Raw genomic sequence first — 56,285 nt, forward strand, 5'->3', positions numbered from 1 at the left:
TAGCGCTTATTGTTCTTGCGCAAGCAGCTATGAAAAACGATGCATCAATGCGCTGTGCCTCATCAAAGCTCCAGACCCTGGCGCGAATTTTGGAGGCTGGGCTGAACGCCGCCCAGGCCAAAAATTGGCCTTGGTCAGACTCCACACGCACGGTTTCGCCCGCGTCACCGCCACCTTTGGCAATGGCTGATTCAAAAATCCAGGGGTGGTGGCGGGCCAGCGAACGCTCTTTGCCAGCACGCAGACGAATGGTTTTCATGCTTGAAGTTCGGTCTCAGTAAGTGATGGCCATGGCTGGCACATCGACCCGAATCATGGGCTTGCCCAGCGCGGCGCTGACAGCTGCCACATACGCTGCCGCCCATTGGGCATCGCCCAACAAGCGGGCACCGGCGGCCTGGGTCACCACCAAAATTTTGTCGGCGGTCAGCACCTTGCCGCTGGCGCGCAGGGGCTCGCAGTCAAGCGTGGTGAACTGCTGATCCAGCCAGGCTCTGGCGGCATCATGCGCCATCGCCGCACCTTCTGGTACATGGAATGTGAATTCAACGCCTTTGTCCAACATCACACTGATTTGCTTGTGCATAAGTCACCTGTCCGTTAAAAAATTGGGAATGCCGCTATTTTGAACCATCGTCGTCTTGCACTTTCAGGTGCGCCCGCGGGTGCGCTGCATCGTAGGCGCGCGCCAGATGCTGAAAATCAAGCCGGGTGTAGACCTGCGTGGTGCTGATGTTGACATGACCCAGCAGCTCTTGCACGCCACGCAGGTCGCTACTGGACTGCAACACATGGCTGGCAAACGAATGCCGCAGCATATGCGGGTGCACCGGCGTGGCCAACCCGGCCTGCAAACTGCGCAACCGCAGCCGCTGCCAAATCGACTGCGCCGTGAGCCGGGTGCCGCGCTGCCCCACAAACAACGCAGCCTGCTGTGGCTGCACGGCCAGCCGGCCAGGACGCGGTGGCCGTGCAGCCCGCACACAAAGCCAATGCGTCAACGCCTGCACCGCTTTTTGCCCCACCGGCACGATGCGCCATTTGCTGCCTTTGCCCAGCACATGCGCCTCGCCCGCCTGCAAATCGACCCAGCCGTGCTGGTCGCTGGCCTGCACGTTCAAGCCAATGAGTTCACCCACCCGCAAGCCGCCACCGTAAAGCAGCTCGACCATGGCCGCGTCGCGCGCCTCCAGCCAAGCATCTGCTTCGGGCTGGTCAAAACTGGCCAGGTGCACCGCGTCATCCACGCTCAAGGCTTTGGGCAGTGGCTTGGGTGCTTTAGGCGCATGCACATCCAGCACCGGGTTGCAAGTGACCAGGCCTTCGCGCCCCAGCCAGCTGTAAAAGCCGCGCCAGCCCGACAAAATCAGCGCAATGCCCCTGCCACTGCGCCCCTGGCTGTGCATCTGTGCAACCCAGCGGCGAATGTGGCTGGCCTGCACCGCGGTCAACGCCACGTCGGCCTGCGCCGCCAGCAAGACCAGTTTTTCCAAATCCAGGGTATAGAGCAAGGCGGTGCGCTCGGCCAGCCGTTTTTCAAACCGCACATGCGCCAGGTAGCGCTGCACCAGCGGGTCAATGGGGCTTGCCGCCGGGGGGGCAATGGCCTCGACGTTCATTCAAGCAACGTCACAACGTCACCTACCAGTCTTTAACGCAGCGGCGCCAGCGCGGCGCTGGCCAGCTCGGCCACGCGCGCCAAAAAGTCGGTGCCCATGGTGCTGTTGAAGCGCTGTGCGTCGGGCGAGGCCAACACCAGCAGCCCAAACGCCGGAGCAACGCTGCCCGTGACACCTTCGCGCAACGGCAAAATGGCAATCGACACCGCAGCTTGCGGGTCGGGCAGCCAGGTGATGGCCTCCAAGCCGGAATTGACACCACAAAATGGCTCGGTCAATGACGAGATGAACGACTTGGCATCTTGACTCACGCCCTGGGCAAAATCGGCCTGCGCATACGCTGGCGACACGCCCCAGACCTTGATACCCACTTGCGGCACGGCAAACTGCGACGCCAATTCAGCCGCCATCAGCGCTGGCAAACTGGCCCGGTCGGTGTGCAAAAACAGGGTGCGTGCCCATTGCAGCAGCTTGTCAGACAGCACCATGTTGTCATTGACATTGCGAATCATGTCCATGATGCGCAACTCAAGCATTTTGATTTTTTCGCGCAGCAGGTTGGCCTGACGCTCTTGCAGACTCACTGCGCGCGGGTTGTGCGGGCTGGAGAGCTGCACAGTGGCCAGCAGCTGGGCATGGCGCTCAAAAAAATCGGGCGTATTGACCAGGTAATTGGCAATGTCGTCTTCGGTAATGGGGTTCGCTGTGGCGCTGGGAAAGGTTGTGTTGGGCATGATGGTCTAAAAGGAAATCAATCCAGACATTGTGGCAGCTCAATCTGGCCGTGAAACACCGTGGTGGCAGGCCCGGTCATCATCACCGGCGAAGAGCCGCCTGCCCACGCAATGGTCAGCCGCCCGCCTTGCATGTGCACATCCACCTCCGCATCTAGCAGCCCCAGCCGAATGCCGACCACCACCGCAGCGCAAGCGCCCGAGCCACAAGCCAGGGTTTCACCGGTACCGCGCTCATACACCCGCAGCCGAATCTGGCGGCGTGACATCACCTGCATGAAACCCGCGTTGACTCGGTTGGGGAAAAACGGGTGGTGTTCAATCAACGGCCCCCACACCTGCACCTCGGCTTGGTCAATATCTGCCACCAGCTGCACTGCATGCGGGTTGCCCATCGACACCGGTGATATGAATTGAATAGCTGTCTGCGCTTGACTGGTAAGGGCTAGAGGCCATTTTTTCCATAAACCGCTGGATTCAGGCTGGGTGCTGCCAGGGGCAAAGGGAATGCGCGCAAGCTCAAACACGGGCGTGCCCATGTTGACGCACACGCGCCCATCTGCGGTCAACTGCGGCTCAATCACACCAGCTCGGGTTTGCACCCGAATGGCATCTTTTTGAGTCAACCCCACATCGCGCACATACCGGGCAAAGCATCGCGCGCCATTGCCACACTGCTCCACTTCAGCGCCATCGGCGTTGTGAATCACATACTCAAAATCAACCTCGGGACTGGGCGCTGGGCGCACCGTCAAAATTTGGTCTGCCCCCACGCCAAAGTGACGGTCAGCCAAAGCCCGGTAGTGCCCCGCCGTGAGGCCAAAGCGCGCTTGGGTCTCATCAAGCACGACAAAATCATTGCCGGCACCTTGCATTTTGGTAAAAGGTATGCGCATAAACTAAAAAAGCCTAAGTAAGTCGAATTACTTAGGCTTGGCAGCATTAAGAAAAAAGTTGGGGGTTAAACCAGAATGTTGGAGATGGAACATTGGTTGAAAATTTTGGTGGTGGAAAAGGGTCCTGGGTTCAAATCCATTCTCCAACATCGATGGGCAAGTGTAGCGCGTTTGTCCCTGCTTTTGGCGATTGTCCGTTTCACATTGTGGCAACTGTTTAACCGGCATTAAATCAAGCGTGATGCACTGACCAAAAGCCGATGCCGCCACCGCAAACACCAATTTTGTTGAAGAAAGGTTGGAATCGTTTCTATCCATCAAACGGTTGAGTGTGATGAGGCTGATCACCGACATACTTTGCCATCTTGGTCTTGTCCACCTGATGCGCCTTGTGCTCCGTTACTTTTGGCTGAATCCGCCGTTGGTGTAGTTGTCCGATCCACTCAGCGTTTCGACCTGTGCGAAGTCGCGAATTCGGTCGTCAATGGCCCATTGAACTAACAACTCCGCAACCGACGGCAACACCATGTCTTTCCAATCCGGGTCGCGGTCCATAAGGTGTCTACGGATCGTGGAACCATCAAACGGCTGCTTGATGCACTTCTCGAGTACCACCACAGCGTAACCTTCATTCTCCAATCGGCGGATTTTTTCTTCATTCCAGGCGTACAAACGCGTGGTGGCGCAGATCATTGACTTGCCCACGTAATGTTTCAACAAAGAGGGTTCGTCTATGGGAAACGGCGAAAACTCGATCCGAGCATCTGCAATACCTAATTCACGGCAACAAGCACGAATAAGCAAAGTCCGCTCCAGATAGGTCAACGGATTGGCTGAAGGCTTATTTCTGTGCTCGACGCCTGGAAAACTCACAGGTACTGGCGTGGGAGCAGCAATACCAACAACAATAGATTCCCATTGCGACAGCGCTGCACTCAGGTAATCGACGTGGCCGAGATGAAACGGCTGGAAGCGCCCGTGAATGCAAGCTACTGAAGATAAGTCTTGAAATCCCATTCAGTCCCCTTTACTGTTTCCCACATTTCGTCGAAAAGCCCTTCAAGAGCACCATAAAGTTGTTGATCTGGTGCTCGATCATTTGGCCGCTGCAAGACAACACAGGAATTGCTTTTCTGCTCAAACTCATTGGTACCAGGTGTTGCAGCGGTTTCGGTGTAATGCCCCAGCCAACACACAGCACCATTTGCGAACATCAAACGCAGACTTGGGCGCTCAGAATAGAAGCGCACTTTAATCTCTCCACTGAAATCTAACTTAATTCGTCTAATTTTTTGCAAAGAGTCAACCTGCTTCGCCTGAAACGTAGTTCGGTTCAAACCACGCCGAGCTGCACCTACTTGCAACCAACCGGCGTCGGGCGAAACGAGCAGCAATCGGACTGGCTTAGCCGATGTGCCACACCGCGAAACCATATGCTGAAACACATCGAAATCGCGCGTGAGTTTTTCCGCTCCAACCCCGAGAAACGAAAATGAACTGTTGGCTGCCTTCAAAAAATCTTGATAAGCGGCGATGTTCGGCTCTCTAATTGCACCGTGCACACCTGCAGCTCGGAGCATCCTTAATTGATTTAACCCGCGAATCGACACAACGACTGCAGGCAGAAGGCTGAGCAAAAAAATCGCTGGCATCCAGCGGCTCACCACACCCTGGATAATGGAAATCGAAGCTATTGCCACTGGCGGAACAGTCAACGTCATCCATCCCAACCCGGATACGACCTTACTGGGAACCGTCCAATACCGCTTCAATAAAGTTTGAATGAGTCCGAGGCCAATTTGGACGATCAGAAAGACAACAGACGCATATAAGTTCTGGTTGACAGGCTCAGTCCAACTTTCAGGAATAAAGGGGTAGGCCAAAGTCACTCCTGCGTCAGCATGCTCAAGAACAATTTAGATTCAAGCAAAAGCCGAGTCCAAGAAGTAAATTTGTCGTATGCCGCGCGAATATCAGGCAAACCTTCGAACTTAGCGTCAGTAATCAATCCAGGTTCAAGAACAGTGAATTGCTCCTCTGCATGAACCACATAAACCAGACCGAGGTGCTGTTTACCAAAATCATCGACTGGCTCCCAAATTACACAGCACAGTGAAATGGGGCATTCAGAAGATATGCGCACCTTAATTTCTTCTGCCAATTCGCGGTTGGCGTAGCCACTCGATGCACACTGGTGAAACATGTCCCGCGTGGTCAACGCTGGTAGATCCGCTACTGTCATGTGACCGCTGAGCCCTACTGCTTTGATTGCTGTCAGCCGCTTTTCCGGTTGTCGCCGAGTCCGTCGATGGGTCAAGATGCGTCCATCATGGACTACTACATAGTACGCAATAAGCTGGGTGACCCGTGTAGTTTGCTCGGCTTCACCACGCCGCATCATCGAAGGCGTAGAGATCAAATCCAGAAGATCCTCCGAAATTGGCCAGACTCCCACGTCCGGCAAGATCGCATTGACTGATGCGTTGGGAACCACTAACAGCGATTCATCGGCATATTTTCTGGGGAGATCGGTACTCATAGAACTGCCAGCGGCGACTCCCACTATTGAAGCGAAATATTTATGAACTCAAATGAATCCTACCAAATTCGAATTGAGCTGCACTCCAAAAGACTGCTCGCGATATCGGACCTTTCTGGGATGCAGTGACCACTATAGCCGTCCAGTTCCCATACGCAATTTCGTATGGAGAATTTTCATGGCAACCAAAATCTGTCCGTGCTGTGGCGAAACCTTTCAGCCTCATCACAAAGTCCCAAATCAGACCTACTGCTCTTCCCCCAAATGCCAAAAAGAGCGACGACAAAACTGGGATCGAAAAAAGCAAAAAAGTGACCCTGACTATCGGGACAACAAAAGCCGGGTTCAACAAACATGGACTGAAAGCAATCCAGATTACTGGCGCAAGTATCGCAAATCAAATTCCGGCTCTGGTGGAAAAAACGTCCCAAGCTCAAGACAAACTGCTCTGATTGCGCCATCGCCCGTCAAGATGGACGACTTGGCTTGGCTCAAAAATATCCCTGAGGGCATCTACCGAATTAGGCCAATCTGTACAGAGAGCACCCAGGTCAAGGGCGGCAGTTGGGTCGTAGAAATCACCCCGGTGTGCATCAATTGCCCCTGTCAAGACGACGACTGTCAAGACAGGACGTGATGGCAATTGGGCAACACAAACAGTAACGTGATGCCAAATGAGCTCTCGATCATCCGATATGAACTTACATCCTGACCGTCGTTGGCCACGATAAGCCCGTAATCTGAAGGTGGCCCCGAGAGCCCATGTCCTTCAACATGAGTGATCGGGTTTTATGGAATCAAACGCGGTAGCAGAAGATGGGGCGGGTCAACCGAAACGGTTCCGTGCGGTGGAGTATGTGCGCATGTCCACGGAGCATCAGCAATATTCGACAGAAAACCAGGCCGACAAAATTCGAGAGTACGCAGCCCACCGGAATATCGACATCGTTCGCACCTATGCCGATGCGGGCAAAAGTGGTCTGCGCATTGATGGAAGACAGGCATTGCAGCAGCTGATCAAGGATGTCGAGTCGGGATCGGCGGACTTCTCCATCATTTTGGTTTACGACGTCAGCCGCTGGGGTCGATTCCAGGATGCCGACGAATCGGCCTATTACGAATACATCTGCAAGCGGAAAAACATTCACGTTGCTTATGTAGCCGAGCAGTTCGAAAACGACGGCTCTCCGGTGGCCACCATCGTCAAGGGTGTCAAACGCGCAATGGCTGGTGAGTACAGCCGGGAACTCTCGGCCAAGGTGTTTGCCGGTCAGTGTCGATTGATCGAATTGGGCTTTCGCCAAGGTGGCCCGGCCGGATTCGGGCTGCGCCGCGTGCTGCTTGATCAATCCGGCTCAGTCAAAGCCGAATTGTCGCGCGGCGAGCACAAAAGCCTGCAAACTGACCGAGTCATCCTGATGCCAGGGCCAGATTCTGAAATTCAGGTGGTGAACCAGATTTACCGCTGGTTCACCGATGACGGTCTGACCGAGTCAGAAATTGCGGTTCGTCTCAATGAAACAGGTGTGCGCACCGATCTTGACAGGAATTGGACACGCTCCACCGTGCGCGAGGTATTGACCAATGAAAAGTACATCGGCAACAACGTCTACAACCGCCGCTCATTCAAGCTCAAAAAGCTCCGGGTGGAGAACACGCCCGACATGTGGATCAAAAAGGAAGGCGCATTCGAGTCGGTGGTCGCGCCCGACGTGTTTTACATCGCTCAGGGCATTGTCCGGGCCAGGGCATACCGGTTTTCGAATGACGAATTGATTGAGCGCCTGCGGTCACTGTTTCAAAACCGTGGCTTTCTGTCCGGTCTGATCATCGACGAAACCGAAGGGATGCCATCGACTTCGGCCTACATCCACAGATTCGGCAGCTTGATTCGTGCCTACCAAACAGTCGGATTCACGCCGGATCGGGACTACCAGTATCTTGAAGCCAACCAGTTTCTTAGGCGATTGCACCCGCAAATCGTGGCGCAGACAGAAAAAGCCATTGGTGAGCTGGGAGGCTCCATCGTGCGCGATCCCGCCACTGACCTGCTGCACGTCAATAAAGAGTTCACTGTTTCACTTGTGCTGGCACGCTGCCAAACCCATGACAACGGGCGCAATCGGTGGAAAGTTCGGTTCGATACCGGTTTGGCACCTGACATGACGGTGGCCGTGCGGCTCAATCACACCAACCAGGCTCCACTGGATTACTACCTCCTGCCCCGCCTGGATTTCGGCCTGCCGCGAATCAGTCTGGCCGATCACAACGCCGTTGAGATCGAGAGCTACCGCTTTGACACCTTGGACTATTTCTATGGAATGGCACAGCGCACACGCATCAGGAGAGCGGCATGACCCAGCATCACCCCATGGGCGAACTGCGCATGATCCCTATTGCGCAGATCGAAGTCCTCAATCCGCGCGAGCGCAACAAGCAAGTCTTCGAGCAGATTGTTGACAACATCAAATCCGTCGGGCTCAAAAAACCAATCACGGTAACAGCGCGTCCTGGTGAAAACGGTGCCGAAAAATATCTGCTCGTGTGTGGCGAAGGCAGGCTCAAAGCCTTCATGGCGTTGGGCGAGTCCACCATTGCGGCCATGGTGATTGATGTCAGTGACGAGGATGCCTTCATCATGAGCATGGTGGAAAACATCGCCCGGCGCAAATCCAGCCCCCTTGAACTGCTTGCAGGTATTCAGCAACTGGTGGCCAAAGGCTACGACAAGAAAACCATCGCCAAAAAAACCGGCCTGAGTGTTGAGTACGTTCAAGGCATCATGCATTTGATCAAAAATGGCGAGGAGCGCCTGATGGTGGCTGTTGAAAGCGGCCGTATCCCGCTAAATGCAGCGTTGGCCATTGTTGGCGCAGGTAACAGCAATGAGGCAGTGCAAGCGGCTCTCCAGGAAGCCTATGAATCCGGCCAGTTGCGCGGCAAACAACTCGAACAAGCACGCCGACTGATCGAAAAGCGACACACGTTTGGCCGCGCCTTGGGACGCGGCACCCCACGTGTGGCCGTTGATATCACGGCCTCAAGCCTGGTTCGAACCTACCTCAAAGAGGTTGAGCGCCAAAAGTTGATGGTCAAAAAGGCCGGTGCCGCCCAACAGCGCCTTCTCTTTGTGATTGGCGCGCTGGGACAACTCCTGGTCAATGAAAACTTCACCAACCTGCTTCGGGCCGAGGGTTTGGACACCTTGCCCACCTATCTGGCCGAACGCGTCTGGCTAAAAGGAAACTGAAATGACTCAACTGACACTGGCTTTTCTTCCAGACCCTCTGTCAATAGCGCTGGATTTGATTCTGCCTTCACGTAAGGCGTCGACTGGCATTTTGAACAGCCGAAAATTCATGCAGATTCAGTCATCCATTAAGGCTGTGGGGTTGATTGAGCCCCTGACAGTTGGACCCGCAGACAAAAAAACCGGTCACCGTATCCTGCTCGACGGCCATTTGCGACTGCTGGCACTGCGCACGTTGGGTCTCACCGAGGCTCCCTGCCTGGAATCCACTGACGATGAGAGCTACACATACAACACCCGAATCAACCGACTGTCTTCCATCCAGGAACACCTGATGCTTCGACGAGCAGTGGAGCGTGGCGTGACGGCACAACGTTTGGCGGATGCTCTGGACTTGGATATCACCAGCATCACGCGCAAGCTCACACTGCTTGATGGCATCTGCGCGGAAGCAGCGGCCATTCTGAAAGATCAGCAGTTTTCAGCGAATCTGGGTTCTGTCTTGCGGAAAATGAAGCCCACCCGGCAGGTGGAGTGCGTTGAATTGATGGTGTCGGCCAACAACGTCACCATGGCTTATGCCAACGCGCTGTTTGCGGCCACACCCGCATCACAATTGGTGGACGCAAGCAAGGCCAAAAAAGTCGCTGGTGTGAGTGCCGCTCAGATGGCCAATATGGAACGCGAAATGGGCAACCTGCAAGATCAGTACAAACTTGCAGAGCAGAATTTCAGCCAGGATGTGTTCCAACTGTTCTTGGCGCGCACCTTTTTGTCCAAGCTGCTGGCAAATGTCGAAGTTGACCGATACCTCCAACAGCATCATGCAGATATTTTGACGGAGTTCAAATCCATTGTGGAAGCCGAGTCACTCGACGCATAGCTTTTGGCAAGTGGTACATTGCTCACGGGTCTAAAGCCCCCCGTTTTACCTCCCTGAACGGGCCCGCAAGGGTTCAACCCAGTCTAAACCACTGGGTTTTTTTATGCCCATCGACTTGATGTATTACTTGCGTCGAGAAGTTGGGTGCCATAACTTGAAAATAATCATGAAGATCTGGATGCAACCAACGGGCTATGGTTTGTGCAGTGCCGAATGGATAATGCAAGCTGCACAATAACAACCATCGCAAGGCAACTCTTGTCAGCCGAAACTGTCACACTCAACCTGATCGAATCCCACCTCTGGGAATCCGCCAACATCCTGCGCGGGCCAGTGGATGCGGCCGACTTCAAGACCTACATCTTCCCACTGTTGTTCTTCAAGCGCATCTGCGACGTTTGGGACGAGGAATACCAGGAGATCGTTGACGAAACCGGTGACGAGCAGTTGGCCTGGTTTCCTGAATCGCATCGATTCCAGATCCCCGAGAACTGTCACTGGAACGACGTTCGCACCAAAGCCACCAATGTCGGTACGGCTCTGCAAGTCGCCATGCGGGAGATCGAAAAGGCTAACCCGGACTCTCTGTATGGCGTTTTTGGTGATGCCCAGTGGTCTAACAAAGATCGACTTTCTGATCCCCTGCTCAAAGACCTGATTGAGCACTTTTCCAAGCTGTCGTTCGGCAACCACAACGTCAACTCTGATTTGCTCGGTGATGCCTACGAGTACCTGATCAAGAAATTTGCCGATGCCACCAACAAGAAAGCTGGCGAGTTTTACACGCCGCGCAGTGTGGTGCGGCTGATGATTGAGATGCTCGACCCGCGTGAGGGCGAAACCATCTACGACCCGGCTTGCGGTACCGGCGGTATGTTGCTCGCCGCCGTTCAACACGTGAAAGACACCCATGGCGATGTCAAACGGCTGTGGGGCAAGCTCTTCGGCCAGGAGAAAAACCTCACCACCTCGTCCATCGCGCGGATGAACTTGTTCCTGCATGGCATTGAAGATTTTCAGATCGTGCGCGGCGACACCCTGCGCACACCAGCGTTTTTTGATGGCGACCGCCTGGCCAATTTCGACTGCGTTATTGCCAACCCGCCGTTTTCACTGGAAAAGTGGGGTGAAGAACAGTGGGGCAATGACCCGTTCGGCCGCAACTTCGCCGGTGTGCCCCCGTCTAGCTCCGGCGACTTCGCTTGGGTGCAGCACATGGTCAAGTCGATGGCCGAGGTCAAAGGACGCATGGCCGTCGTGCTGCCTCAGGGCGCACTGTTTCGCAAAGGTGCGGAAGGCGCGATACGCCAGAAGCTGCTGGAAATGGATTTGGTCGAAGCCGTCATCGGCCTGGCACCCAACCTGTTCTACGGCACCGGACTGGCGGCCTGCATATTGGTGCTGCGAAAGAAGAAGTCCGTAAAGCGGCGCAAAAAGATCATGATTGCCGACGCATCTCGTCTGTTCCGGCGTGGCCGTGCGCAGAACTACCTGGAGCCTGAACAGGCGCTGGAAATTCAGCAGTGGTTCGAAAAATTCGAAGATGTGCCGGATGCCGTGCGCATCGTCAGCCTGGACGACGTCAAGTCCGAGGACTGGACGCTCAACATTTCTCGCTATGTGCTTCCTCCGCTGCAGGAAGAAATCCCTCTACTACCTGATGCCATCGCTGCGTTCAAATCGGCCCTGATACGCTGCCGCGATGCTGAAAATCACCTCGCTCAGGTTATGACGCAAGGGGAGTGGGTGTAACCATGTTCTTTGTATCTGACAGCCAAAAACAGCGACATGATCGAATTCGTGCTTTCCTGACCGACGAAAGCGCAACGATTGCCGTGATCCTCGCTGCAATAGACTTCGAATGGTCCGTCCGACGTGCAATCTTGGCATTAGGATCCAGTCCCACCAAGCATATCCGCGAGGTGACCTTTGCAGGGTTTCATGGTGGTTATGCCAACTACGCTGACGCATGGAAGCAGGAAGTCACAGTCTGGCTGAAGCAGTCACTGGCTCAGGCAATACCCCATTGGTCTAGGTTGATCAACAAAAAAGATGGCGCGGTTCGTCTGAGGGGCCAGATAGTTCATGGAACCCAAGTCTCGGTCTCTGCGGACTTCGCGAGGCCGCGAGTCGATGACTGGCTGGCTGCTTCAACTACGTTGGAGGCCCTTGCCAATCAACACAACACCTCTCTATATAAGCGCATCGTGAGAATAGTGCCAAGGAAGGTGTCTTAAGTGAGCCGAATCACCCAACAAGAACTCGAAAGCTACCTCTGGGGTGCCGCCGTGCTGCTGCGCGGCCTGATTGACGCTGGCGACTACAAGCAGTTCATTTTTCCGCTGCTGTTCTACAAGCGCGTTGCCGACGTCTGGGAAGAAGAGTACCAAGCTGCTGTCGCTGACACAGGCGGCGACTTGTCGTATGCCAAGTTTTCAGAAAACCACCGTTTCCAGATTCCGGATGGCGCCCACTGGAACGATGTGCGCCAAACCCCGAAAAACGTGGGTGCTGCCATACAACGCGCGATGCGTGCCATTGAATCGGCCAACCCCGACATGCTGGATGGCATCTTTGGCGATGCGCCTTGGACCAATCGCGAGCGCCTGCCCGACGAAACGCTGAAAAACCTGATCGAGCATTTCTCGACCCAGACGCTTTCCGTCGCCAGCGTGCCCGAGGATGAACTGGGCAATGCCTACGAATATCTTATTAAGAAGTTTGCCGATGACTCCGGCCACACGGCGGCTGAGTTTTACACCAACCGCACCGTCGTCCACCTGATGACGCAACTGCTGAGCCCCCAGCCCGGCGAGTCAATCTACGATCCGACCTGCGGCACCGGTGGCATGCTGATCTCGGCGCTGGACGAAGTCAAACGCTCTGGCGGTGAATACCGCACGCTCAAACTCTATGGGCAAGAGCGCAACCTGATCACCTCCAGCATTGCGCGCATGAACCTGTTCCTGCATGGCGTAGAAGACTTCGCCATCATCCGTGGCGATACGCTGGCTGACCCCCGGCATATTGAAGGCGACCGCCTGCGGCAGTTCGATGTCATCCTGGCTAACCCACCATATTCCATCAAGCAGTGGGATCGCGAGGCGTGGACGCAAGACAAATGGGGACGCAACTTCTTCGGCACACCGCCTCAAGGTCGCGCTGACTACGCCTTTCAGCAACACATTCTGGCCAGCCTGACCGCCAAGGGGCGCTGCGCAGTGCTATGGCCACATGGCGTTTTGTTCCGTAATGAAGAGCAGTCTATGCGCGCCAAAATGATTGAGCAAGACTGGGTCGAGGCCGTTATTGGCTTGGGGCCCAACCTGTTCTACAACTCCCCAATGGAGTCATGCGTGGTGGTTTGCAACCGCAAAAAGCCCGCCAAGCGCAAAGGCAAAGTCATCTTCATTGACGCAGTGAACGAAGTCACACGCGAACGGGCGCAGAGCTTTTTGAAGCTGGAGCACCTGCAGCACATTCTGGACACCTTCAAGTCCTTTTCTGACGCACCCGGTTTTGCCAAGGTGGCGACGCTGGCCGAGATCACTGCCAACACTGGCAATCTGTCGATTCCGATGTACGTCAAACGCCTAGCAGCCGTTGCCAGCCTGGACAGCAACGGGCAACCGGCTTCATTGCAATCGTCTTGGGCGCAATGGCAAACCGAAGGCCGGTTGTTCTGGCTGCAAATGGATGCGCTGGATGAAACGCTGGGCGGTTTGGTTGCGGAGGAAGGCGAACATGATTGAAAGCAATCAACCATCAAAGCTTGCAATTGCTACAAATTCAATAGCTGTTTGCGGAAATAGCACGAGGGCAAGAGGCCAGTTTTATGCATAAAACTAAGAATGCAGAGAGCCTCAAGCTTGACTGGTGTCGCGTGAAGTTTGGCGATGTGGTGCGACAGAGCAAAGAAAAGGCGGACCCGGAATCGTCTGGGTTGGAGCGATACATTGCTGGCGATCACATGGATACAGATGACTTGCGCCTACGTCGTTGGGGTGAAATCGGCACTGGCTATTTGGGTCCAGCCTTTCACATGCATTTCAGGCCAGGCCAGGTGCTCTACGGGTCGCGCCGAACATACCTACGAAAAGTTGCAGTAGCAGACTTTGAAGGAATATGCGCCAACACAACATTTGTGCTTGAACCCAAAGACCGGAACGTACTGCTAGCTGAGTATCTCCCCTTCCTGATGCAGACGGATGCTTTCAATGCGTTCTCTGTAAAGAACTCAAAAGGCTCGGTTAACCCGTATATCAACTTTTCGGATCTAGCGAGATTCGAGTTCATGCTGCCTCCAATCGCTGAGCAATATCGTCTGATCGAACTTCTCAGGTCTCTGGAAGATAGTCTTGAGGCACTTACCGAAGCCTATAACGCAACGTTGCTGCTAGAACAATCTCGTATTGAGGAAGCATTGGATTCAGTGCCCACCGCGCGATTGATGACCGTTGAGCAAATTGTGTCCAAAGGGCCAAAAAATGGAGTTTCGCCAAAAGCTAATGCTAGTTCGAGTGGATATCCAACTCTTAGCATCAGCGCGGTCCGAGACGGTCGAATTGTCACCGAGGGCAATATCAAATATGCAGAGATAACAAGTTCAGAAGCATTGGCTTTTGCGCTCCATCCCAACGACGTACTAGTTGTTCGTGGAAATGGCAACAAACGCCTCACAGGGAAATGTGGTCTGGTTGATGTTGTCCCCAGGGGATGTTTCTATCCAGACTTACTGATTTGTCTGAAATTTGATAATGAAATCATTCGGCCCGAGTTTGCAGTGCTCCAATGGAACTGTCAGAGCACGCACAACCGGTTGATTTCTCGCGCAAAGTCCACCAATGGCATTTGGAAGATAAACGGTTCAGATATTCGCCAGCACTCGCTGAAGATTCCCACCATTGAGGAACAAGATGCGTTGCTGTTGGAGATGAGGTCCATCCGATCTGCTCGTCAAGAAGTTGGGAATCGCAAGGCCGCCACCCTGAGAATAAAAACTCATGCGCTAGCACATATCGAGCAAAGGGCAAGCAATGGGATTTAACGAATCGAACACCGTCGAAGCCTATGTCCGCGACCTGCTCGCCGGGCCGGTAAAAGCAATCCCTGCCAATGTCGCCCAGGAGTCGGAAGCCAGTTATGGAACCAGTCGCAAGGGTATTGGCTGGCGTTACAAGGCACCTGCGGATGTGCCACGCCAGATTCAGGAGGTGTTGGTCGAATCCTGGATGCGTGATGCGCTGATCCGCCTAAACCCTGAAATTACCGCTCAGCCTGACCGTGCGGATGAGGTGCTCTACAAGCTGCGGGCCATCGTGCTATCGGTGCGGTCCGACGGGCTGATTCGCGCCAATGAAGAAATGACTGCCTGGATGCGTGGTGAACGCTCCATGTCCTTCGGCGACAACAACCAGCATGTGCCGGTGCGCCTGATTGACCTGGACGACTTGTCGCAAAACCAGTACGTCGTCACTCAGCAGTACACCTGCCGAGCAGGTCCCACTGAGCGCCGTGCCGATTTGGTGCTGCTTGTGAACGGTCTGCCACTGGTGCTGATTGAGGCCAAAACACCAGTCAAGAAGTGCATCAGCTGGGTGGATGGTGCCGTGCAGGTAAACGCGGACTACGAGAAGTTCGTGCCCGAGCTGTTCGTCTGCAACGTGTTCTCAGTGGCCACTGAGGGCAAGGAGTATCACTACGGTTCCATTGGTCTGCCGGTAAAGGACTGGGGACCATGGCATCTGATTGAGGGCAAAGAGTCGGATAGCTCCCAACACCACCCGTTGAAGACGCTCAAGCGGTCGGCAGAGAGCATGTTGCGGCCCAACGTGGTGCTGGACATTCTGGGTAGTTTCACCCTCTTTGCCACGGACAAGAAAAAGCGCCGCATCAAGATCATTTGCCGCTATCAGCAGTACGAGGCCGCTAACAAGCTGGTGGAGCGCGTGGTGGCTGGTTACCCCAAGAAAGGGCTGATCTGGCACTTTCAGGGTTCTGGCAAGTCACTGCTGATGGTGTTTGCCGCGCAAAAGCTGCGCATGCACTCGCACTTGAAGAACCCCACGGTCATCATTGTGGTGGACCGCATTGATCTGGACAGCCAGATCACCGGCACATTCACCGGTGCTGACATTCCCAATTTGGAGAAGGCGGACACCCGCGAGAAGCTGCAACAGTTGCTGGGGCAGGATGTTCGTAAGATCATCATCACCACGATCTTCAAGTTCGGTGAAACCACCGGTTGTCTGAACGACCGCAGCAACATCATCGCGCTGGTGGATGAAGCCCACCGTACACAAGAAGGCGACCTGGGCCGCAAGATGCGTGAGGCACTGCCCAATGCGTTTCTGTTCGGCCTGACTGGCACGCCGATCAACCGCTCGGACCGCAATACCTTCTACGCCTTTGGGGCGGACGAAGATGCTTTGGGCTACATGAGCCGCTATGGCTTTGAGGAATCAATCCGCGATGGGGCAACGTTAAAGCTGCATTTTGAGCCGCGACTGGTCAACCTGCACATCGACAAGACCGCCATTGAGACGGCGTTCAAGGAACTGACCGGTGGTTTATCAGACCTGGACCGTGACTCTCTGGGCAAGACCGCCGCCAAGATGGCCGTGCTGGTGAAAACGCCAGAGCGCATTCGCCGTGTGTGCGAAGACATCGTGTTGCACTACCAGAGCAAGGTGGAGCCCAACGGCTTCAAAGGGCAGATCGTCACCTTTGACCGGGAATCCTGCCTACTGTACAAGGCAGAACTCGACAAACTGCTGCCCCCCGAGGCAACGGACATTGTCATGTCGGTACAGGCCGCTGACAAAAAAGAGCACCCCGAGTACGCAGCCTATGACCGCAGCCGTGATGCGGAAGAACGGTTGCTGGACCGTTTTCGTGATCCTGCGGACCCGCTCAAGCTGATCATCGTCACCGCCAAGTTGCTCACAGGCTTTGATGCGCCGATCTTGCAGGCGATGTATCTAGACAAGCCGCTGCGCGACCACACGCTGCTGCAAGCCATTTGCCGGGTCAACCGCACGTATTCAGACCAGAAGACACATGGCCTGATCGTGGACTATCTGGGCATCTTTGATGATGTTGCGGCGGCGCTGGAGTTTGATGACCAAAGCGTCAAGCAGGTGGTCAGCAACATTCAGGAGCTGAAAGACAAGTTGCCTGAGGCCATGCAGAAATGCTTGGAATTCTTTACCGGCGTAGATCGCAGCCAGACAGGTTACGAGGGCCTGATTGCAGCTCAGCAATGCCTGCCCAACAACACGGTGCGTGACAACTTTGCTGCCGAATACAGCGTACTTGGCAAGATCTGGGAAGCGCTGTCGCCAGACTCAGTGCTCAGTCCATTTGAGAAAGACTATAAATGGCTGTCGCAGGTGTACCAGTCGGTGCAACCATCCAGCGGCCATGGCAAGCTGATCTGGCATTCACTGGGTGCCAAGACAATTGAGTTGATTCACCAGAACGTGCATGTGGATGCAGTGCGGGATGACTTGGATACGCTGGTGTTGGATGCTGACTTGCTTGAGGCAGTGCTGTCTAACCCGGACCCCAAGAGCGCCAAAGAGATTGAGATCAAGCTGGTGCGGCGCATGCGCAAGCATATGGGCAATCCAAAATTCAAAAAGCTGTCTGAACGGCTGGACGCACTGAAAGACCGCTTTGAATCTGGGCAAATCAACAGCGTCGAGTTTTTGAAGCAGTTGCTGGAAATTGCCAAGGAAACGCTGCAGGCAGAAAAAGAAGTGCCGCCAGAAGAAGATGAAGACCGCGGCAAGGCTGCGCTGACAGAGCTGTTCAACGAGGTCAAAACGTCCGAGACGCCGATCATGGTCGAGCGCGTGGTGACGGACATTGATGAAATTGTGCGGCTGGTTCGCTTCCCTGGCTGGCAGGGCACGCAGGCCGGTGAGCGCGAGGTGAAAAAAGCCCTGCGCAAGGCGCTCTTCAAATACAAGCTGCACGCAGATGAGGAGCTATTTGAGAAGGCTTACACCTACATTCGTCAGTATTACTGACGAAGGGGCGTTCGCTTCAGAGGTTTTTAAAGGGAGTGAAGTATGGCTTTGGGTCGAATGGAACGTATCCTGATACTGGCAAAGACGTACCCGTCGCCCAGTGCTCAATACATGGAGACTTCGTGCGTCGCAGGTATCAGCCAAGACGGTTCAATGCGTCGGCTGTTTCCGGTGCCGTTCCGGATGGTCGAGCATGGTCATCAGTTTAAAAAATGGCAGTGGATTGATGTCCGAGTTGAAAAAGCCAATAAAGACCATCGCCTGGAGAGCCACAAACTCTGGGTCGACACCATCACCTGCAAAGAGGTGATTGATCACAAAAAAGGCTGGTTGGATCGGTGGCCTTGGCTCGACAAGATTCCAACTTTCGCCAGCATGGACGCAATTGATGCAGCCCGCGTGCAGGATGGACTCTCCATCGCTCTGCTCCGGCCCAAAAAGCTGGTTGGGCTGGAAATAAACAAGGCACGCAATGCCGATTGGACGGAAGAAGAGAAGGAAAAATTGGTCCGCGAGCAGATGCAGGAGGATCTATTTTCCGATGTCGATGCCAAGCGCCAAGTTAAGGAATTGCGCAAAGTGCCGTTTGATTTTTACTACCGGTATTTATGCGAAACCCCAGACGGCGAGAAAGAGCATCGCCACAAAGTCGTCGATTGGGAGGCCGGTGCTCTGTATTGGAATTGTCGCCAAAGTCACGGCGAAGGATGGGAAAAGCCCTTTCGCGCCAAGCTCGAGGGCCAACTCGGTACCAAAGATTTGATGTTTCTTATGGGAAACCAACACCGCTTTCAGAACCAGTGGCTGATCATCAGCCTGGTCTACCCGCCTAAGCGAAAGCCAGTGGAGGAGTCTTTACAAGGTCAGCTTTTTTAGCGCCTGCCTTGATGTGCGTCACCTTGGCGCCGCTGTATTCCCTTACCGCGTTTGCCACCATGGAGCGATGGCAAAAATTTGAATCTGCTTCAAAGCAAAGCAACGCACAGTTCGCACTGCTAGTCAGAAGCGACAGTTCCGCAATGGCATCGTCTTTAGTTTTCAGGTGCTTCATGAACCCTTCGGTGTAGCGTTTCCAGTTGCCATCTTCACGGTACAGATCACGCACGGGCTTTGGGCAGCCTAAATCCGCCATATGGACGTATTCACGTCCAGAAAGATTCAGTAGATTGGCCAGAGCATTCTTGGAGAATCCAGCCTTACGTGACAGGGGCAGCTCACGAACATCGACAATCGTGTCTATGTCGTGTTCTGCAAGCAGCGACATAAACCCGTCGATATCTAGTCCTTCGTAGCCAATGGTAAAAACGTTCATTCAATAATCCCTCTGTAAATTGATTTTAACGATGCCACGCTCTGTGCATCAGACCGAATACCCTTGGTAGTCAGTGTCCTTTTGTATGGGGTTTGGGGTGCCATACACACCATGTGCTCACACCAAATTGGTGCACCTGACCGCAAAGTCATCGCAGAAGCACGGCTTCAGCTTGACGGCGCACTACCAGTCCTGGCAACACTTTGCCGCCACCGTGCACCCATCTGGAAAGTTCCTGTACGGCACCAAGCCAATCCAACATGTTCACCCTGCGACGTAGGGTTGACGTTTGCAGTCGGCCAGCGCCAAGGTTAAAGGTGAAATCCACGATGGCTGCCATTCGAGATTCAGATTCCGTTGCCAGCACAGGGCAATACCGCAGTGTGGCGGTGAGCGCCGTCATCAGGTCTTGGGCCAAATAGACCTCGGCATCAGCCTCAGAAATCGGCGGATGGTCTGGTTTGCACAGATGGCCAAACCCCACAGTCCAAAACCCGGCAGGACAGATGTAGGGATGGGCTCTGCGCAATGGGTCGTTTTTCGGTACCCGGTGGAAGCCTTCAAACCGCTTTGCCAGCTCCACGGCTGCTTGAGGCACAGCAATCATGACCGACCCCGATCAAAAACCCTTCCTAAAAACCAGAAGTTAAGCACCCCAGCCCAAAGCGCCTGATCTGCTTCCGACCAAGCGGCCAACACGGCAACGCTCCAGCCAGCCCCCGCGTTCAGCGCAGAAACGAACGCCACCGTCTTGGCAGCGCAGTACAACAGCATCAGCCAGTAAGTAATGATCGGCCGCACGCTTGATGACAAGGCATCAGCCCACCAAACACCGGTTTTCTCACCCTGAGTTCGTACCGCGTCGCGCAGTGCCTCAATGGCACCTGTGTTCCAGGCCGCATCGGCTTGTGAGCCAATTTCAGCCATGCGCTGCGCACCACGAATCTTCTCAAATTCCAGGGCCTTGTCCTGCATCGCCAACTCGTGGCCACGTTCGCCCTTCCGATCCAGCCATTTCAGGAATTCTGGAGCCAGTCGAAACGACCCACCCAACAATCCACCCAGCAATGTTTCGATCATTGGGCACCTCCGAACAATTTAAGTTTGATCAGGGTGCCGGTCAGGATCGCCATCACCAGCCCGGTGACCACCATCTTGATGATGGTCAGACCCGCAGTCTTCTTGGCCTCATTGAAGGCATCAAGCAGATTGCGCAGTTCACGGATGTCGTGGGCAGCGTCTTCGCCATCGAGCCCCACTCCATGCAGGGCGTGACGCGCACCCTTTTCAGCCGCACGCTCAAGCATTTGCTCAAAGTCTGCCTGCGGCATCGTGACTGTCTTGCGTCGTTCAATTGATGTATCTTCCATTTTCATGCTCCAAAAATGCGAAACCCGCCAGATGCGCGAGATGCACACCGAAGCGGGTTTCAGGTTTAAAACTGTTTTCAGTAGGGGTCAGATTTCAATGATTTCCAGACTCAGATTGGGCGCAACGGCTTCCAAAACGCCATCGCGCACAAACACACGCGCACCCATGCTTGCGCTTCCTCTGGCCTTGACCGTGCCGCCACCGGGCAACTGGACGGTGACCACACCTGTGCCAATCTCAGACACGGTGCCGACCTGTAGCGGTGGGTCAGACAGCAATTGCTTGAACTGCTCATAGACGTTATGCATAGGTCTGCACTCCCAAGGTTTGCCAGACCTCTGGAAATCCGGCCTGGACTTGGGTGGATCTCACCAGCCCGATGCGGTCAACACCGCCATCTCGGTACTGGACAAAGGCACCGGGCTCGATGATTCCGGTTTCAACCAGCACAGGCAGATTCAAACTGACCTCGATCTGCCGACCGGTGTCACTCAAAACTGCCAGTCCACGCTGGCGGGCAACAGCAGCCTCAGTGATCAGGGCATCCACCACCATCGGTGCCAGAGAATCGCCAGCGGTACCTGACCGGGTCACCTGCGCCAGCACTCCGGCATCCATACCCGAGATAAACACCCGGTTGTAGGATGGCTTTTCCAGCCAGCGTAGGGACTCTTTTTCCACTGCATCAACTGGCAGAACAAAGTTTGGGGTCACTGTCGCCCACTCCCAGGGTGCGACCGGATACCGGTGGCGCACGCGAATCGTTTGATCTCTGGGGTGTGGCAGCAAATAGCCCCCGGCTGCCCCGGCTATGACACTCAAAGCCTCGATCCATGTCCCTTGGTGCGAAAACACCCCGGCTGGCACGTTCCAGTCGGTCAAACCCCAGTCCAGATTCCAACCCATAGGCACACCGTTGATGGTCAGCACATCGTCCATTAACTGGCGTGCCGTTCGCGCCTGAGAGTTGGTGAACGTCATCACCGGCGCATAGGGTGCAGCCAACACGGAGTTCTTGCCACGACCAGTCAATCGAATGCTGGTCTGCCCAAAACTGCGCTCACGGCTGATGTTTTCAGCAAGGACTGCGAAAGTGGTGCCGTTCACAGTGGCCAGCAGCTCCACTACCCCTGATCCGTTGGGTTCGATCAAACTTTGGGCGCTATGCGGTAGCACGGCATCAAATCCCCAAGCCCAGGAGGACGCATCAAGCGATAGGGACAAATTGTTGACCGGTACCTCCACCCCGTCGGATGCCCGGCGCAGACTGATATCGTTGATCACAAAATACACCTTTCTAACCGCTACGGTCACAACGCCGGTTGGCTGTGTTGGAGGAAATTCACACTGACGAGTCCCAAACACCAACATGGGGGCTGCCAATGATGGACAGGCAAACAGCAAGGCTGTGCCCCAGTACGTCGGGTCAACGGGTGGGATCAACGGCGTCAAATGCGCACCGGGTCGCGGCACCCAGGCCTCCTCAAAGGCCGATGGCAGAAATCTTCTCATTGGGATGGCGGCACCAGCATGGCCCGTGTACCCCTTGTTGCGAGGAATCGCGCCAGTCCAAGAGTTCTCCAGCCATGCGCGCCTGTCATGCAACCCGTCCTGAAAACGGCCCACGGCGCGAACGGTTGGCGCACGCAGGCCTTCCTGGAAGGGACTGGTGCTGTTCACTCGTCGATCAGCCAGCCCATCCGACCAATTGGCGTGCAGACGTGACCGCCTCAAACAGCCATCCTGAAACTGCGATCCAACCTCTCGGCTGGAACGAATGGCCTCAACATATCCCGGGCTGACCCCAAAATGCTCGGACACAGCGTTTTGCGAGTGATCCTGCGCGCCAGCATTGGTTGCCTGCGCGTGCTGCTGTGGTTGGGTCAAGCCGGACTCTGTCACAGTGGACACCTGCGACCAGGTCTGCACCTGTGCGACCGTCGGCCGTTGCGTCTGGCTCTGGTACTTCACAGCGACCGTGCCGACCAGATCAGGCAATGCTGCTTGCAACGCGAGTGGCACGCCAATGACCAGGTGCAGTCGCGCGACCAGTTCTGGCAGTGCCCCTGAGACTTCGAGCAGCGAGTCCGGGTGGGTGCTGGTGTCACTGTCACCAAACACCAGTCGGGTCGGATGCACCCTGGGCGGCTGTGAAAACACCAGATCGGTGATTTTGGCGTTCGGGTCAGTAATACCTTCTCCAAACACCATCACCAGCGGTTGTTCAATCAGCGGTGTACCAGCAAAGACTAAGTTTTCTGGCACGACGCGAAACCTCACAAATCAAAGTCAATCAAGTCAAAGTGCATTGCCCCAGTAGCGCCCGCGCACCGGCGTAAAGCACCGTTCCGCTGGTGCCCGAGAGTTTGAAATCTCCGGTACCCGCAGCATCCGACACCGAACCGTCGGCCACCACTTCATCACGGCCGTTGATCCAGCGTGCCCAAAGCGCAGTGCCCGTCTCCAGAATCAGGTCACCCGATGGCTCTGACTGCTTGAGGGTCAACACGCTGGCATCGATCTCACCGCACGGCTTGGCCAGTAGGATTTCCACCAGCAGCCCACCACCCGGGTCACCGCCGGTTGCTGGCTGGTTGGTTGCGTACAGTCGAATGCGGCTGTTTTGCGGGCCAGCATCCGCGAACGTCAGTGTTCCGGTCAGCCGCGCCAGCTTGTGCGCAGGAGAAATGGCCAGCGTCATGGCGAATGCTCCAACATCAACTCAGGAATCACCCGATCCGCCACCACCGCACGAAACGCTTGGGTGTGGTCATAGCTCACCACGGTGTAGGTGGTGTTCATGGCGACCCGGCCAAACGAATAGGCACCGGTAGCCGCTTCACTCCATGTCTCGCGGATAACGGCCCGAGTGGCTTCCTCGATCAGCAAAACACGCCTCCTCACTGGTGTGGATGGTGTGTTTTTGACAGTGCCCACCACTTGGCCCACACCACCGAAGTAAATGTCGTGTTGGCCCAAGATCGGCACCAGCGCTTTGTTGCGAACTCCCAAACCATCAAGCGCTTGCATCGGTGCAGTGTTGATGCGCCCAGTGTTATCACCCAGACCTTGTGTAGCCAGATTGACCGTTGGAATTGTGTTCACCCGACTCAGGTCAGTGCCGTACCCATGAAAAACCACAGGTGGCCCCACCACGGCCAGACGAACCTGCGCCTCCAGGTCTTGCAGATCGGCGAGGCTTGCAACCCCATCAAACATACCCAGTGCCGACAAATTCGCATACATGCCCCAGGATGATGGCCAATTCGAGCCCACACTAGAGAGCAAGCTAAGTGGCGCGGCGAATTTCGCCCCCACCCAGGATCCGTTGCAGTAATACTGGTAGCCACTGGCATCAAAAGCGATGGCCACGAACTTGACCGCTGCCCCAGTGGGCAGTCCGACCGAGTTTGCCGTGCCTTCGCATCGAATTTGCCCATGTGGGCTCAGTGTTGTGACATCCGTCTCTATCAGCAGCGCATGAAAGTTGCCAGACACCCCGTAGTCAGAGAACAGCATCACCCGTGGATTGACGTGACTCACCAGCGCCATCAGCACGCCAGCAGTCGGACGAGTCACTCTTCTGTAACTCCAGCCAGCACCCACACCTTTGACGCAGGTGATGGATTGAACGGGATTGGTTCCCACCACCACCAGACTGGCCGACTGGCCCGCCATGTCCGCATGGTTGCCGCCACCGGTCAAATCGGTCAGAACCGAGTTCGACTCGAAATGTGAGGAGTCATAGGCAATGATTGGGGTCAAACCCGCAGAGCTTGTCCACCAGCTCATGGCTTACCACCATGGCCCGGTGATGTCATAGGCCAGTGTGGCGGTGTAGTTGCCACTGCTGACACCATGGGCGACCTTGAGCAGTAAAAAGGTGCGCCCAGGGTAACCTGCCACGCCCGAAATGGTGTCGAGGTGGTTGAAACTGGGGCTATCGTTATGCACCCAAAACATGCCTGGCATCCGGCCGCGCAAGTGGGAGGTTTCGCGCAGCAGCGTTGGGTGCAGGATCATGCTGTAGTCCGGGCCATTGGGCCAACTGATGCCCGTGCTGTAACCTGAAGTGGTCTGGCCGTTGTTGGTGTTCAGGCTGGTAAACGAGGGATTGACGTTGTTGCCGATTTGCAGATAGCTGCGCATCAAAATCTTGCCGGTGCCGTCGAGCGTTCGCGGAAAACGTGAGCGCCAGTCGGAGGATTGATAACCTTCGCTGTCATAACTGCTGTTGGGTATGGACGCATAGTTGTAGGCCTCCTGCGCGCAGAGCAAGGTGTTGAAACCGTCGGCACTGCGGTAACTCTCGAAGTCGGTGAAGCACTTGCCACCCAAACCGCCCGAACTCCAGGTGTCATTGAAAATGTAGAAACCACGATCATCACCAACCAAAGTCCACGGGCGGTTCAAAACAGATGCGCCGTAGTGATCGTAGGCGTTGCCATCTGACCTGGCGTAGTACCACTTGTACCAACCGTCATACACACCGGCACCGGAACCGGTCGCGATTTCGTTTCGTGTCGGGTAAGCACTGTCAAACGGAGCCCGGGCACCGACGAACGTGTCAATGTCACTCATGCCTTGGGCCATGGTCACTTTGGCTTTTTTGGCGTATGTGGTGGTGTAGGCCGGATCACAACTGTCGTCCACCCGCAGGTAGGGACGATTGGACAGGACATTTTTGCTGCGGTAAGCGCGCTTGTTGGTGCCGGTAAACGCAATCTCCCAGCCCAGGGGTGCCACCTTGGAGGTGATGCTCGCTCCAGTGGCCGGACTCACAGGCGTGCCGGTGATGGCATAAGTGAAAGTGCTTGTCGTCACAGCCACCACACGCACCTCGCCGTTGTACTCGTTTTGATCTGCGCCAGAGATGGTCAGCACTTGGCCCACCCAGTACAAGTGCCCTGCGGGAATGCTGGCTGTGGCCACACCGGCGACGCTGGTCAGAGTCTCGATGGTTTTGAGGTTGAAACCAGTGACCAGCACCGCATCGAGGAGTGCCGTCATGCAGCCCCAGTCGTTGGTCAGTTGAGGGGCACCCTGCATGGTGTTGGCGTAATATTTGACGGGCAGAGTCATGAAAGTCAGTCCTTAAACGTTATTGAAAAACTTCGGATTCAGGGGCGATCCACATCGCCGCGAGACAGCAAGGTGAATGAATGCTCGATGCCGGTGTTGGGCCCTTGCTGGATGGTTCGCACCACCCACACCGGTGTCATTGCACCAACGGTGTTAAAGCGCAGCATGTTTCCCGCTGCCCAGCCAATGCCCCAGCCCAATGCCGGAACCTTGAAATACGGCGTGTTGGTCGCAGGGTTGTTGGGGCTCAAATCCGTGTTGGTGCTGCCAATGGCAATGACCCCGACGTGCTCGCCGATGACGTTAAAACTCGTGGTGTTGGTGAATACCAGCGCCCAGCGTTCTGACACCGCGCCCTTGTTGGTCACCACAATGGGTGCCAGCACGTCGTTGAAGGTGCCAGTTGCCGCAGTGCCGCTGACACCATCGAGCCAGGTGGTGCCGTTCCAGGTTGCCTGATCGAACAGCACGGACACCCGGGCTTTGAGGTCACCCGCGATCAGAGCGCTCGATACAAAGCTGCTGGATGGACTGGTGATCGGATATTCATGCGTCAGTGGCCGCGTGAAGGTCAACTCGCCACTGATCTGCACATCACTGACCACGGCCATGTCTTCGACCCGGTGCTCTATTCGCACGGGCTGGCTGTAGCCGGTAACAGAGGTGAAGGTCACCAATCCCGATTCAAGGTCGACTGAGTACCCTGCGTTGATGACATTGCCATCAAACCCCACCACCCGCACCCGACTCAAACGTACCCGTGCGCAGTTGATGGTCTGACCGTTGGCGACAGTCGCCGTGATGGATTGGGTATTGCCAACCACCGCAAAACCGCCTGGACGAAAGATCGGCACGCGCCCGTCACTGGGCAAGCGCACCGGGTCAATACCGAGGATGTTGGCATCCAGCGGCAGATAGCTGTAGGCCACGGCCGCATAACGAATGGAGTCGGCCATGACGGCGGAAGCCACAAAGATATGCCCGCCGATGATTTTGGACGCGTCATACCAGGGCTTGGTCTCGTTGCCAACGGCCAATTCCCATTTGCCAAAGGCCAGCGACACAATGCCCGTCTCATAGTCCACCTTGCCTGTGACGTTGGCCGACTCAATCTTGCCATTGGCATCCGACGTGACGATGTGGGAGACCTGAGCGTCGTCGTCGGCCAGCACAAACTGAACGGACAGACTGGACGGGCGAATGGGTGCCGTGCTGGTTCTGAATTGCACGTCAGTCACCGGCATCGGGCTTTGGCTGGTCACCGTGCTGGTGATCACCCCAGAATTCGTCGCACCCACTGGCAACACCGTCAGGCTGGCCATGCCGGTCGAGTAATTGATGCTGCCCGAGGTCAGTCCGGAACCAGTGGCAGGATCAATGTTGGTGATGAGAGAGCCCTGGCGGTCAACAAATCGTGTGCCGCCCAGCGTGAAGCTGCACGACCCGCTCACAATGGGCTCGCTTGAGCTTTGCGTCAGATCGACCGCAAGCTTCACTGGAAATACCTCGGTATTGGTGGTTCCAGCGGCACTGGTGCGGTAAGTGACCTTGACATACCCGGACATATCGGTGGGCATGATGGCCCCGATGGTCTGGTAGGTGAACCCGCCAAATACCGTTTTCTCAGTGGCCAGGGTGCCGGTGTACCAAGCGTTGTCAATCACCTGGGTGCCGATGACCACCTTTGTCCAGTTGGGCTTGGGCAGTGCAATCACGGTATCGGGCTTGAACCGCAAAGTGCCAGCGGCGTAATTGATCACGCCTGCGCACTCCGGACGCGTCTGAAATCCGCCAGCCCCGTTGTCATGAACGATGACGATGGGGTCGACACGGGGTTTGTAGGTCAGGGAGAGCCAACGGGTCGAAATCTGGCCTTCGATGGTCAGGTCTTTCTCGTCATACACGGTGTTCCACTCGACCTTGACCGTGCGCGCCAGCACATTGGGGTTGGCCAGCACGATCTCGATGTGACCGTCTGGTGCAAAACGCTCGGGTGCCTGGAAATTCTCTTCAATCGGCGCTCCCCAAGAGTATTCAATGCTGACTTGCGCGCCAGAGCTGGGCAGGATCAGTGGTTTGAAGGTGATCACGCCATCCAGATAGTCCACTTTGCCAGTGGCGTCCCCAGTGAGCAGCCCCTGGCCGTTGTCAGTGGCGGTTTTATCGACGCCACCGGTCACCCAGGTCAATGTGACCGTACCCGGTGCCACACCAGGGTGGGCCAGAGTGAAAATGGATTGGGCGGCAATCGCAACACCATAAACAGCCGTGTCGGCAGTGGCCAGCCCATAAGTGGCGAGCACTTGAGTTCCCGCGTCGGGCAAGGCGGCAAGGGTGACCATCATCGACCCGGTGTTGAAATTGAGCGTGCCAGCGCCCACTGAACCAAACGCACTGCGCAACTGGCCGTTACCCGCATCACGCAGGGTGTACCAGCGCCCCTGTGCCCGGTAGCTCAGTGCGAAACTGCCAGGCTTGGGAGCAGGGTCAAAGATCGCCACCAGGGTGCTGGAGCGCGATTCGGCAGTCACCGCCCAACTGGCAGTGTGAAGTGAGCGCACCGGCGTTGCCGCTGGTGTGTAAATGATCGTCTTGGCTCCAGCGTAGCTCACGGACGGATCGGTGATTGAAATCAGCCCATTGGCATAGTCCACCGCACCCACAGCGCTGCCAGCAGCCGACAACAAGCCACCATCATCAACCAAGGTCAAGCTGCCGGTGGTCAGTTTGAGCGTGTTGGGCATGATGGCCTGTCCCACGCTGATGGTGTGGGAGGTGTTGAGTGCCACCGATGTCGTGATCGTTAACGGCCCACCCGCCGCAGATAAAACCACCTGCTCGCCGTTTGGTTTCAGATCAACCAGTGGTGTTTCAGTCTGGGCACTGGGCACCAGTTGGGTGTAGACGCTGGTGGCGCGAATGCTGAACGTTCCAAGATGGGCGGCAGCGGCCAGCGGCACAACGCCAACGTAGGAACCCGCGTCAGCCACCGTGGTATCGCGAACCCGGGTCGCACCCGCTGCCGGAGCAGCCTTGGCATTGCCTTCAGAGCCTTGAAAGTCGGTGCGCAGGGCATCACTGATGGAGCAGGTCACCACATTCATGTCGACCATCTTTCCCTGGCTGTCCTCGAACTTGCGTTTGACGGCGCTGACCTCGGTGGTTCGGATGTACTGGTTTCTCTCGTTGGTTGCACCCTCGTTTTGGACCAGCACCATGGTCTGGCCGATTCGAGGCAGTTCAGCATCCACACCCTGCAAGATTTGCACGGCACGCTGACCAGCAATATGGTTTTCCAGCAGCATGCCGCCCCACATCGGGCCTTTGGTGAGGTAACTCTCCACCCGGGCTGAGGCTGCATCGCGCCGATCAAAGGTGTCTCGAGTGCTGAACAGCGTGACACTGACATTCGGATCCGCAGGAGGCTCGGAGACGATGATGTTCGAACCCATGTAGGTGTCGGTGTCCATCGTCTGCACCGAGACGTGGAGTTTTCGCAGGTTCACCCGGCCACCAGCCCTGTCGAGTTCTGAGATATCGGGAAAGATGGCATTGCTGGTGCCGTCCGTGATGACCGTGGCGGTGGGCGCGCCACCACCCTCGGGCACGTCGTCCATGACTTGGGATGCGACCAGTTTGATGTCGCCAGTGAGAATGGGCATGAAGGCTCCAGAATTTAGATTTGCATCAGCTTTAAGGTGATGCGGTAGAAGTCAGCCTCTGACCGTGCGGGAAACCCGGTAACGGGCTCGGCTTCAATAGCCCCGTCGGCATGGCGAAAGGCCACTGTGAACACCCGGGCATCAGTGAGCGTCAACTCAAAGCGACCACTGACCGCGTCCAACGGCAGTGCTGCCCAGTCGCGCAGGACATTGACAACCGATCTCGTGACCCAAGCCATGTCGGCAGCACCCACCAGGGTGATGGCCCGCCCCGCTTGGCGGGTAGCCGACTGCACCAGAAGAGAACCAGTGATCAGGTAAGACACACTGGAGACCACTGGACTCCAGCCGTGTTCGTCGCTCCACATCAAATCGTCAGGCAGGGCCAACGTGGCCCCACTGAAGAGGTTTTTAAGTTCCATGAGGATTCGCCCTTAAAAAGCCCGGGCTTTGGCTTGTTTCAAGATGTCCAGCAGTCGGGTTTCATCCCTGGCATCGACCGTGGCTGACACGCTGCGGTTTCCCGCCGCCAGTTCAACCCGCACGGTGCGCACCGGTGCGGTTTCTCCTGCAAATGCAGGTCTTGGCACAGTCATCGGTGAAGCCAGTGACTGAACAAGTCCACCACTGGCAAAGCCCTGCACACGCGCAGCCAGGGCTTTCGCTGGCAGGCTCAGGTTGTTGAGCGACTCAAAAAACCCGGTGCCAAACCGAGATACCGCAGACCGGTTGACCACATATTCGCCGGGAGTGAGCATCGCAGGAACCGTATCGGACTTGGCCACACCACCACCCCGGTAAAACTCACCCTGGTGCTGCTCCATGTACTCCATGAGGTCTCGTTCGAGGTCTTTGCCATACAGCAGAGGCTGCGCCATGGCTTGCCGCCAGTTGGCCTTGATGGCATCGAGTTTTTGCTTTTCGTTGCCTGTGAGTTGCTTGCGGTTGACCAGACCCTCAAGGGTTCGGCGGTCGGTATTCGCCAGTTGGCCGTAGCCCTGCAGGGTGTCGTACTCAAATCCAATGCTCAAGGAGGCACCGTACTGCATGCGCATCCACTGCACGTACTGGCGAAGACCATTCATGCCCAACTCGATCATTTGCTGGGCCTCTGCCGCATCTTTGTTGCGTTTGATGACGTTCGAACCAGGAGAAACCACCGAACCGCCTGTGGCAAACCGGGCGACACCATTGGCAATTTTTGATAGCGCAGCGCTTCCATACTTGCGCACTGCCGCTTTGCGCAGCACATATGCGCCAGCATCCAACGTGCGCGGTACTGTGTCCTGATCACCGGAGCCCGGCACCGAACCACCGGTCATGCGGGTAAATGCCTGCGCAACTGGTGATGCCACTGCCCCACCAACCGCAAAGTGCGGCACACCAGCACCCACCAACCCACCTGTGGCATTGGTTTCGACCTTGGTCACATAGATCGTGTGCGTGCTCGACGTATTCATGCCGTTGAGGCTGGATATCTCCGAACGGGCTGAATCTGCGTTGGTGTTCACACTGTGCTGCGACTCGGTGCGGATGCGACCCAGTGCATTGATCATTCCCTCCACATTGTTGATCGCTGCTTGGGCTTTTTCAGAAGTGACTTGCAACTCGATCAGCGAGTTTTGCTTGGCATAGACGGTCAGTTTGTCCAGCGCCGCTTTGGCCTGACTGACATCGGCATCGACCGGTAGCGTTTTGCCTTCTTTGAGCAAGGCTTCATATTCCTGGAGCTTTTTCTGGGCCTGTTCCAGATCGGCCTTGATGACCAGCAGACGTTCCTTCTCGGCCATCGCCTTGTCCAGTTCAGCCATGGCTTTGTCAAACCGGCTGGTGTCTGCATCGAGCGTGACTTTCAAGCCATCTTTGAGCTTGGCGCTGATCTGGTCGATCTGGGTTTCGGTGTCCGTCAGGGTCTGTTTGATCTGCTCACGCGCTGCTACTGCGGCTTGGGCTGCCTGTTTGTGCGCCTGAGCCTGAGCGTCCAGTGACTTGACGAGAATGTCTTCGGATTCCCGAATGGCCTGAATGGACCGGTTGACACCGTCCTTGCCTTGGGCGATGGCAGCGTCGGACTCCTTGGTCTTTTGCGCCAGTTCTGCGCGCAGGGTATCAGCCTGGCGCATCAGGTCGGCTGCTTTGTCGTACTCCTGTTTGCGCGATGCCTCTCGCGCCTGCGACTCCAAGGTCACGACCTGCGTGTGCGCCTGCTCGGATGCCTTTTTGGCTTCCTCTGCCTTTTTGGCCTCTGCGGTCTGGGTGCTGCCCACTTGCACTGCCAAATCCATGGCTTTCTGCGCCAGTTGTTTAGCCTGCTCAAATTCACCAGCGGCCAGTGCATCACGCGCCTTGCTCTGCAACTCAACGATCTGGCGTTTGCGATCTTCCGTCGCTTCAAACTCCGTCATGCCCTGACGACGCAACTCACGGATTTTTTCCTCCGTGGTCATCGTCAGTTGACGTTTGGCTTCTTCAATGCGCTGGATTTCCGCCAAATGCCGGTTGGCTTCAGCGTTGAGCGCATCAATGTGAGCGCGGTATTCAGTGGCGGCGGTGACCATCGACTGGCGCTTGGTCGCCAGAATCTCATTTTCCACCCGGGTCACGTTGGCACTGCGCTCGGCTTCTGTTGCGCCTTGCTTGGCCGCTGCTGCTACCCGGGCAGTGGACTCGTCATCGATGAGTTTCAGTGTGTCCGTGGTGGCTTTTTGGCGCAGGGTGGTCTGCTGGGTCAGTGCATCGGTAAGCAGCAGGGTTGACTTGGCGATCTGGGTTGCCTCTGACGCCTTCGACAAATCCAGTGCCGTCTGCTCCTGCTGGTAGCGTGCTTTCACAGCATCGACCTGTTTTTGCAGGTTGGCTTCCACCATGGCCGTCAGACCCTTGTACGCTTCAGCCATTTTTGCTGTCGCATCCGTCACCACGCCATTGGCCTTGGTGACCGCCTGTTCCACCTCGCCCAGACGGGATTTGAGCTTTTCCACGGCCGAGTGAACAGCCTCAACGCCACGACCGACCGCTTCTTGCGTGCCCTGGCGCACGGCTTCTAACTTCTTGGCGATCTCTTCTGCCGTGGTGGCCGCAGTGGTCATGGCCGCTTTGGCGGTGTCCGAACCCTTGGTGGCATCCGCATACATCTGCGCAAAGATCACATTCATTTCAGCCAGACGAGCCTCGTGGCGCTTGGTAGCTGCATCGATGGTGTCACTGGTGAAGATCGCTGCAAAGGCTTCCCATCGGTACTGCAACTGCTCAACCGCCTTGACCAGAATTTCGACCATGAAGATGCCAGCCTTGCGCACGATCTCGAATTTCTCGGACAACCAGGTGCCGATTTCCCAACCCACGGCGAACGCACCCAACACAGCGAACGCGGTTTTGAGCAGGCCGACGCTGGCAATCGCTGCTGTCACTGACAAATTGGCAGTGGCCCAGGCGGCAGACGTGGCCGTTGCCGCCGTGATGGCTGCGGCACCGGCGGTTTGCCAAGCTGTGACCAAAGCAGGCAGCAACCGGTAAATGAGCACCGCCAGCCCCACTTCGGCTATTTTTTTGAGCCACTGCATGACCGTATCCAGATTGGTGGCGAGCCAAGTCAGGCCATCGGCTAGTTTTTTGGTGATGCCTGTGGCTGCATCGACCTGCGCGACCCACTGGCCGAAGGCGTTTTGCAGGCGCTGGAAGGCCTGGCTGACCGTTGCGGGCAATTGGGAATATTCAGCAGCGAGTTTGTCCTTCTGGCTCATCAAGGCGTTGACCACCACGTCAGCGGTTAGCCTGCCTTCTTCAGCCAGCTTGCGCAGCCGACCAATGGGCACATTCAAGCCATCGGCCAGGGCTTGGGCCAGACGTGGACTGTTCTCGACCACGGAGTTGAATTCCTCGCCGCGCAGCACACCAGATGCCAAGGCCTGACCGAACTGCAAGAGTGACGACTGAGCTTCTGTAGCCGAAGCACCGGACAGGCGCAAGGCCTGCGAAATGCTCTCTGTGATGGTCAAAGCATCCTTCTGTTCACCACCCAACATGCGCACCGCTTGCTGCAACTTGCCATACAGGGTGGAGACTTCCTGAATGGGAACCCCAATGCGCTGGGCGATTTCAAACAGAGCCTTTTGCGCTGTGACAAACTCATTCTGACCTGCGGTTGCCAATTTCAGGCGCGCGCCCATCATGTTCCAGGCATCGGCCACCTGGACGATCTCCTGCACTTTGCCTGCCGCCCAGTTGATCGACAGGAATGCCAACAACTGTGTCTTGGCGGTCGCCACCTGATCGCCAAACGCTGACATGCCTGCCTTGACCTCGGCCATACCTCGCGCGGCCTTGTCGCCAGCGGTCTTGGCCGTCGATGCCAACTCACCCAGGCTTTGCTGGGCCGAATTCAGGGCGCGTTTGAGCCCGTCATCTGCACCTTCAAGGGCGACTAAAACGGCAATACGGTTGTTAGCCATGGGTCAGTTCAATATTTGGGAGTCATCCGACCGTGCGGATTTGTTGTTCGATGCTTGCCGCCAGTCGTGGGATGCGCCGCACCACCAGTCGCTCGATATCGAGTCGTTTTTTGAGCATGACGCGGGGAACGAGTACGGCAATCGGAATATCAGCACCACGCTTCAAACGTTTGATACCTTGCGCTTTGCGGTACCGACGTTTGAATCCAGCCAAGGGGCGGTCGTGCTCTTTGATGTTTTCTGCCATCAGTACCACGTTGCCCTTGGCGTTTTTGATGAAGTAGGCGTTGCCACCCCGCATGAGTTCAGCAATCTGAGCCTTGAAGCGCTTGCGGCCGACCCGACCATGCAAGGGAATCAGCATCTTGGCCGAGATGGTCCCGCCTTTTTCGTGCATTCCGACCCATGGAATGCGCGAGCCCACGTAAAGCGCTGGCAGGCGACTGGGGTCTTTGTCGATCACGTAGGCGGAGAACCCCTTGAGGAAGGTCTTTTTGACCACCGTCAGTTGGCTGGCCACCTGATCGCGCACGTCTGTCTTGATTGCAATAGCCTCTTTCGCCATGGCTTTGGCCACCGCTTTTTTTACCTTGTCACGAAACTCTCCACCCCAGCGGCGTAGCTGGGTTTGGGCTGCGGCGCTGTCGATTCGGATGGAGATTTTCATGACGAGGTTGATGCTGTGGTCAGGCGTTCAAGCGTTTGATCGAGGTTTTTGGAGTCGCCCCTGCTGCCAATGGCGATCAGGGACAAGAGTTGGGCATCACGCGCACTGTCAATACGCACACTGGCAACAGAAAAGCCCTTCAACTGCGCCAGCGTGTAGTCCAGGATGTCGGGCAGCCGGTGGCCGTGCTCGATCAGACGCTGGGTGAGGTCGAACCAGTGTTGGCTGCTTGAATTCCCTTGCCCAGACTGAACAGACCGTCGAGTTTGGGAATCACCGTTCGGGTAAAAAAATCAGCGTTGACCTCCATCACCTTGGCTGCCAGCAGCAACGCGTCGTCCGCTGCCAAGTCGTCCACCCACTCGCGCGGCTTTTTGACTGCGATGCCAATGGCGTTCAACAAATCGTCACCACGCTCGCCAAACAGCGCCAGCCAGTTGATTTGCGGCTGGCTCAATTGCGCCATCACCGGCGAGATCACCCGCAGGAAAGCAGGCAACTGGCCCACTTTGAGGGGTGAAATCGCAATGGTTTCACCTGCCACCTGCACCAGGGTGTCTTGGGGAATGAGTTTTTCCAAATCAGTCATGACGCGCCTTTCAGATTTGGACAATGCGACCGAACTGGCCCAGCGTTGCATCGAAAGGCTTGCTGGAATCCGCCAGGAGCGAGCCCTCCATCTCGAACTTGTTGTATTCGTTCGAGATGAACGAGATTTCCTTCAAGGGATCAAACGCCACCCGGTACAACTCAACCAGCACCCGGGCGTTGCCATCGGCGGTGTTGATGCCCTCAAGCCGAAGGAAGCGCTCAGGCAGTGGCTGGGTAAAGATGCCAATCTCGGTGGTGACACCGAAGGCGTAGCTGGCTTTCAAGGGCGCGGCGTAGGCCACGGCAGGCTCTCCGCCATCGTTCAGACGCAGCAACTGGATTGCGCCGAAGTCCTTGTCGACGGTGTAGTCCACCCCTTCGACCAAAGTGGCCGGTGTGGCGCTGCTGTCCTTGATCACCAGGCTGGCCACCTTGGGGTGTGCCAGGAAATAGCGCTCGCCGACCAGCGGTGACGCGCCCGCTAATGGCTCATTGGTCACAGTGCCGGGCGTGCCGACCACATAGTTGCCGTAGAGCGCCAGCGCCAGGTTTTCTTTGGTGAACTCTTCAATGGTCAGATTCACTGTGGCGGACTTTTGCTTGACCATGCGGTGATCGAGCGTGCGCTGACCGGTCTGGCTCTCATAGTGCTCCAGCACATCGGTTTTGAGCGAGAGTTTCAACTCGGCCACATTGCCGGGTGAGCGAACCTCGATGGGGTTGCCTTCGACGTCACGTTTGCCGAGGTAAACACGGCCCTGGAATGATGCATAGGTACTCATGGTTTGGGATCCTTAAAAGTTGGGATGGATAAACAGAAAAAGGGAAAAGTGATTCAGGCTTGAATGGAAATGTCAGCAATCAGGGTGCGGTAGGTGATCTGGTAACGAGCAGACGTGCTGGCGGCAACGCCATCAGCGTCATCCACTTCCCACTCGGACTCGACTTCCCGAATGCCGAGCGCCAGGCCACCCAGGTTGATGTCAAGCATCAGCGCGGCATGCGCCGCACAGAGCAAGGCATCGGCCACGGTTTCTGGAATTACTGGAGGCACGGCACGCGCCAGTGCGGTGATGCGTACTGTCAACTCGCGGGTGACACGGTCGTTGGCGCGCTCTGCCAGTGACTCACTCTCAGGAAACACCACCAAGGCTGGGCACTGATCGCGGGTAATGGCAACACTGGGCGTGCGCCACACTGAAGCTGCCTGATCTGTGGCCACCGGGTTCAACCGCGCCACCAGCGTCTGCAAAATCCGTTCACGAATGGAGTTCGCTGCCATAGGATTTACACCCGCATCAGTTTGGCGCTCACCTCAGACCCGTCGCCCACGGCCGTGACTTCCCGCACCTGATACGCGAAACCCTCGATCTGCACTGATTCGCGGGATTTGAGCCCCACAAAGCAAGAGTTCGGGTAGGTCATCTCGTACTCGGTGCTGACACCAAGCCCCGAGAGCACGTCCTGGTCAGGTGCAGAAAATCCGACCGAATGCGTCTGCGCTGCACCGCCATCGCTGGGTTGCCAGACGCAGATCTTGAGAAACCCGACGTTGGCAGCGGCCAGATAGATTTTTTCGACCAAGGTGGCCATATTGATCAGGATGCGGTCAGGCGCACCAACAGGGCCGGACGCTGGCACAGGGGCAGCGGGTTGCTCTGGGTGTGCAAGTCCGTTCCACGCTCAAACTGACGCGGTGCCTGCTTGGCATAGATCGGCTGGCCCAGCGTGTTGACCGTCTCGTTGAAGTCAGCCGGTGCAAAGTAGGTGGCAAAAGTGTCAATCGTGCCCAGCGGGAAAGCATGCGCTTCGCCTGCTTCGATGTACGGTTTAATTACCCAGCCACCGGAGCCATCGGGCACGCTGGCTTCACCGGCGTATTCCTCAAAGGTGACCCCTGCAAAAGGAAAGCCTGCGCGCATGTCGGAGCGCAAGGCCTGACCGTCGTTCCACAATTTATATGCTGCTTTAACGCTGGAATGAGTCACCAACTTGGTAAAGAACTCGGGCGAGACAAGGCAATGCACGCCGTTCATGCGCTCACCCATCAGACTCTTACCCATATAGCGCTTAAGTTCAAGGCACTTGTCCAGCACTTCCGTGGTGTCGATGTTGAGTTTGAAGCTGATTACCTTTGCTGGAATCTTGAATTCCCCATGCAGATTGACAAGTTCGCGCCCATCAGCATCGAGCACGATGCCTTTCAATGCACCCATGCGCAAATACTCCAAGGTGGCGGCATGTTTGGTGCGCATGTTGTCCAGGTGCTCGGCCAGCACAGCCGCAATGGAGGCAAACTCGTTTTCTGTGCCAAACGAGCGTAGCCCCAAGACCTCTTCAGGCAGAACCACGTCGTCGTGCGGGATATGCGGGATCACAAAGCTGCGCAGCGTGCGTTTGCCACGAATGCCGACCGTACCGGGCGAGCCCACAGGCAGACTGGGCAGCAAATTGAGCACACCGGCCTTTTCTTCGATCACGATGGTGCGGGTGCGCACTGGCTTGGCAGGGAAAAGCCCGAGCTGGTCGAGTCGGTCGTAACGGTTGGGCAGCAGGTTGATGGCTGCGGTGAGTGACGCCATGGAAAAGGCGGGATTGAGGAACGGGTTGTTGATGGCCATGATGGCTTTCCTTCAAATAGTGGGATGGATGGGGCGAATTGAATTGGATGGTCAGGCGCTTTGGCGCACCAGAATGCCCACGGTCTTGAGCTGGGCCACTGCTGCATCGCGCTCTGCCACGGTGATGGCCGCAGGCCAGGTAAGTGCGTGCTGGGCCACCGCACCGTGGCGCGCCAGCATCAGTGCGTCGTCCCGGTCGACCAGATAGGCATCGCAGTCTTGCAGTAACACGCCACAGGCGAGTTGGCTGCCATCGGTGGCACTTGGATCGAGTTGCTTGACCTTGCCGGTGGTGGTCACAAGCCCAAGGACTGTCCCCAGTAACAGGGTTTGGCCAGCAGTCAGGGTGGCGCGGTCGCGCGAGTAAAAGCCTTCGTCTTCATATTTGAGCAAGTCGCCCAAGTTGAGGGTTTGTTTGATTTCAGCCATGGAGTTCTCCTATTAGTGAGGGGGTCAGGTGGGATTTAGCGAGCACCGATTCGGGCTTTGACGGCGGCAATCAGCGGGTTGTCAGGCGAAGCGGGGTTAGAAGCGGCCATGTCCTGGCGGTGTGCAGCATTCGGGTCGATGCGGCTGACGATTTCCGTGGATTGCTGCGCCATTGCCGTGAGCAACTGGCTGCGCACCTGAGCGGGTGCCACTTTGGCCTCCAAAAAGCCAGCGATCAGGTCAGTTCGACCAGCCAGGGTGCAGCTTTGCGCGACTTCAATCGCATCAGAGACTGCAAACACGGAGTCGGCGGTTGATGTGGTGGCCGAAGCGGTGGCAGTGCTACCAGTTTGGGCTTGTACGGGGGTGGGTTGGGCGGATTGGGTCATGGGAATTTCCTTTTCAGGTGAGGTTTCAGGGATGGTTTGACTGGCAAGCAGTCGGGAGAGCGAGGGAACCGGTGGCGTCAGCATGGAATTGATCTGCCTGATCGCGTCATCGAGCGTTCCCACGTCATCAGCCAGACCAGATGCAACCGCGTCTGTGCCGAAGTACAGGGCGGCTTGGGTGCTTTTGATGGTGTTCACGCCCATGCCCCGGTGTTTGGCCACCGTGGTGGCGAACAGGTCATAAATGCGGTTGACTTCACCCTGCAAGAAGCTGTGTGCTTCACCCGAGATCGGTGCGTGCGGGTTGAGATCGTTTTTGCGGTCACCGGCAAAGACTGCGGTGTAGGCAATACCGTCTTGCTGGTCTTTGACCGACTGGTCAACGTGCATGGCAATCACGCCAATGGAGCCCACACCGCCAGTTCGCGAGACGATCAGGCGGCTCGCTGCACTTGCCAGCGCATAGGCAGCGGAGAACGCCATGTCATTGGCAACCGCCCAAACCGGTTTGATGGCCGTTGCGGCGCGAATACGGTCAGCAAGATCGAACACGCCAGAGGATTCACCACCGGGCGAGTCGATGTCGAGCAGGATGGCAGCAACGCTCGGATCGGCCAGCGCTGTTTCCAGCGACTGGGCAATTCCGGCGTAACTGGTCAGGCCAGACTGGGCTTCAAGCCCCTGGGTGCGCCGCACCAGCGTGCCATATATGGGAATCACAGCAATGCTTGACCGAGCATCGCCGGTATCTGCATGGGCAGCGCTTCGATCAGGTTGGACAAAGCCAGTCGGTGCCGACAAGTCAGGCAGTCCGACGCGCGTGCCCAGCACCGACAAGATGACATCAAGTTTTGGGCGATGGATGAGCAGCGGCGCACCAAATAGGCGTGCCGCCAAATGCGGTAACAGGTTCATGGAAATCCTCTACGTGTCAGTGGTGACGGGATCGCTGGCTTGGGTGTCGGCGGCTTGAGCTGCATGCTTGTTGGGCTCTGCGCTGCCACCGTCTTTGGAGGTGCGTCTGGGGTCGGAGTCAAAAATCAGACCCAGGTCATCGGCGCGCTGGTTGTCAGCCGCGATTTCCCGGTCGACGTCCTCTGCGTCATAGCCAAAAGCCGAAATGGCCTCAGACCGACTCATCAGCCCAGAGCGAATCGCAAGCAGCATGGCTTTGAACTCTTTTTCGGGGTCCACCCACTGCCAGCCCTGCGGAATCCACTTGGCTGCGAGGTATTGCCGCCGCTTGGCATTGCCACCCCGGGCAAAGCCTGGAGCCTGCAATGCGCCACTGAGCACGGCCTGCTTCATCCATGCGGCCCACACCGGGCGACACATTTGATGCACCAGCACGCCGTGCTGCACCATCTCGCATCGCCGCCTGAACTCCAGCATCCCGGCACGAATGCTGGAATAGTTCACGCCAGAGAGGTCACCGGTCAGTTGCTCATAGGTGATACCAATGGCGGCTGCCACTGCCCGAAACTGGGCACGCAGGAATTCGCCGTAAGAACCACCCACATCGGCCGGGTCAGAGAACTTGATGTCTTCACCGGGCTCAAGAATCTGCATGGTGCCGGGCTCCAAACCAGCCAGTGACACACCGTTTCCATCCGGCAGGCCTTCGCCCAGCAGGTTGTCCTCCACGCTTTGCCGGGTGACAAAGCCTGCGAACATGGCGGCGGTCTTCTTGCGCACCAGTTCCGCGTCGTCGTACTGGTCGAGTTCATTGAGCTTGACCAGGGCGCGTGAAAGCCACGGCTCGCCCCGTATCTGTCCCGGGCGCAACACCTTGTAGAGGTGGATGATTTCACTGGCATCGATGCGCACTGTCTCCAGTCCACCCTGGCCGGACATCGGTGCGAGCCTGCCATCTTCGGGGTGGGAGCGGTACAAGTGGTACGCCACGCGCTTGCCAACACCATCAAATTCGATGCCGGAACGAACCACATTGCCTGAATCCAAATCGATATTGAGATTCAGTGGCAGGTGCTCGGGCTCGATCAGCTGGAGTTGCAGGGGCACGCTCAAACCATCTTCAGGTCGGCGCGGTCGCAGCCGGATCAGACATTCACCGCCCTCCAGCATGGCCCTACAGGCCAATGCCTGCAATCCATAAAAGTCAGTCTGGCCTGCCGCATCGGCTTCTTCTACCCAGTCGCGCCACAGCGTCTGCACTGCCGCCTTGAACGTGTCGTCACCGGCCAGGCTTTGAGGTTTGATGCCGGTGCCCACTGCATTGGCCACGAAGGCTTCGATGCCGGACTGCGCCCAGGCGTTGCGCCGCACCAGATCGCGGCTTTTGGTGCGCAATTCGGAATTGGTGGCAAGCAGGGCCGACACAGCGCCCGGGTTGCCGGGCATCCAGGCTTGTGCGCGTCTGCCACGGCCTGCCGCTTCATGTATTGGTCCCTGACCCACCTGGCCAAACAGACTTCTGATTTTTGTGTACCAAGCCATCAGAAGCCTTTGGATGTTGTCATGCGGATCTGGCGCGGCGCGCCGGGCCACATGCCAGTGGATGCAGCCTGCTCAGACAGACCTCGTTTGACCTCACGAATGGCTTGGCGTAGTTCGTCAACGGAGCGGTATTCGACCGTCTTGTCGCCAAAGGAGACACGACGCTCGCCTTGAGTGAGTGCGGTCTGCAAGGCTTCGAGTTGGGTTTGTGAGAAGGACATGGTGTTTGTTTTCTGTTAACGCATCAGCGCCAGACGGTCAGGTTCATCTCAGTGGTGTCAGACAAGGATCCGTTTGAGGTGGTGCAGACGACCTCCACAAACTGGGTGGTCTTGGCTTCTGCGGTGGCGCGTGCGCCAGCGTGTTTCATGGCGGATTGGTTGCCCGCATTGCGTGCGAACGCATGCCAGCAGTAACTGGCATCTGGCATGGGGCTCAAAAACGTCACCCGGAACTTGCCAGTGCTTGTGCGGGTGACGCTATGAACATTGAACCCAGCCCGAACCACCACCGTGGCCTCGTCACCAGAGCCACTGACACCAAAGCAGACCCAGGCTTTTGCAACCCCGGGGTGATCGGCGGTGATGCGGGTCTTGAGTTCAAGAGCCAGGCGCTGCGCCAATTCGGAGATGTGTTGGGCCAGGTTCATGAACGATCAGGCCAAAAGAGCAGCTTCAAACGCCGCCACAAAATCGGTATCCGCATTGCCGATGTCCAGCACTGAGACCGCACCGATGTTCTGGCGAGCCTGTTCCTGCTCAAGGGCAGTCAGGGATTGCGCCGCATCAAAGCGCACCCGCTTGTCGACAGCGGCAAGCAGTGCAGCAATGCCTGTCTGGTCATCCAGAATGGCCGTTTGCAACTCTTTGAGCGTGTCGAAGGCCGCATCAGCACCACCCAGCAAGTCAGCCTTGAGAGCATCAAGCAAGGAGGTGATCTTGGAAGCCGAGAACGTGGTGGCCGTACCAGCCGCGTTGGCATCGTCAATGATGGTGACGCCCGCCAAAGTGGAAATCTGGCTGCGCAGCTCATTGATGGAACTGACCAGGTTGGTCTTGTCAGTGGTCGAGAGGTTGGCCAGCGTACCGACCTGACCGTAAATGGTCTTGAACTCGGCGGCAAGGCGTAGAACCAGGGATTCAAGGCGTGTTTGCAAACTCATGGGGAAAGCTCCAAAAAAGGAAATGAAAGGCAATAAAAAAGGCACCGAAGTGCCAGGGTTAGACAGCCAATGAATGACCTCGGCCCCTAGCGTTTGAGCCAGGGACTGCGGATCACGCGTCGACTGAATTTGGGCTGTCCAGAAGCACTGATGCCAGCGCGACCGGGGTTGGTTGGGCTGGCATCAATGACATCTGTGGACAAATTTGATGAGGTGACATTCACCTCCGGATCGGGTGGCCGAGCCAGCCCGAGTTGTTTTTCTAACTCGCGCCAATGGCGCTCCTCGAAGCGGTCCAGACCGACACTTGACGCGGCAGCCCGGGCGTAAACGTAGCAGTCCAGGGCTTCGTTGCGCTCGCGCATCTTTTGCCACTCTCGGTGGGCGAAGCCGTTACGGTCGTGGCGGGTGATCAAACTTTCAGCGCACAACTGCTGCACAAATTCGGCATCCACTTTGGGCAAATGAACAAATCCAGCCGGATAGATCGGTGTGCTGCCGTCAGAGCCCACATCTGCTGCTTTGCGCAGGTTGTTGTAGAACTCCATCTTGGCCATGCCCACCGCCACCGAGTACAGCTTGATGCCTCGGCGTAGCTTCTTCCCACCTTGTGTCACATCCACCGCAGTGGGCGTGCCAATCAAGGCCGCACCACCCATCGCACCGCTGCGCACCCCTTTGACGGGCATCAGTCGCGGGTCATGGCAGCTGCGCGCGAACGCATAAGTCTCCTGGGTGGCAAAGCCGGTGTCCAGCGCCAGCCTGGTTAATGGCATCAACACACCACTGGCATGCGTCCAGCGCTCGGCCAGTAACTCTGACAACCGTTTCCAGACGACATCGCGTGCTGTGTCACCCATTAGCACGCGGTGCTCCACAAGCCAGGACTCCTTGCCCCGACCGAATGCCCAGATCGACACCTCAATCCGGTCTTTCTGCACGTCCGCACCGGCCACCAACAGCAAGCCACCCAGTGCAATGCTTCCGATTCGGTAATCTTCGCGGCGCTCAATGAGTCGCTGCCAGTCAGGTGCTTCGCCTTCCTCGAGCCAGGTCTCGCCCAGTTCGGTGTTTTTGAAGGTCTTGATGGCAGCAGCGGAACCGGATTCCTTGCTGACCGCGCTCTCCCAGGCGGCAGCCACATCGCGCCAGCTACGCCAGCCGACCGGACTGTATAGGCTGGAGAGGTGAAAACCGGCTGTCTTTTTGCGACCTTTGCTGCTCTTTGCAGACTCTTGCGCGATCATGCTGCGCCATTGGCCCAGCTCCAACATGCGCGTCTTGTGGTGCTCAGCAATTGGCTGTTCACAAGACTCGCAGACATAGGCTGCGGTCTCGGGTTTGGCTTTTTCCCAGCGCAGGTTCTCAAAGCGCAGCCACTGGCGGTGGTCGCAGTGCGGACAGGGCACAAAGTAGCGCCGCTGATCGGATGCCTCATATTCGCGCTCGATGGCCGACACACCCGAGATGGTCGGGGTCGACACGATAAATATCTTGCGCCGGGTGAATGTGCGCGTGCGGGCTTCGGCCAGCGAAATTGCATCACCTTCGCCTTCCACATCCAGTGGATACCCGTCCACCTCGTCCAGGAACAAATAGCGCACAGGCATGGAACGTAAGCCCACCGCGCTGTTGGCACCGGTCATCACCAACACGCCACCCCTGAACTCCTTGGCCAGAATGGTGTTGCCCGAGTCGCGCGACCGAGCCGGTGATATCAATTCACGCAATGCAGCGGACTCCTCAATCAAGGGGTCAATGCGCTGCTTGGAGTTACGTTTGGCCATGTCCACCGTCGGCCAGACCGCCATCATGGGCCCGGGCGCATGGTGAATCACGTAGCCAATCCAGTTCGAACCCATTTCGGTGGCACCCAGTTGCGCAGCCTTCATAAACACCACCCGCTCCACTGGCGACGATGGGGAGAGGCAATCCATGATCTCCTTCAGGTACGGCGTGCGGCTGGTGCGCCAGCGACCGGGCTCGGCAGAGGCTTTGCTGGAGAGCATGCGGTGCTGATCTGACCACTCGGAAACGGACAGCAGTGGGTCTGGGGTCAGGCCATCACGCCAGGCTCGCTCAATTTCGCTTGCGCCGTCGTAGTGATCGGTTTCGATTTCGGTGCTCATCAGTCAACGCTTGCCTGTAAGTTGCCCAATTCCTGCAAGTGCTCGCGCACCGCGTTCTCCAGCGCCACATGCATGGTGTGTGCATCCAATTCCAATTTGGCTGCCATCTGGGCAGAAACCCGTGCGGGCCAGTTCAGCCAGGCATCTCGCTCGCTACGCGCAAGCTTGAACACATGGGCAATAGCCTGCGGCCGATCAATGAGTTCACCCTTGAGCCTGGCCAGACGCACCTTGTTGGTCTGCGCCTTGACCACCTCGTTGACGGTACGAGCTTGTAAGAGCGAGGTTCCACCAGCACCGCCTGCACCGCCAGAACCAGTGTTAGTTGCAGTGCCACCACCACCTCTATTACCACCACCGTCGCCATCGACCTCCGGTACCTTGACCTTGACGGTCGCTCGTTGTGTTCCCGTCTTGGGCGCACTGGTGTTGCGCTCCCACTGGGCATCTGCCTGATCAGGATCAATCGTGCCGTCAGCCAGCGCATTGATGCGACCGCTACGGATGGCCTTGTGTACGGCGGTGTCGGTGACCCCGCGATGACGGGCGTAGGCGCGAATCGATAGTCCCATGAGTGGTGCGTGTGTTCTTCATTGCAAGGTCTGCCGGGCCTCGGATGCGGGCAAAAAAAGATGCAAATTTGCATGATTGTTTTCAAGCAACTTCCAGCGAATTTGCCCGGAAATTGGGGAGTGGCTTTAAAGCAAATGGTGATTCAAAAGATTCGAAAAAATGATGCGAATTGACTTGGCTTCACAAGCAAACAGCGTCTTCATAGAGGTGTTGCAGCAAACCTGCTCAACGCGACAAAACCCAACCAAAAGGACGCACATCATGAATAACGCAGCAGCCCCATCCACCACGCAAGTGGCCGAGCAACTTCGCGACATCCAGCTTGAATTGATCGACTTGCTTGACCGCGCCAAAGAACTTCTTCGCACAGCCCCAAGCATCACCCGCGAACGCGCAGAGAGCTATTGGCTGGCACACGCCCGCATGGCCATCACCAAAAACCACAGTTACTTGGGTGGCTCCATGGTTGACATGGACGACACCATCGCAGAGATGGAAGGTGCAGATGGCGAGGACGACGAGTCCTGATCAAAACAAAGCGCCGCCAACCAAACTGGCGGCGCACAGGCAATCAGAGCAGCGTCAGATGGAAGCGACTACCTCCAAAAAATGAATCAAAAAATGTTCGAAATTGACTTGGCTTCTGAAGCACACAGCGTCTTACTAGAGGCATCGCAACAAACCAAACGGAGTTAGAAATGAAAAACACCATCGACCAGATTTTTGCCCTGATTGCTGAGAAGCACCTCTTTATCGAGACCCTTGAAACGCGCAACTCAGACCGCCTTGACTTCCATGACGTGTCAGTCTGGGGTGTGCGCAGCGCCCTGGAAGCAGCCTTTAAAGCCGGGGTTGAGTTGGGTGCATCCATGCCAAAACCGACTGAGTCGGAGATTGGCAACACATAAACAAATCACGACAAGCCAAGCAGAAAAGGCTTGGCTTGTCTTGCCAACAGCGCGTTCATCACATCGTCTTAACAACCACCACGAAGGAGCCCCAAATGAGCACCATTTCATTGACCGCCACCCAACAAAGCATGCTGGCCCATGCCATCCATCACACCGATGGCCGCATTGACTGGTTTCCAGAAAACATCAAAGGCGGCGCGCGCCAAAAAGTTCTGCAAGGACTTTTCAATCGCGCCTTGATCACACCACATGGGTCAGACTGGCTAGTCGCAGCCGAGGGTTTTGATGCCATGGGCTGTGCCCGACCCACGGTTTGCATGATTGACCAAGACGATCACGAACTGGATGCAATCGTTACGCAGGTTGAGGCAACCTGGTCGCAGGAGGCGGTTGCAGACCAACCAGCGCCATCAGAGTCGGGTGACGAACAAGGCGTATCAGTTAAAACTGAGCCCCAAGCAGACCAAGGCGAAATCGCCACGGGTTGCGACGAACGCCTGGCTGGCACAGATGCACCAGCAACTGAAATCGACGCGACACATGGCCAGCCCTTGCCAGCGGCAGCGCCTGCCGAACAACCCATTACGAAGGCCATCCGAACCCGCGAACACAGCAAGCAGGCAACCATCATCGGGATGCTTCAGCGCGCCGAGGGTGCCACCATCGCCCAGATCTGCGAGGCAACCGGCTGGCAAGCCCACACCGTGCGCGGCACCTTTGCCGGAGCCTTCAAGAAAAAACTGGGCATGACCATCACATCAGACAAAACCCAAGGTGGCGTGCGCACCTACCGCGCAGCAGCCTAAAAAATAGATTCAAAGAGAAGCCGATTTAGCTTGGCTTCCCTCACAAACAGCGCGTTACTACCAACACCATCAACCCACACAGGAGCATTTTTACCATGGCACACGAACTCGATTTCTCCACCGGCCAAGCCGGTTTTGCATACGCCAGCGGCAGCGACAAACCATGGCATGGCCTTGGCCAGACCGTCGACCCCAGCGCCGACACACAAACCTGGCGCAAAGCAGCAGGCCTTGACTGGCAGGCACTGCGCGCACCAGTCAGCTACCAAAACGAGGTCACTCAAAGACCCCAGACCTTTGCAGAAAAGCATGTCTTGTATCGCAGCGACACCGGATTGCCTTTGTCGGTGGTGTCCGCCGACTACCGCACCGTGCAGCCCGCCGACATCCTGGGCTTTTTTGGTGAGTTGGCCCAGTCTGGCGGTTTCCAAATCGAGACGGTCGGCTCTCTGAAGGAAGGGCGGCGCATTTGGGCATTGGCCCGTGTCGGCGAGAACGCCCGCATCCTGGACGACGAGGTGGCACCCTTTTTATTGCTGGCCACCAGCTTTGACGGATCCATGGCGACCCTGGCCAAATTCACCACGGTTCGGGTGGTGTGCAACAACACCTTGCAGGCCAGTCTCAAAAACGATGCTGGGCAGACGCAGGTCACCATCTCGCACCAAGCCATCTTCGATCCGGCCAGCGTGCGCGCCGATCTTGGCATCGCACTGAACTCCTGGGAAGGCTTCAAGATGCAAGCCGGGTTGATGGCCACGCGCAAAATCAACGACACCGAGGTTGACAACTGGCTGCTTGAGTTGTTTGAGCCTTTCATGCCCTACGGTCAGGACTACAGCCCCGAGCAGGTGCGCAAGTCCAAAGGCTACCAGCGCATCACCGAGTTGTTCAACGGCGAGCAACTTGGTAGCGGCCAAGATGCCATCGACGGCACGCTTTGGGGTTTGCTGCACGCCACCACCCAGTACCTCGATCACGAAAAGGGGCGCATCCAGGACAACCGGCTCAACGCCGCATGGTTTGGCCCGGGCGCAAAAATGAAGGAACACGCCTACGCCCTGGCAGAAAAAGCCCTGGCTTGAATCGCAATCGGCGGTCAAGGGTGCGCAAATTTGCGCACCCACATTGATTCAAAAAATGATGCGAATTGACTTGGCTTCTCAAGCGAACAGCGTCTTCATAGAGGTGTCGCGATTGACGACGAACCTTTAGGAAAAACGCAATGACCACCATGACCATCACCATCGAGCGCACACCGCGCACCGTCCAACTTGGCACCGCCACCCTCCAAACCGAGGAGTTGAGTGTCTCCTTGCCCTTTGCCCGCAAGCCTTGCGACCTGAGCGAACTCGGCGGCGGGACACCTTCCAAAGTGCTGGTCACAGAAACCCACGAGATGAGCACCACAGAATTTGACGAGTTTGCCGCCAACCTGCTGCGTTCACGCACCTGGCTCAATGGTCGGGGTGGCACAACACGCGAAGGCACTTTGTGCGTCGAGGTCTGCGCACCGGGTCGCCCCTACCTTTACATCAACCCCGAAGGCGGCGATTACGCCCGGTATGTGGCGCGTCTCGGATAAGAAAACTGATTGAAAAAGGAAGCCAAATTGACTTGGCTTCTCCATCAAACAGCGCGTTACTACGGGTGTCGCAACAACCACCCCGAAAGTACAAGCACCATGAGCCAAGTCACCGTCAAACGCATCTCCACCACCGAAGAACTTGCCTCCCAACGCACTGTTGGCTACCAAATCTTTGTAAACGACGAGTATTTGCTGACCTGCACCGATGTTTGCGATGCGATGGACTTTAAGGAAAAGCTTGAAAAGCAGCCGCACGATTGGGTCCAAATTACATCTCACTCTGATTGGGACAAGGTAAAAACCTGACACCAGCGGGCCAGCAAACTGGCCCGTCAAATAGATTCAAAAATGATCGGAATTGACTTGGCTTCTCAATCAAACAGCGCGTTACTAGAGGCATCGCAACACACCAAACGGAAGAACGACATGACCAACGCAACACAAACCCTCGCCACCAAGAACGAAGACTGGGGCTTTTGGGGAACCATGAACGAGCACGCCACAACAGCCTGGCCCATCGCCTCCACAGCGATTGCCGCCGCCACAGGGTGGGAACCTGAACAAGTCAGAGCCTTCCTGGACAGCCGCCACGGTCGCCACTTTGCAGACGATGTCCAAAACGGACTTTTTGTGGGTTGCAACCTCAAGGACGCGATTGACAAAGCCACTGCCAAATGGATGGGCTGGACGATTGGGCGCATAACCGCCAAGGAGACAGGCATCCCTCGCGGCATTGCTTACTTGACCGGGTTTGTGGTGCAAGCCGCCATCGACGACGAGCTTTTTGCCTGACGCACTCGCCGGGCCTCAAACGCCCGGCGAAGCAAGTAGCTACGCACCAGCGACACACCCGTAAAGATCAATCCGATCATCAGGTTCTGCGACAAGGTCGCATGCAGTCCAAACAGCGGGAACACCAAATGCTGAGTGGTGACCGCCACGATGTAGCCCACCAGCACGTTGGCCACCGACTCCACCAGGGACATCCAACGCGACTGCATCACGATTGGCCCTGATCTTCCTGGCCAGCTTCGCCAGTATCACCACCGACAACTCCGGCCAAATCGTTGAAGCCAACGCCATCGCACTCGCGAGTGGCAAGTTTTCCGGTCCAGTCCTGCCAGCGCCGGACAATCACGTCGACATACTTCGGATCAAGTTCCATCAGACGCGCTGTGCGGCCTGACTTTTCTGCGGCGATCAGGGTCGTGCCGGATCCGCCAAAGGGGTCGAGCACCACGTCACCCGGCTTGCTGGAGTTGCGAATGGCGCGCTCCACCAGCTCAACTGGCTTCATCGTCGGGTGCAAATCGTTCTTGTGGGGCTTTTTGATCTGCCACACGTCACTCTGGTCACGGTCACCACACCAGTGGTGCTTACCACCCTCGGGCCAGCCGTACAGAATCGGTTCGTACTGGCGCTGGTAGTCAGAACGCCCCATGGTGAAGGTGTTCTTGGCCCAGATAATGAAAGTCGACCACTTACCACCAGCCTCGCGAAACGCTGCTTGCAGCACGTCGAGTTCACTTGACGACATGGCCACGTAGACCGCGCCGGTGCAGTTGGCCATGATGGGTGTGAGGGCTGCCAGCAGGAAGTCATAAAAGCCGTCGCCCAGGTTGTCGTTGAGGATGGCACGGTCTTTACCGCGCATCTTGTCCTTGGCGCTGTTGGCATAGTTGACGTTGTACGGCGGGTCGGTGACCGTCATGTCCACGTCATTGCCTTGCAGCAGCACCTCATAACTCTTGGCATCGGTGGCATCGCCACACAGCACACGGTGGCCACCAAGCAGCCAAACGTCGCCAGGGCGCGAGATAACTGCATCTTGCGACTCGGGTACCTCATCGTCACCGGTTTGGCCCGTGTCGCCTTCCTCGCCCTCGAACAGGTCGGCCAGCGCGTCGGCATCAAAGCCGGTCAGCGACAAATCGAAATCGTCATCGCGCAATGCATCGAGTTCCACCCTCAGCATCGCATCGTCCCAGCCTGCGTTTTCAGCAATGCGGTTGTCTGCAATGATCAGCGCGCGGCGCTGGGTGGGTGTCAGATGGTCGAGCACGACCACCGGCACGACTTCCAGTCCGAGTTTCTGTGCCGCAGTCAATCTGCCGTGGCCAGCCACGATGATGCCGTCACTGCCAGCCAGAATGGGGTTGGTAAAGCCAAACTCGACGATGGACGCAGCGATTTGCGCCACTTGCTCTTCCGAATGGGTGCGGGCATTTCTGGCGTAGGGCAGCAGTTTGGCGGTTGGCCACTGCTCAATTTTGTTGGCCAGCCAGGATGCGGTCATGGATTTACCTCTGCGGATTCAATTGTTGGGGTTGCTGGCACGAGTCGCTCTGCTGCGACCGCCTTGAAGGTCTGGCCGGTCGCTGCAAGCGTCACCGGCACATCAGGGAAGTTTTGTTGGAAGCGAATGACGGCAACGTCCACGTACTGCGGTGCGATCTCCACCAGTCGGCACTGGCGACCGCTGCGCTGCGCGGCCAGCATCGTCGTGCCGCTGCCGCAAAAGGGCTCGAACACGATGTAGCCACTGTCCGAGTAGGCTTCCATCACGAACTGGGGCAGCGCCACCGGGAACACTGCCGGGTGATCGATGTCTTGCCCGATCTTGCCTTTGTGGCGCATGATGCGAATGACCGAGTCGGCAATCTTGGTATCTTGGGTAAGCGTGCCGACGTGGTTCCACGAGGTTTTGCTGCCATCCTTGTTGCGCATGCCACCGGCGCTGGTGCCGTCACCACGCAAGTGGGTGTCACGCCCGGCGTAGATGCAGGGCACATTTTTGTTGGGCCTGCGCACCTCGGAGTCCTTGCGGTTGAAGTGAAACACGAACTCGAACGCTGGCGCAAAGCGTCCACTCCAGTCGCCCGGCAGGCCCGGGCCCTGATCCCAAACGTACCAGCCAAAGCGCCGCCACCCCTGCTGGCGCATCCATGACAGCCAGCTGTCCCAGTACGGGACAACTTCCTGCTCGCGGTGGATCAGCCCCAGGTTGACCAGCACCTGACCGGTGGCAGCCATCGGTAGGTTGGCAAAGACCGACCGCATCAGCGCATCCCAATCAACAATCGTGTCGGTGTAGTCGCGCTGGGTACCGTAGGGCGGCGACGTGAAACACAGCGCAGCCTTTTCAGATTGCATCAAAGCAGCGATCACCGCCGGGTCACCGGCATCACCACAGATCAGACGGTGTGCGCCAAGCTGCCAGACATCACCAGTTCGCGATACCCGATTGACTGGCGCGTCTGGAACTTCGTCACCTGCGTCTGGGGCATCGTCGGATTTGTCATCGCCTGCCGGGTCGTCGCCGGTCTCGCCATCAATGTGTTCGGCCATCATGGCTTCGATCTCGGCATCCTCAAAACCAGTGAGCGCAAGGTCGTAACCGGACTCACACAGTTCGGTGAGTTCGAGGGCCAGCATCTCTTCGTCCCACCCGGCATCGAGTGACAGGCGGTTGTCAGCGATCACATAGGCGCGCTTTTGGGTGGGCGACAGGTGTCCCAGTTCGATGACCGGCACTTCCGTCAGGCCCAATTTGCGGGCAGCAGCCAGACGACCGTGCCCGGCGATCACGCCGCTGACACCGTCGACCAGCACCGGATTTGTCCAGCCAAACTCGGCGATGCTGGCGGCGATCTTGGCCACCTGTTCCTCGCTGTGGGTGCGAGGGTTGCGGGCAAACGGGATCAGCGCGTCAACCTTGCGGTACTCAACGTTGAGTGGATTCACGGGTTTGATGTTTCCAAAAAAGTGCGGCCCGCACAGGTCTGTGAAACCTATGACGGGCCGCGAGGTGCGCCATCTCAAGCGCTGGAGTTGAACGAAAGAACCCGCCGCCAGATGTTGCTGAGGGCGGGTTCAGGAAAAGTCAGGCTAAAAAATACAGGTCAGATTGCTAACGATCTAAAAAGCAGATGGCATCCAAATACTGGAGGTCATCGCTTGCTGTGCGGCGTTGACTCATGCAAAGGGTGTGAATTGAATTCCCCCCCTTTGGCACGCAGGGTGCAAACCTGCCGCTGGTGCAAACCCCTGCAAACTCTGGTTTGCAGTCTGTCGGTGGGCGGGTCTTGCGCTGTTGCCCCCCGCATAGGATTTTCTGAAAGAAGGACCCCTTTTACCTGGGGCTCAGTGGCTAATTTCCAACTGATCACTAGCGGTTTTCTCCATCCATAGCCGTAAATATACCGAAAAACGCTCTGGTTGTTTCACACCAATTTGCAGGCAAAAGGGACAAACTCCAAATCAAAGGACTGAGTGCCAAAGCATTACCCTACGTGACCCAATAGCTCAGACGATTTGTCGGGCTATTGGGGCTTGCCGAGTCACTTTTTGCGGCTGTCATTGAGCTTTTCTGCCATCAACGCCATGGCCTGATTCCAATGCCGCCAAGCAGTCGAGCGTCCAATGGCAAAGCGCGTGCAGATGTCACGCCAGCCGTACCGCTTGGCCCGCATCCAGACCAGATGACGCTGCTCAACCTCAAGCCACTGCACCCAGAGCATGACCTCAAGCATGTCCTCCACGTCCTTCGGTGATGGAGGGAAGCGACAGACCACACGCTCATCGGTTGCCAGCATCTCCCACTGGCAACGCACGATGGTGGGCCACGCGTTGAAGTAGCCCTGCACATTGGCCGAGGGCAGTCGCCTTGCCGTGACCGCAGCGTCCTCGAAGCGGTTGGCCACGTCATCAGGTGTCCAAGGTGTGTTGCGCTCAGCCATGACGTGTCCTTGGTGTGCCATACAAACGCTCGCCGATGCGTCGTACCAGTTCACGCTCGAGGTAGTCCAGCCGCTTGTCTTCAGCGTTGACCACCAGGATGTTCTGATCACGCCAGCCGCGTTGCTTGACGCTGTCCAGGTCTGTGACGGTTGGCTGCAATCGACCAAGGGGGCATTGGTAGTGGTGGGTGGGAACCTTCATGTCACACCGCCAGATCGTCTTTGTTGTTGTCGAGTGCCCAGTGCAGGATGGCCAGGGCATCGGCTTCGTTGTCGTCAGTGACGGGGTGACCAAGGGCACGCATGGCGGCAATGACTTCGGCCTTGCCTGCGTTGCCTTTGCCAGTGGCGTGCTTCTTGATCGTGCCCACGGGCACGCCCTGATACGGGATGCGGTGGTGCTCGCACCAGGTGGTGAGAGTAGCCATCAAGCCGCCATAAACGTGGGCTGCATCCACGCCAACGTGGCGGCGTACCTCCTCGAAGTACACAGCGTTAATCTCGCCCGTCATTGTTTTGATTTCAGCCAACCAGTGTTTGAAGCGCAGGAAGCGCATGCCACCGCCCTCGAAGCGCTGGGACTTGAAGCTGACAAAGCCGTGCGCGGTTTGGCCGTTCTGAGGTCGCAGTGCCCAGCCAGTGGTGGTGCCCAGGTCAAGGGCAAGGATTGTGTTGTTCATGATTTGTGTCATTTCAGGGTGGGTCTGACGCAGTCGTCGCAGCATGTCGTTACTTTCCATAAGGTGCGGGTCACCTCACGTGTGAGAGTTAACGAGGGACTGTGACGACTGCGTCAGACCGAGGGTTTTTCATGGGGTCAGTTGTCTGCGTAGGGGGTGTAGCTGGCGCTGGGTGGTGACTTCAAACCGATGCCCTTGAAGCCACGCACACCGGAACCGTTGCGCCATTTCTCATAACCACGGGTGATCAGCAAATCAGAAAACCTGCGTTGCGCACCGATGAATTCGCCAGCCGCTTCTGCCCAGGTCTTCCAGTCGTTGAACAACTCTGCGGTCAGTGACTTGGCACTGTCCACAGCCACGCAACGTTCATCAAGCCAGCGTCCCAGCGCATCCTCGGCTTCGAAATACTCATCAGTGGCATCCGTGACCTGTTGTGGACGATCAAGCCGACCCAGTCTTTGCCATGCCAAACAGCCCTCCAGCGCCCAGGCAAGGATTCCGTCACGCTCGGCCAGGAGTTTTTGCTGGAGGTGTTTGTCACGCTTTTCTGGCGGCACGGTGATGGTGAAGGGGATGAGGTGCAAGCGCCGCTTCATGGCTTCGTCGATATTGCGAATGGCAGGCTTGTGGTTGCCCGCAACGAACAACTTGAACTGCGGGAAGAACTCAAAGAAGTCCTGGCGCATGAAGCGCGCAGCGATCTTGTCGCCACCAGTGAGGTTTTTGACCTTTGATTCCGCCCAGCGGCGACCCTGTTCAGTCTCGATGGCAGCTACGAAGCGTGCCCCACGCAGACCGGCCATATCGGTCGGATGGCGGTCGGTACGGGTTTCCATGAACGTGTCCATCGGCGCATTGGTGGCGTAGTCGCCCAGAATGTCGGCCAGGGTGTTGACGAACACTGACTTGCCGTTGGCACCGGTGCCGTACAGAAAGAACAGTGCGTGCTCCCGTGTTGACCCGGTCAGGGCATAGCCCACCATGCGTTGCAGATAGGTCTGCATTTCCACATCGCCCCCAGTGACCTCATGGATGAATTGCCGCCAGGTCGGACACTCGCCACGAGGGGTGGCCGTGGTGATCTTGGTCATGCGGTCGCATCGATCATGGTCTCGCAACCGCCCACTCTTCAGATCGACGACACCACCCGGGGTGTTGAGCAACCAGGGATCTGCATCCCACTCATCAGTGGTCGCCGCATGGCGACGGTCAGCGCGTGCTAGCCTCTCAACGCCACCGATGGTGCTTGATGCTGCCAATTTGGCAGCTATCCTGGGGTTGCTCGCATTGAGCGATGCGTGCCGACACACATGCCGAATCAAGTCGCTGGCAGCCAATGTGTCTTCAGCGCGCCAGCGCAGGCCGTCCCATACCAGCCACTTGCCCCATCCTGCAACGTAGCGCCAATCGTTGTGATAACGGCGGGTGAACGACAGTGCCAGGGCATCTTCCGTGCCCCAAACAGCCTCTTCGGTCGCACTGCCGGTGGTTGCCGATTCCGGACCATCGGCCACCAAATACATCTGCATTCGCGGGCCATGAGCAATGAAGCCTGCAACATCGAAGCCCTCGGCTTGAGCATCTGCTGCATCCCACCCCTCGGCCGCAGCCTCTGGCGGGTACAGAATATGGCAGGTCTTGGCTCCAGCGGCCAACATCGCCTGCGCGGCACGATCTGCGTATTCCCAGCCCGGCTTGTCTTTGTCGGGCCAGAGCAACACCGTCTTGCCCGCCAGCGGTGACCAGTCGGTTTTTTCGACCGGCGCATTGGCTCCATGCATGGCGGTGGTGGCGCAGATGCCCGCATCGATCAGCGCTTTGGCGCACTTTTCTCCCTCGACCACTACCACCCGATCTGACTTGAGCATGCCCGGCTGGTTGTACAGTGGCCGTGGATCAGGCGGTGTAGCCTTCTTGCGTTTGACATCCCAGGGCCGGAATTCCTTTTTCTGCCCAGGTGGGTCATAGCGGTACACGATGGCGATCAACTTGCCTTCGCCATCGTGATACTCCCATTTGGCCGTTGCTGGGCCCAGTTCATCCATGGCGGGCTCTGCCTTGCGTTTGCGCGTTGCCTCTGGTGGAGCCTTGCCGACCAGTTGTGCCGCAAAGCCCAGAACCTTGGCAAAGTCAGTATGGACGTTGAGCGACAGGTGTCCGGAAATCAGGTCGAAGATGTCGCCGCCCTGACCAGTCGCACGATCTGTCCACAACCCAGCTTTGTCGCCGGTGACCACAATTTCCAGACTGTCACCAGGGCTGCCCAGGATGTCGCCCACCAGAAACTTGCCGCGTTTGACCTTGCCAGCAGGAAACATGTCCTTCAGTACCGACTCAAGTCTCGACAACAAGCTGGCGCGAATCTCTTCGCGGTTGCCATCGCTGGAAGGTGTCTGTGCCGGTGTCACATCGTTAAAGTCCATCATGGCTGGCACCCTCCGACTGGTCTGCCTGCGTGTCGGAGTCGCCAGCGGTACTGCTGTTGGCAGCCCAACTCTTCAGTTCATTCATGCGAAAGCGAACCAAGCCGCCCAACAGGTAATGCGGAATGCGGTGTTTGGCTCGCATCTTGGGGTCACCAAACCAGTACAGGGGCAGTCTCAGCGCGCACGCAGCCTGCTTGGCATCGATCATGGGTTCGGCATCCATTTGGAATTCTTGGTTTTTTGTGTTCATTGGGTTGTCCTCCAGCAGCGGTCTTGCCACGC

Annotated in this window: 60 protein-coding genes and 1 pseudogene (1 of these 61 running past the window's edge); 17 read left to right on the forward strand and 44 right to left on the reverse strand. The window is 56.9% G+C overall.

From position 1 onward, the window contains the following. From PHW99_RS02240 to PHW99_RS02280, 9 genes and pseudogenes are all read right to left on the reverse strand, one after another. Positions 1–259: pseudogene (locus PHW99_RS02240) on the reverse strand (23S rRNA (cytosine(1962)-C(5))-methyltransferase RlmI); the annotation flags it as partial. A gap of 15 nt (positions 260–274) precedes the next feature. Beyond that, on the reverse strand, positions 275–586 hold the full coding sequence (locus PHW99_RS02245; RefSeq protein ID WP_300173411.1) for a hypothetical protein: 312 nt from the start codon (positions 584–586) through the stop codon (positions 275–277). 34 nt (positions 587–620) lie between these two features. Next, positions 621–1,619, reverse strand: coding sequence for a tyrosine recombinase XerC (locus PHW99_RS02250; protein WP_300173412.1), 999 nt, complete (start codon positions 1,617–1,619; stop codon positions 621–623). 32 nt (positions 1,620–1,651) lie between these two features. Further along, positions 1,652–2,353: a DUF484 family protein gene (locus tag PHW99_RS02255; RefSeq protein WP_300173414.1), complete on the reverse strand. Its 702-nt coding sequence runs from the start codon at positions 2,351–2,353 to the stop codon at positions 1,652–1,654. 17 nt (positions 2,354–2,370) lie between these two features. Continuing rightward, on the reverse strand, positions 2,371–3,249 hold the full coding sequence (dapF, locus tag PHW99_RS02260; protein ID WP_300173416.1) for a diaminopimelate epimerase: 879 nt from the start codon (positions 3,247–3,249) through the stop codon (positions 2,371–2,373). Between the two features lie 27 nt (positions 3,250–3,276). Beyond that, positions 3,277–3,603: a hypothetical protein gene (locus tag PHW99_RS02265; RefSeq protein WP_300173418.1), complete on the reverse strand. Its 327-nt coding sequence runs from the start codon at positions 3,601–3,603 to the stop codon at positions 3,277–3,279. A gap of 45 nt (positions 3,604–3,648) precedes the next feature. Then, positions 3,649–4,266 carry an adenylyltransferase/cytidyltransferase family protein gene (locus tag PHW99_RS02270; protein ID WP_300173420.1) on the reverse strand — a complete coding sequence of 206 codons (618 nt, stop codon included), beginning with the start codon at positions 4,264–4,266 and terminating at the stop codon, positions 3,649–3,651. After that, entirely contained in the window at positions 4,239–5,132 is an 894-nt protein-coding gene (locus tag PHW99_RS02275; protein ID WP_300173422.1) for a hypothetical protein, read from the reverse strand. The genes PHW99_RS02270 and PHW99_RS02275 overlap by 28 nt, the downstream gene beginning before the upstream one ends. Positions 5,133–5,134: 2 nt before the next feature. Next, complete coding sequence (locus PHW99_RS02280) at positions 5,135–5,788, reverse strand: hypothetical protein (protein WP_300173424.1); 654 nt, start codon at positions 5,786–5,788, stop codon at positions 5,135–5,137. Between the two features lie 178 nt (positions 5,789–5,966). On the opposite strand from PHW99_RS02280, the gene PHW99_RS02285 reads away from it, so the two are divergent. From PHW99_RS02285 to PHW99_RS02330, 10 genes are all read left to right on the forward strand, one after another. After that, on the forward strand, positions 5,967–6,425 hold the full coding sequence (locus PHW99_RS02285) for a hypothetical protein (protein WP_300173426.1): 459 nt from the start codon (positions 5,967–5,969) through the stop codon (positions 6,423–6,425). A gap of 154 nt (positions 6,426–6,579) precedes the next feature. Continuing rightward, positions 6,580–8,145 (forward strand): recombinase family protein, encoded by a 1,566-nt coding sequence (locus PHW99_RS02290; protein ID WP_300173428.1) that lies wholly within the window; start codon positions 6,580–6,582, stop codon positions 8,143–8,145. After that, complete coding sequence (locus PHW99_RS02295; protein WP_300173430.1) at positions 8,142–9,038, forward strand: ParB/RepB/Spo0J family partition protein; 897 nt, start codon at positions 8,142–8,144, stop codon at positions 9,036–9,038. Before PHW99_RS02290 ends, PHW99_RS02295 begins: the two co-directional genes overlap by 4 nt. A gap of 1 nt (position 9,039) precedes the next feature. After that, on the forward strand, positions 9,040–9,921 hold the full coding sequence (locus PHW99_RS02300) for a plasmid partitioning protein RepB C-terminal domain-containing protein (RefSeq protein WP_300173432.1): 882 nt from the start codon (positions 9,040–9,042) through the stop codon (positions 9,919–9,921). 213 nt (positions 9,922–10,134) lie between these two features. Continuing rightward, a complete protein-coding gene (locus PHW99_RS02305) occupies positions 10,135–11,673 on the forward strand; it encodes a class I SAM-dependent DNA methyltransferase (protein WP_300173434.1) in 1,539 nt (512 codons plus the stop codon). Between the two features lie 2 nt (positions 11,674–11,675). Continuing rightward, on the forward strand, positions 11,676–12,158 hold the full coding sequence (locus PHW99_RS02310) for a hypothetical protein (RefSeq protein ID WP_300173436.1): 483 nt from the start codon (positions 11,676–11,678) through the stop codon (positions 12,156–12,158). Then, positions 12,159–13,673, forward strand: a complete 1,515-nt coding sequence (locus PHW99_RS02315) for a class I SAM-dependent DNA methyltransferase (RefSeq protein ID WP_300173438.1) — start codon at positions 12,159–12,161, stop codon at positions 13,671–13,673. 83 nt (positions 13,674–13,756) lie between these two features. Then, on the forward strand, positions 13,757–14,968 hold the full coding sequence (locus PHW99_RS02320; RefSeq protein ID WP_300173440.1) for a restriction endonuclease subunit S: 1,212 nt from the start codon (positions 13,757–13,759) through the stop codon (positions 14,966–14,968). Then, positions 14,958–17,954, forward strand: coding sequence for an HsdR family type I site-specific deoxyribonuclease (locus tag PHW99_RS02325; RefSeq protein ID WP_300173442.1), 2,997 nt, complete (start codon positions 14,958–14,960; stop codon positions 17,952–17,954). The genes PHW99_RS02320 and PHW99_RS02325 overlap by 11 nt, the downstream gene beginning before the upstream one ends. A gap of 42 nt (positions 17,955–17,996) precedes the next feature. After that, complete coding sequence (locus PHW99_RS02330; protein WP_300173443.1) at positions 17,997–18,830, forward strand: hypothetical protein; 834 nt, start codon at positions 17,997–17,999, stop codon at positions 18,828–18,830. Here PHW99_RS02330 and PHW99_RS02335 read toward each other — a convergent pair. From PHW99_RS02335 to PHW99_RS02460, 26 genes are all read right to left on the reverse strand, one after another. Next, positions 18,784–19,266 (reverse strand): DUF488 family protein, encoded by a 483-nt coding sequence (locus PHW99_RS02335; RefSeq protein WP_300173445.1) that lies wholly within the window; start codon positions 19,264–19,266, stop codon positions 18,784–18,786. The two genes, PHW99_RS02330 and PHW99_RS02335, sit on opposite strands and share 47 nt — an antisense overlap. 148 nt (positions 19,267–19,414) lie before the next feature. After that, positions 19,415–19,873, reverse strand: coding sequence for a lysozyme (locus tag PHW99_RS02340; protein WP_300173447.1), 459 nt, complete (start codon positions 19,871–19,873; stop codon positions 19,415–19,417). Further along, on the reverse strand, positions 19,870–20,346 hold the full coding sequence (locus PHW99_RS02345) for a hypothetical protein (RefSeq protein ID WP_300173449.1): 477 nt from the start codon (positions 20,344–20,346) through the stop codon (positions 19,870–19,872). The genes PHW99_RS02340 and PHW99_RS02345 overlap by 4 nt, the downstream gene beginning before the upstream one ends. Then, positions 20,343–20,636 carry a DUF6127 family protein gene (locus tag PHW99_RS02350; protein WP_300173451.1) on the reverse strand — a complete coding sequence of 98 codons (294 nt, stop codon included), beginning with the start codon at positions 20,634–20,636 and terminating at the stop codon, positions 20,343–20,345. The genes PHW99_RS02345 and PHW99_RS02350 overlap by 4 nt, the downstream gene beginning before the upstream one ends. Positions 20,637–20,723: 87 nt before the next feature. Continuing rightward, the gene (locus PHW99_RS02355) at positions 20,724–20,945 is read right to left on the reverse strand and encodes a hypothetical protein (RefSeq protein WP_300173452.1); all 222 of its coding nucleotides are present in this window, start codon (positions 20,943–20,945) and stop codon (positions 20,724–20,726) included. Next, complete coding sequence (locus tag PHW99_RS02360) at positions 20,938–22,902, reverse strand: hypothetical protein (protein WP_300173453.1); 1,965 nt, start codon at positions 22,900–22,902, stop codon at positions 20,938–20,940. The genes PHW99_RS02355 and PHW99_RS02360 overlap by 8 nt, the downstream gene beginning before the upstream one ends. A gap of 28 nt (positions 22,903–22,930) precedes the next feature. Further along, positions 22,931–23,338: a hypothetical protein gene (locus PHW99_RS02365; protein ID WP_300173455.1), complete on the reverse strand. Its 408-nt coding sequence runs from the start codon at positions 23,336–23,338 to the stop codon at positions 22,931–22,933. After that, positions 23,335–24,429, reverse strand: a complete 1,095-nt coding sequence (locus PHW99_RS02370) for a hypothetical protein (RefSeq protein ID WP_300173457.1) — start codon at positions 24,427–24,429, stop codon at positions 23,335–23,337. The genes PHW99_RS02365 and PHW99_RS02370 overlap by 4 nt, the downstream gene beginning before the upstream one ends. Before the next feature lie 3 nt (positions 24,430–24,432). Then, positions 24,433–25,719 carry a hypothetical protein gene (locus PHW99_RS02375; RefSeq protein WP_300173459.1) on the reverse strand — a complete coding sequence of 429 codons (1,287 nt, stop codon included), beginning with the start codon at positions 25,717–25,719 and terminating at the stop codon, positions 24,433–24,435. A gap of 38 nt (positions 25,720–25,757) precedes the next feature. Continuing rightward, positions 25,758–29,381 (reverse strand): hypothetical protein, encoded by a 3,624-nt coding sequence (locus PHW99_RS02380; protein ID WP_300173461.1) that lies wholly within the window; start codon positions 29,379–29,381, stop codon positions 25,758–25,760. A 14-nt stretch (positions 29,382–29,395) separates the two neighbouring features. Further along, positions 29,396–29,803, reverse strand: coding sequence for a hypothetical protein (locus tag PHW99_RS02385; protein WP_300173463.1), 408 nt, complete (start codon positions 29,801–29,803; stop codon positions 29,396–29,398). A 12-nt stretch (positions 29,804–29,815) separates the two neighbouring features. Continuing rightward, positions 29,816–33,832 carry a tape measure protein gene (locus tag PHW99_RS02390; RefSeq protein ID WP_300173465.1) on the reverse strand — a complete coding sequence of 1,339 codons (4,017 nt, stop codon included), beginning with the start codon at positions 33,830–33,832 and terminating at the stop codon, positions 29,816–29,818. A gap of 22 nt (positions 33,833–33,854) precedes the next feature. After that, entirely contained in the window at positions 33,855–34,499 is a 645-nt protein-coding gene (locus PHW99_RS02395) for a DUF6441 family protein (RefSeq protein ID WP_300173467.1), read from the reverse strand. A gap of 193 nt (positions 34,500–34,692) precedes the next feature. Then, on the reverse strand, positions 34,693–35,088 hold the full coding sequence (locus PHW99_RS02400; protein WP_300173469.1) for a hypothetical protein: 396 nt from the start codon (positions 35,086–35,088) through the stop codon (positions 34,693–34,695). A 10-nt stretch (positions 35,089–35,098) separates the two neighbouring features. Continuing rightward, positions 35,099–35,872, reverse strand: a complete 774-nt coding sequence (locus tag PHW99_RS02405; protein ID WP_300173471.1) for a hypothetical protein — start codon at positions 35,870–35,872, stop codon at positions 35,099–35,101. Positions 35,873–35,925: 53 nt separating this feature from the next. Further along, positions 35,926–36,372, reverse strand: coding sequence for a hypothetical protein (locus PHW99_RS02410; protein ID WP_300173473.1), 447 nt, complete (start codon positions 36,370–36,372; stop codon positions 35,926–35,928). 5 nt (positions 36,373–36,377) lie between these two features. Beyond that, entirely contained in the window at positions 36,378–36,683 is a 306-nt protein-coding gene (locus tag PHW99_RS02415; protein ID WP_300173475.1) for a hypothetical protein, read from the reverse strand. Between the two features lie 5 nt (positions 36,684–36,688). Continuing rightward, a complete protein-coding gene (locus PHW99_RS02420; RefSeq protein WP_300173534.1) occupies positions 36,689–37,705 on the reverse strand; it encodes a major capsid protein in 1,017 nt (338 codons plus the stop codon). Between the two features lie 57 nt (positions 37,706–37,762). Further along, entirely contained in the window at positions 37,763–38,140 is a 378-nt protein-coding gene (locus tag PHW99_RS02425) for a head decoration protein (protein ID WP_300173477.1), read from the reverse strand. Positions 38,141–38,175: 35 nt separating this feature from the next. Further along, on the reverse strand, positions 38,176–39,444 hold the full coding sequence (locus PHW99_RS02430; protein ID WP_300173479.1) for a S49 family peptidase: 1,269 nt from the start codon (positions 39,442–39,444) through the stop codon (positions 38,176–38,178). Between the two features lie 9 nt (positions 39,445–39,453). Then, on the reverse strand, positions 39,454–40,986 hold the full coding sequence (locus PHW99_RS02435; protein ID WP_300173481.1) for a phage portal protein: 1,533 nt from the start codon (positions 40,984–40,986) through the stop codon (positions 39,454–39,456). After that, positions 40,986–41,207, reverse strand: a complete 222-nt coding sequence (locus PHW99_RS02440; protein ID WP_296532185.1) for a hypothetical protein — start codon at positions 41,205–41,207, stop codon at positions 40,986–40,988. Before PHW99_RS02440 ends, PHW99_RS02435 begins: the two co-directional genes overlap by 1 nt. Before the next feature lie 23 nt (positions 41,208–41,230). Further along, on the reverse strand, positions 41,231–41,635 hold the full coding sequence (locus tag PHW99_RS02445; protein ID WP_300173483.1) for a hypothetical protein: 405 nt from the start codon (positions 41,633–41,635) through the stop codon (positions 41,231–41,233). 6 nt (positions 41,636–41,641) lie between these two features. Beyond that, the gene (locus PHW99_RS02450; protein ID WP_296532180.1) at positions 41,642–42,148 is read right to left on the reverse strand and encodes a hypothetical protein; all 507 of its coding nucleotides are present in this window, start codon (positions 42,146–42,148) and stop codon (positions 41,642–41,644) included. A gap of 86 nt (positions 42,149–42,234) precedes the next feature. Beyond that, positions 42,235–44,277: a phage terminase large subunit family protein gene (locus tag PHW99_RS02455; RefSeq protein WP_300173486.1), complete on the reverse strand. Its 2,043-nt coding sequence runs from the start codon at positions 44,275–44,277 to the stop codon at positions 42,235–42,237. After that, positions 44,277–44,849 carry an elements of external origin gene (locus PHW99_RS02460; RefSeq protein WP_300173488.1) on the reverse strand — a complete coding sequence of 191 codons (573 nt, stop codon included), beginning with the start codon at positions 44,847–44,849 and terminating at the stop codon, positions 44,277–44,279. Before PHW99_RS02460 ends, PHW99_RS02455 begins: the two co-directional genes overlap by 1 nt. A gap of 262 nt (positions 44,850–45,111) precedes the next feature. Between PHW99_RS02460 and PHW99_RS02465 the strand changes: the two genes are divergently transcribed. The 7 genes from PHW99_RS02465 (at position 45,112) to PHW99_RS02495 (ending at position 48,947) form a co-directional block, all read left to right on the forward strand. After that, entirely contained in the window at positions 45,112–45,378 is a 267-nt protein-coding gene (locus PHW99_RS02465) for a hypothetical protein (RefSeq protein ID WP_300173490.1), read from the forward strand. A gap of 170 nt (positions 45,379–45,548) precedes the next feature. Further along, positions 45,549–45,758: a hypothetical protein gene (locus PHW99_RS02470; protein WP_300173492.1), complete on the forward strand. Its 210-nt coding sequence runs from the start codon at positions 45,549–45,551 to the stop codon at positions 45,756–45,758. Positions 45,759–45,853: 95 nt separating this feature from the next. Next, a complete protein-coding gene (locus PHW99_RS02475) occupies positions 45,854–46,567 on the forward strand; it encodes a DUF3489 domain-containing protein (RefSeq protein WP_300173494.1) in 714 nt (237 codons plus the stop codon). A 95-nt stretch (positions 46,568–46,662) separates the two neighbouring features. Next, a complete protein-coding gene (locus PHW99_RS02480; protein WP_300173496.1) occupies positions 46,663–47,652 on the forward strand; it encodes a DUF932 domain-containing protein in 990 nt (329 codons plus the stop codon). Positions 47,653–47,792: 140 nt separating this feature from the next. Beyond that, positions 47,793–48,152, forward strand: coding sequence for a hypothetical protein (locus PHW99_RS02485; RefSeq protein ID WP_300173498.1), 360 nt, complete (start codon positions 47,793–47,795; stop codon positions 48,150–48,152). A gap of 99 nt (positions 48,153–48,251) precedes the next feature. Further along, positions 48,252–48,461, forward strand: a complete 210-nt coding sequence (locus PHW99_RS02490) for a hypothetical protein (protein WP_300173500.1) — start codon at positions 48,252–48,254, stop codon at positions 48,459–48,461. A 120-nt stretch (positions 48,462–48,581) separates the two neighbouring features. After that, positions 48,582–48,947: a hypothetical protein gene (locus tag PHW99_RS02495; protein ID WP_300173535.1), complete on the forward strand. Its 366-nt coding sequence runs from the start codon at positions 48,582–48,584 to the stop codon at positions 48,945–48,947. Here PHW99_RS02495 and PHW99_RS02500 read toward each other — a convergent pair. The 9 genes from PHW99_RS02500 to PHW99_RS02540 form a co-directional block, all read right to left on the reverse strand. After that, positions 48,893–49,159 carry a hypothetical protein gene (locus PHW99_RS02500; RefSeq protein ID WP_300173502.1) on the reverse strand — a complete coding sequence of 89 codons (267 nt, stop codon included), beginning with the start codon at positions 49,157–49,159 and terminating at the stop codon, positions 48,893–48,895. The genes PHW99_RS02495 and PHW99_RS02500 overlap by 55 nt on opposite strands. Beyond that, the gene (locus PHW99_RS02505) at positions 49,156–50,451 is read right to left on the reverse strand and encodes a site-specific DNA-methyltransferase (RefSeq protein ID WP_300173504.1); all 1,296 of its coding nucleotides are present in this window, start codon (positions 50,449–50,451) and stop codon (positions 49,156–49,158) included. Before PHW99_RS02505 ends, PHW99_RS02500 begins: the two co-directional genes overlap by 4 nt. Continuing rightward, positions 50,448–51,899 (reverse strand): site-specific DNA-methyltransferase, encoded by a 1,452-nt coding sequence (locus PHW99_RS02510; protein ID WP_300173506.1) that lies wholly within the window; start codon positions 51,897–51,899, stop codon positions 50,448–50,450. Before PHW99_RS02510 ends, PHW99_RS02505 begins: the two co-directional genes overlap by 4 nt. A 596-nt stretch (positions 51,900–52,495) precedes the next feature. Beyond that, a complete protein-coding gene (locus PHW99_RS02515) occupies positions 52,496–52,894 on the reverse strand; it encodes a DUF6362 family protein (protein WP_300173508.1) in 399 nt (132 codons plus the stop codon). Continuing rightward, a complete protein-coding gene (locus PHW99_RS02520) occupies positions 52,887–53,096 on the reverse strand; it encodes a hypothetical protein (protein ID WP_296532148.1) in 210 nt (69 codons plus the stop codon). Before PHW99_RS02520 ends, PHW99_RS02515 begins: the two co-directional genes overlap by 8 nt. Position 53,097: 1 nt before the next feature. Further along, entirely contained in the window at positions 53,098–53,574 is a 477-nt protein-coding gene (locus PHW99_RS02525) for a hypothetical protein (RefSeq protein WP_300173510.1), read from the reverse strand. A 137-nt stretch (positions 53,575–53,711) separates the two neighbouring features. Further along, a complete protein-coding gene (locus PHW99_RS02530) occupies positions 53,712–56,003 on the reverse strand; it encodes a phage/plasmid primase, P4 family (RefSeq protein WP_300173512.1) in 2,292 nt (763 codons plus the stop codon). Further along, positions 55,990–56,253 (reverse strand): hypothetical protein, encoded by a 264-nt coding sequence (locus PHW99_RS02535; RefSeq protein ID WP_300173514.1) that lies wholly within the window; start codon positions 56,251–56,253, stop codon positions 55,990–55,992. Before PHW99_RS02535 ends, PHW99_RS02530 begins: the two co-directional genes overlap by 14 nt. Beyond that, positions 56,250–56,285, reverse strand: the 3' end of a protein-coding gene (locus PHW99_RS02540; RefSeq protein ID WP_300173515.1) for a hypothetical protein. It continues 702 nt past the right edge of the window; 36 of the gene's 738 nt are visible here — the last part of the coding sequence; its start codon lies off the right edge, out of view; it ends in the stop codon at positions 56,250–56,252. Before PHW99_RS02540 ends, PHW99_RS02535 begins: the two co-directional genes overlap by 4 nt.

The sequence above is a fragment of the Rhodoferax sp. genome (assembly GCF_028689305.1).
Classification (GTDB): Bacteria; Pseudomonadota; Gammaproteobacteria; order Burkholderiales; family Burkholderiaceae_C; genus Rhodoferax.

Bases quoted from the DNA above. Each gene is read 5' to 3' on its own strand.
- PHW99_RS02245 (WP_300173411.1), bottom strand. From the start codon at position 586: ATGCACAAGCAAATCAGTGTGATGTTGGACAAAGGCGTTGAATTCACA.
- PHW99_RS02250 (WP_300173412.1), bottom strand. From the start codon at position 1,619: ATGAACGTCGAGGCCATTGCCCCCCCGGCGGCAAGCCCCATTGACCCG.
- PHW99_RS02255 (WP_300173414.1), bottom strand. From the start codon at position 2,353: ATGCCCAACACAACCTTTCCCAGCGCCACAGCGAACCCCATTACCGAA.
- dapF (WP_300173416.1), bottom strand. From the start codon at position 3,249: ATGCGCATACCTTTTACCAAAATGCAAGGTGCCGGCAATGATTTTGTC.
- PHW99_RS02265 (WP_300173418.1), bottom strand. From the start codon at position 3,603: ATGTCGGTGATCAGCCTCATCACACTCAACCGTTTGATGGATAGAAAC.
- PHW99_RS02270 (WP_300173420.1), bottom strand. From the start codon at position 4,266: ATGGGATTTCAAGACTTATCTTCAGTAGCTTGCATTCACGGGCGCTTC.
- PHW99_RS02280 (WP_300173424.1), bottom strand. From the start codon at position 5,788: ATGAGTACCGATCTCCCCAGAAAATATGCCGATGAATCGCTGTTAGTG.
- PHW99_RS02285 (WP_300173426.1), top strand. From the start codon at position 5,967: ATGGCAACCAAAATCTGTCCGTGCTGTGGCGAAACCTTTCAGCCTCAT.
- PHW99_RS02290 (WP_300173428.1), top strand. From the start codon at position 6,580: ATGGAATCAAACGCGGTAGCAGAAGATGGGGCGGGTCAACCGAAACGG.
- PHW99_RS02295 (WP_300173430.1), top strand. From the start codon at position 8,142: ATGACCCAGCATCACCCCATGGGCGAACTGCGCATGATCCCTATTGCG.
- PHW99_RS02300 (WP_300173432.1), top strand. From the start codon at position 9,040: ATGACTCAACTGACACTGGCTTTTCTTCCAGACCCTCTGTCAATAGCG.
- PHW99_RS02305 (WP_300173434.1), top strand. From the start codon at position 10,135: ATGGATAATGCAAGCTGCACAATAACAACCATCGCAAGGCAACTCTTG.
- PHW99_RS02310 (WP_300173436.1), top strand. From the start codon at position 11,676: ATGTTCTTTGTATCTGACAGCCAAAAACAGCGACATGATCGAATTCGT.
- PHW99_RS02320 (WP_300173440.1), top strand. From the start codon at position 13,757: ATGCATAAAACTAAGAATGCAGAGAGCCTCAAGCTTGACTGGTGTCGC.
- PHW99_RS02325 (WP_300173442.1), top strand. From the start codon at position 14,958: ATGGGATTTAACGAATCGAACACCGTCGAAGCCTATGTCCGCGACCTG.
- PHW99_RS02330 (WP_300173443.1), top strand. From the start codon at position 17,997: ATGGCTTTGGGTCGAATGGAACGTATCCTGATACTGGCAAAGACGTAC.
- PHW99_RS02335 (WP_300173445.1), bottom strand. From the start codon at position 19,266: ATGAACGTTTTTACCATTGGCTACGAAGGACTAGATATCGACGGGTTT.
- PHW99_RS02340 (WP_300173447.1), bottom strand. From the start codon at position 19,873: ATGATTGCTGTGCCTCAAGCAGCCGTGGAGCTGGCAAAGCGGTTTGAA.
- PHW99_RS02345 (WP_300173449.1), bottom strand. From the start codon at position 20,346: ATGATCGAAACATTGCTGGGTGGATTGTTGGGTGGGTCGTTTCGACTG.
- PHW99_RS02350 (WP_300173451.1), bottom strand. From the start codon at position 20,636: ATGGAAGATACATCAATTGAACGACGCAAGACAGTCACGATGCCGCAG.
- PHW99_RS02355 (WP_300173452.1), bottom strand. From the start codon at position 20,945: ATGCATAACGTCTATGAGCAGTTCAAGCAATTGCTGTCTGACCCACCG.
- PHW99_RS02365 (WP_300173455.1), bottom strand. From the start codon at position 23,338: ATGACGCTGGCCATTTCTCCTGCGCACAAGCTGGCGCGGCTGACCGGA.
- PHW99_RS02370 (WP_300173457.1), bottom strand. From the start codon at position 24,429: ATGAGCTGGTGGACAAGCTCTGCGGGTTTGACCCCAATCATTGCCTAT.
- PHW99_RS02375 (WP_300173459.1), bottom strand. From the start codon at position 25,719: ATGACTCTGCCCGTCAAATATTACGCCAACACCATGCAGGGTGCCCCT.
- PHW99_RS02380 (WP_300173461.1), bottom strand. From the start codon at position 29,381: ATGCCCATTCTCACTGGCGACATCAAACTGGTCGCATCCCAAGTCATG.
- PHW99_RS02385 (WP_300173463.1), bottom strand. From the start codon at position 29,803: ATGGAACTTAAAAACCTCTTCAGTGGGGCCACGTTGGCCCTGCCTGAC.
- PHW99_RS02390 (WP_300173465.1), bottom strand. From the start codon at position 33,832: ATGGCTAACAACCGTATTGCCGTTTTAGTCGCCCTTGAAGGTGCAGAT.
- PHW99_RS02395 (WP_300173467.1), bottom strand. From the start codon at position 34,499: ATGAAAATCTCCATCCGAATCGACAGCGCCGCAGCCCAAACCCAGCTA.
- PHW99_RS02400 (WP_300173469.1), bottom strand. From the start codon at position 35,088: ATGACTGATTTGGAAAAACTCATTCCCCAAGACACCCTGGTGCAGGTG.
- PHW99_RS02405 (WP_300173471.1), bottom strand. From the start codon at position 35,872: ATGAGTACCTATGCATCATTCCAGGGCCGTGTTTACCTCGGCAAACGT.
- PHW99_RS02410 (WP_300173473.1), bottom strand. From the start codon at position 36,372: ATGGCAGCGAACTCCATTCGTGAACGGATTTTGCAGACGCTGGTGGCG.
- PHW99_RS02415 (WP_300173475.1), bottom strand. From the start codon at position 36,683: ATGGCCACCTTGGTCGAAAAAATCTATCTGGCCGCTGCCAACGTCGGG.
- PHW99_RS02425 (WP_300173477.1), bottom strand. From the start codon at position 38,140: ATGGCTGAAATCAAACAAACCCTCAACTTGGGCGACTTGCTCAAATAT.
- PHW99_RS02430 (WP_300173479.1), bottom strand. From the start codon at position 39,444: ATGAACCTGTTACCGCATTTGGCGGCACGCCTATTTGGTGCGCCGCTG.
- PHW99_RS02435 (WP_300173481.1), bottom strand. From the start codon at position 40,986: ATGGCTTGGTACACAAAAATCAGAAGTCTGTTTGGCCAGGTGGGTCAG.
- PHW99_RS02440 (WP_296532185.1), bottom strand. From the start codon at position 41,207: ATGTCCTTCTCACAAACCCAACTCGAAGCCTTGCAGACCGCACTCACT.
- PHW99_RS02445 (WP_300173483.1), bottom strand. From the start codon at position 41,635: ATGAACCTGGCCCAACACATCTCCGAATTGGCGCAGCGCCTGGCTCTT.
- PHW99_RS02450 (WP_296532180.1), bottom strand. From the start codon at position 42,148: ATGAGTTTGCAAACACGCCTTGAATCCCTGGTTCTACGCCTTGCCGCC.
- PHW99_RS02455 (WP_300173486.1), bottom strand. From the start codon at position 44,277: ATGAGCACCGAAATCGAAACCGATCACTACGACGGCGCAAGCGAAATT.
- PHW99_RS02460 (WP_300173488.1), bottom strand. From the start codon at position 44,849: ATGGGACTATCGATTCGCGCCTACGCCCGTCATCGCGGGGTCACCGAC.
- PHW99_RS02465 (WP_300173490.1), top strand. From the start codon at position 45,112: ATGAATAACGCAGCAGCCCCATCCACCACGCAAGTGGCCGAGCAACTT.
- PHW99_RS02470 (WP_300173492.1), top strand. From the start codon at position 45,549: ATGAAAAACACCATCGACCAGATTTTTGCCCTGATTGCTGAGAAGCAC.
- PHW99_RS02475 (WP_300173494.1), top strand. From the start codon at position 45,854: ATGAGCACCATTTCATTGACCGCCACCCAACAAAGCATGCTGGCCCAT.
- PHW99_RS02480 (WP_300173496.1), top strand. From the start codon at position 46,663: ATGGCACACGAACTCGATTTCTCCACCGGCCAAGCCGGTTTTGCATAC.
- PHW99_RS02485 (WP_300173498.1), top strand. From the start codon at position 47,793: ATGACCACCATGACCATCACCATCGAGCGCACACCGCGCACCGTCCAA.
- PHW99_RS02490 (WP_300173500.1), top strand. From the start codon at position 48,252: ATGAGCCAAGTCACCGTCAAACGCATCTCCACCACCGAAGAACTTGCC.
- PHW99_RS02495 (WP_300173535.1), top strand. From the start codon at position 48,582: ATGACCAACGCAACACAAACCCTCGCCACCAAGAACGAAGACTGGGGC.
- PHW99_RS02505 (WP_300173504.1), bottom strand. From the start codon at position 50,451: ATGACCGCATCCTGGCTGGCCAACAAAATTGAGCAGTGGCCAACCGCC.
- PHW99_RS02515 (WP_300173508.1), bottom strand. From the start codon at position 52,894: ATGGCTGAGCGCAACACACCTTGGACACCTGATGACGTGGCCAACCGC.
- PHW99_RS02520 (WP_296532148.1), bottom strand. From the start codon at position 53,096: ATGAAGGTTCCCACCCACCACTACCAATGCCCCCTTGGTCGATTGCAG.
- PHW99_RS02525 (WP_300173510.1), bottom strand. From the start codon at position 53,574: ATGAACAACACAATCCTTGCCCTTGACCTGGGCACCACCACTGGCTGG.
- PHW99_RS02530 (WP_300173512.1), bottom strand. From the start codon at position 56,003: ATGATGGACTTTAACGATGTGACACCGGCACAGACACCTTCCAGCGAT.
- PHW99_RS02535 (WP_300173514.1), bottom strand. From the start codon at position 56,253: ATGAACACAAAAAACCAAGAATTCCAAATGGATGCCGAACCCATGATC.